A 46888-nucleotide genomic window follows, 5' to 3' on the forward strand; every position below is an offset into this window, starting at 1 on the left:
ACGAGATCAGCGTCCGCGAACTGAGGCTGGCGCTCGCCGCCACCCTCAACAACGTCACCGTGCGCGGTCGGATCATCTACGTGACCAATCACGGCGGCCGGATCGCCGCGATCGTGCCGGTCCCCGTGGCCGAGCAGAGCGAGCAGGCGCGAGGTTAGGGCACTGCTCGGGCCTTGACGGCCCTCCCAGCACGGGCCTTCACCCCCGGCCTGAAGGCCGGAGCACTGGCCCGCATCCCGGTAGCCGAAGCCGGGGAAGTCGGGTGCGATCGTGCGCCAGCGGTCGGCCAGCGCGGGCATCAGGTTGCGGAACTGGAACGACGACGACGGATAGCCGTGCGGCAGCCGCAGAACCGGCGCGCCGGGCGGCCCGGCCTCCCGGTAGAAGGTGTCGATCCCGTCCACGTCGATGCGGCGATGCGCGACTGTCATGCCCTTCCTATTGCCCGCCGGGCGGCATCCGCAACGATCGGGGTCATGACCGACGCTGAGGTGACTTTGCGGCCGCTCACCGTGGCGGACTGGCCGGTGGTGCACGAGTGGGCCCGGCTCCCGGAGGCCAGCCGCTATCAGGCGTGGGGGCCGGCGACCGCCGAGCAGACCCGCGCGTTCGTCGAGGAAGCGGTCGCCGACGGGCGGCGGCAGCCCCGCACCCGGTACGTGTATCTGTTCCTGGCCGGCACCACAGTGGTGGGAATCGGTGAGCTCAACCTGCGCGGGCCGCACCAGGCCGAGATCGGCTACGGCATCCACCCGGACCGGTGGGGCCGCGGCCACGCCACCGCGGGCGCTCGCCTGCTGATCGACCTGGCGTTCGGCGAGCACGGGCGGCACCGGGTCTTCGCCACCTGCGATCCGCGCAACGTGGCCTCCGCGCGGGTGCTGCGGAAACTGGGTCTGAGCTACGAGGGGCGGATGCGCGAGACCGCGCTGATCGCCGACGGCTGGCGCGACTCCGACCTGTACGCCGTCCTCAGCACCGAATGGCCCGCATAGCGCGGTCGTAGCGGCGGGCCTCGTCGTCGAAGTCCGCCTCCGCCAGCTCGTTGGTGGTGGCCATCCGGAACAGCAGCGCCCGGGCCACCGCCGCGGCCGGGACCCTGAGCTGCTGCCACAGCGACGCCGGCGCGTCGCGCCAGCTGAGGGCGTCGGCGATCACCACCCCTTCGGCGTACGCGGGCGCCCGCCAGTACGGCGACACGTCGATCACCGCCGGCGGCAGGCCGGCCGCGAACAGCACGTTGCCGCCCAGGTCCCCGTGCACGAGCTGGGCCGGGCCGAGCGGCCGGAGCGCGGCGCGCAGCCGTGGCACCAGTGGGGCGAATACGGGGTGAAACCGGGTGTCGCGCTCGCCCCAGGCCACCCGGTCGGCGAGCGCCCACCGGTCCTGCCGCCCGTCCAGGAACCCTGGCCGGGGCAGGTGGGCGACCGCCCGGTGGAACGCGCGCCCGGCGTCGATGATCTCTCGCCACGTGCCGGCGCCGCCGCCCTCGACCCACCGGGTCGCGGTCCACCCGTCGTGGACGAGGTGGCCGTCGCGTGTGCGTACCGGCGCCGCCAGACGGAAGCCGTCCTGGACGATCCGCGGGAACACGGCGGCCAGCCAGGCGTGCACCGGGCCCTCGTCCGGCTTGAGCACCAGGTCACCGGCAGCCCACGAGGTGCCCTGCCCGCCGTCGAGCGGCCGCGCCGGCGCCTCGGCGCCGAACGCGCGCAGCACCGCCGGCGTAGGTTGATCACGAGGCATGGGGTGCAGGCTACGCGGTGCTTGACTTCAACCAATGTTGAGGTTGCAGGGTGGGCGCATGGCGTTCACCGAGATCGAGATCGAGTACCTGGCCGGGCAGCATCTGGGCCGCCTCGCCACCCTGCGCCCGGACGGGACCCTGCAGAACAGCCCGGTCGGCTACCGGTACAACGCGGCCAACGGCACCATCGACGTGTCCGGCTATCGCATGACGGCCAGCCGCAAGTACCGCAACGTGGCCGCGACCGGCCAGGTCGCCTTCGTCGTGGACGACCTGCCGTCGACGAACCCGTGGCGGGTGCGGTGCCTGGAGGTACGCGGCACCGCCGAGGCCATCGAGCATCCGGCTGACTCGCCGTTCGGCGACACTCCGGTGATTCGCATCCATCCGCGGCAGATCATCAGCTTCGGCCTGGAGGACGCCGACACCGAGCCGCACCAGCTGGTGCCCTCGAACCGCAGGGTCTAGAGACCGGTTCGGGCCCGTCAGGGTGTGGCGGTGACGACAGCCCGGGACCGGTCGGCGGCGACCCGCACCGTCCAGCGGCGGCCGCTGCGGTCAGAGCGCCGTTCGGGTATCCGCCGCCTCCCGGGTCATGACGGCTAATCCACCTGGAAGACCGTCAGAACGTTGCCGTCAGGATCTTTCAACCACGCCACCTGCAGGCCCGTGGTGTCGACGGAGACGCCGTCCGCGTCCAGGGCGAACGGCAGATCGTCCGGTCCGAGGAACGGCACGCCCGCCGCACGGAACCGGCGGACCGTCGCATGCACGTCGTCCACCCGGAAACTGGCGACCGGCCAACTGGCGCCACCGGCGTCCGCGACGTCGGGGAGGAGATAGATCAGTGTCCCGCCGTCCGCCTCGACCACCCAGCCGCCTGGGGTCTCGCGGCCCTGAAGGCCGAGCGCCCCCTCGTAGAAGGCGCGGGCGCGGGCGAGCTCGGTGACAGCGACGACCGGTCCGACATGCATCCCTCGATGATGGCAGTGCGGGATACCCCCGGCCAGCCGAGCCGGCCGCCGAACCCGGTCCGGCGCAGGGGAAGTCGACAATCTGATGAAACGCGCCCGGGCGCGGCTGCAGCGGCAAGACTTGCCGGCATGAGTCTGAACGTCGGTGACGAGATGATGAGGCTGTTCGGCGTGCTGCGGCACGAGCCGACGGACAAGTGGATCCGCGCCGGGCTCGGCGGCCGGACCGTCGTCGACAGCCGTGCCGCGCTCCTGGTGTGGGAACCGCGCCGCATCGTGCCGACATACGCGGTGCCGGACAACGACGTCCGGGCCGAACTCGTCCCGGTGGAGCCGGCCGCGGACAGCCACGCACCGGTGCTGCATCCCGGCATCCCGTTCGCCGTGCACTCCACGCCCGGGCAGTCGTTCGACGTCCGTCTCGGGGACGATGTCCGCGAGCGCGCCGCGTTCCGGCCGGACGACCCCGACCTTGCCGGTCACGTCGTGTTCGACTTCGCCGCGTTCGACTGGACGGAAGAGGACGAGCCGGTGTTTTCGCACCCGCGCGATCCGTTCTCCCGCGTCGACGCCCGGCGCAGCAGCCGGCACGTGCGCGTCGAGCGGGACGGGGTGCTGCTCGCCGAGTCGCACACCCCGACAGTCGTGTTCGAGACGAAGCTGTACCCACGGTTCTACCTGCCGCGCGAGGACGTCAAGGCGGAGGTTCTGCCCAGCGACATGGTGACGGCCTGCCCGTACAAGGGCCGCGCCACGTACCTGTCGTTCGCGGTGGGGGAGAATCTGGCCTGGACCTACCTCGAGCCGCTGCCGGACGCGTCGCCACTGGCCGGGCTGGTCGCGTTCTTCGACGAGGCTGTCGACGTCACTGTCGACGGTGTACCGCGTAAGCGGCCCGATTCGCCGCTCGCGAAGGTCATGAAGGACGAGTTCGGCGTCTCCTGAAGCGTCTCGCTGAGGCGTCTCGCTGAGGCGTCTCGCTGAGGCGTCTCGCTGAGGCGCGGGGCCGGCAGTCCGGTTCAGCCGGCGTCGTTGGCCACCTTCCAGCCCGCCACGAAACCACGCGCGCTGACGCCGTAGAAGTAGCCCCACGCCGTGGGCGAGCCGAGGTAGACGCCGATCTCATCGAAGACGACCTTGGCCTCGCGGTGACGCCCGGTCGCCGTGTAGTACAGGGCCAGCCAGTGCCGGCAGGTCATCTCCCGTCCCACGGTGTGCTGCCCGGCGCGCCACTTCGCCGCCCAGGAGTCCAGCTCCTGGCGCACGTCGGGCCGTTCCAGGTACTGGTGACGGGCGATCAGAGTCTCCCGGTCCCACTGATCCCAGCCGAACTCGCGCAGGGCGTACTCGAAATGGGCGAGGAACGGCAACATCACCGCGTTGGCGCCGGGCGGCGCGGCCGCCGCCGCGCCTCGCGCGGCATCGAACATCCGCTCGTGGGAACCACCCCACTTCTGGCAGAGCAGTCCTACCGCGGTCAGGTGCAGTTCGAAGTTGTACGGATCCCGCCGCCGGCCTTCCTCGTACGTCGCGGCGAATGACCTCCGAGCCTGCCGGTCGCCGAACATCGTGCCCATGAACTCGACCCAGGGCGCCGGGTCGGACGGCCCGGCCAGCGACATGGCGCGCCGGCTCACCTCGGCCGCCGCCGCGGACAGGTCCGCGAATGCGCGGAACTGCGCATCGCTGGTCTGGGCCGCGGAGGCGCCACCTCGCTCGTTTCCGGCCCGCTCCGACAGCATGGCGGCCTGGATCGTCACCGCGGCCGCGTCGTGGGGGTGCTCCGCCAGCCACTTGTACAACCAGGCGTCCTCTTTCACGGCGGCCTCGCTGAGCACGGAGATCCGCCGGCACCGCAGCTCACCGTTCGTTCCCGCATCCTCGATCGCGCGGGCAGCCGCCTGCCAGTCGCCGGCCAGCGCGCCGTCTCGGGCCTGGCGCAGCTGAAGGTCGTTGAGAGCGGGGTCAGGGTCGAACTGGGGGAACTCGAGCTGCGGGCGCCGGCGGAAGAATCGCGAAAGCATCGAAGGATGATAGAGGCCCGGCGACACTGGCCGCGGGTGGCCGCCTGCGGCTTGATGTTGCGTGCGCGAGGCTAAAGGATCTCGATCCGGCCGCTCTCCAGTTGGTAGATCCCGCCGACGACGTCGATCCGGTGGGCTGCGAGCGCCTCCCTCAGGTGGTCGGCGTGCCGCAGAGTGGCCACCGTCCGGCGGATGTGGCTCCGGGTGACCTCGTCCAGGCTGGAGCCGGCCGGTCCGGCGGCCGGCACCGCGGGAGCGATCTGGTCGATCAGGAACTGGCGAGCGCCGGCGGGCCGGCGCCCGGTGCGGACCGCCTCGTTCGCGGCCGCCACCGCACGGCAGTCCTCATGGCCGAGCACCACCACCAGCGACACCTGCAGGTCGGTCACCGCGAACTCGACCGAGCCCAGCACGGCGCGGTCCAGGACGTGGCCGGCGGAACGGACGACACAGATCGCGCCGAAGCCCTGCCCGAACACCGCTTCCACCGGCACCCGGGGATCGACGCAGCCGACGACGACCGCGTAGGGCCGCGGGACGCCGCCGCCGGGATGCGAGGCGCCGGAGGCGAACCGGATGTTGCCCGTGCGCAGGCGGGCGAGCGCCTCGACCGGGTCCGGCCGGCCGAGGCGCCACGCGCCCTGCTGCGACGGGATCGGCGCGGCCGTCGGGTCGGAGAACAAGCGTCCCGGTTCCATAGAAGGAGGATGACAGCAAATGTGCTTCACGATCGTGAATCGGCCTCAGGAGGCAAAGCGGCGAACGTCACCGGAGGAGAAGGTTGAGCAGCACGGTCAGTCCGACCGACAGCAAAATCGACACCGCGATCATTCCGAGGCAGCCGGCGGGCCCGCCGAGGAACCGGACTCGCGTGTTTCCCATGCGCATGGCTGTTCGTCTACCCGCTCGGCACGCGAACACACGCGAGACTTTCAGCCGGGCATGCGCAGCAACATGGAGCCGCCCCAGACCAGGGCGGCTCCGGTGGCCAGCAGCAGAAGCAGGCTCCAGATCTCGCTCGGCACCAGCGTTGAGCTCTGCAGCCGCGCGGTGTCGGTGCCGCCCTGCTGATAGGTCTTGTCGGTCAGGTAGACCAGCATCCGCTGGACCGCCCCGATCAGGAGAAACCACGTCCACACATACGCCCCGAGCGTGCTCATCTCGGGCGGCGCCTTGGTGGCGAGCTGGTAGAGCCCGACCATCAGGGCCGGGATGACGATCCAGCCGAGAAATCCGCGGACGGTCAGCAGCATCAGGACCAGGAAGGCCATGCTGCCCCAGAGCACCATCTCCGGTTCCCCGCGCAACAGGAGAGCGGCCGCCAGCAGTCCGAACAGCGACGGCCCGGCGTAACCGGCGAAGGCGACCAGGATGACGAAGGGCCACGACGGCGGTGCGACGAACTCGGTGCCGCCTCCACCCTGGCGGTTGAACGTGATCCGGCGTATCCGGTTGAACAGCGCGACCCCCACGAGGGCGTGGCCGCCCTCGTGGGCGATCACCACGAGGAATTTGGTCACGAACCACAGCGGCACGGCCAGGGCCCAGGCGATCAATGCCGCCTTCCACATGACCGAGTCCTCCGGCATTGCGGCAGCCTAAGCCAAGGTCCAGAGAGACGGTATAGCTCGGACGGAGGGATGACTCATTCCGGTCGCATTGATCGACGACAACAGGTCGCACGGGTGAGAACGGATTCTGAGGAACGGGCCTCGACAGTTTTAGGGGTTGACGGCCAGCGCGGCGACCGAGACGCCGAAATACAGCGCCCACGCGCCGAGCCGATAGTTGCCGGCCCGCACATGCGCACCCAGCGCGATTAGGAAGTACAGGACCAGCCCCGCCGCGGCGAGGGTGCGCAGCGGCGGCAAGAGCAGGCCGATCGCGCCGGCTGCCAGCACCACACCGAACGGGCGCACCCACGACCGGGGGATCCGGTTGCGGTCGGCCTCGCGCCGCGGGTAGTCGTGGCCGATCAGGTTGGCGATCGCGGCCGCGCCCACCAGGGCGGCCGCTGTCAGAGTCACGATGAGTGCGAACATGCCCCACGGACGCCCGCCCGGCCACACCCGTGACGGCGGGTGAAGCAGGTCACACCACGCCGGTCAGCTTCGCCGGGTTGCTGACCACGTGCAGCGTCCGCACCAGGCCGCCGGCCACGTGCAGGGTCATCGCCAGCACCGGCGCCGGGCCGGCCATGACCAGCATGCCCGGCCCACCGTTGAGCTCCGCCGGCCGGGTGACCGCGCCGGCCGGCTGCTGGCGGGACAGCACCAGCAGCGCCCGGGCGACCAGGGACCGCTCCCGGATCGGCTTGCGGGGCGCGCCGGTCAGGCCGCCGCCGTCGCTGATCATGGTCACGTCCGGCGCCAGCACCGCCATCAGCGCGGTGACGTCGCCGCTCTCGCAGGCCGCGAGGAAGCGCTCGGCGACCAGCCGCCGCGACACCGGGTCACTGTCATAGCGGCGCTCCCGCGCCTCGACTGCCGCGCGGGCCCGGCGCGCCAGTTGCCGCACCGCCGGCTCGGCGCGGCCCAGCAGCACACCGATCTCACCGTACGGATAACCGAACGCCTCGTGCAGGACGAACACCGCCCGCTCCAACGGTGTCAGAGACTCCATGATCAGCAGCAGGGCGGTGGAGACCGACTCGGCGCGAACCACGTCGTCGGCCACGTCCGGTGCGGTGAGCAGCGGCTCGGGCAGCCACGGCCCGACGTAGCTCTCGCGGCGCCGCCGTGCGCTGCGCAGCTGGTCGACGGAGAGCCGGATGGTGACCCGCACCAGATAGCCCTCCGCGTCGGCGACGCTGCCGTGATCGACGCGGCTCCACCGCAGCCAGGCCTCCTGCACCACGTCCTCGGCCTCGGCGACGCTGCCGAGCATCCGGTAGGCGACGGCGAACAGCAGGCCGCGATGCTCGGTGAAGGCCGCGGTCACCGGCCCCGCCAGTGCAGAACCTCCAGGGCGACGGCGACGTGCACGCTGTCAGCCGCGAGTGGGCGGGGGAGCAGCTGGTCGGCGCGCTGCAGGCGGCGCAGCAGCGTGTTGCGGTGGGTGAACAGCCGTTCGGCCGCGCGGGAGGCGTTGCACTGCTCGGCCAGGAACGCCCGGACCGCGCCGGTGATCTCCGGCGGCGCGGTCTCCAGCCCGCCGAGGGTGCGTTTGATGAAGTCGTCGGCGCGCTGCGGGTCCTGCGTGACCAGGGAGACCAGCTCCACCTCGGCGTGGGTGGCCAGCTGCTGCGGCGAGGCCAGCCGGGCCAGCATCCGCTGAACGGTCAGGGCGTGCAGGTGGCTGCGGCGGAAACCGTCCAGGCCGGCGTCGGCCGGGCCGAGCGCGAGACGCACGGCGGGCAGGCCGCCGAGTTCGGCCCGCAGTCGTACGGCCTCGGGGGCGCCGTGGACCCACACCCAGCGGGTGGCGGCGCTCGCCGTCACGATGAGCGGGTGCGGCTCCCCGGCGACGGTGGCGAGCAGGTCGGCGGCCCGGTCCAGGTGGCTCAGGTCCGAGTCGGGGTCGTCGCTCCACACCACCGCGGCGGTGTGGGTGCCGGTCAGCTGGTAGCCGAGGCGGGCCTCGGCCCGGGGGCCGCCGATCGGGGCGCCGTCGAGCAGCAGCATCACGGTCTCGCGGCGTTCGGCGTGGCTGCCGCGGGTCAGGTCGGCGCGTTCGGCCTGCATGCGGGCGGAGATCGCGGCCACGGTGTCGTCGACGAACGTGGAGATGGACCGGCACGACACGTCCAGCAGCTCGCTGAGCTCGGCCGCGTCGGCGGTGAGGGTGAAGGCGATCCGGGTCCACAGGCGCAGCGACACGCCCTGCCCGATGCGGTAGGCGTCCAGCGCGGACTCGTTGAGGCCGCGCCGGACCAGGTCGCGGGCGACCGCGAGGGCCGCCTCGCTGAGAACCACCGGCACCCGGGCGCCCGGGTCGTTGATGTTGGCCGCCGCCCAGGTGGCGAGGTTGGCCCGGTTGGTGCGGCGGGTGCCGGCGGCCAGCACCGGGTCGGCGGCGATGGCGTGCATGTTGCTGCCGGACAGGATCGCCTCGTCGAGCTCGGCCAGCCAGGCGGGCGCCGGGGTGAGGACGATCTCGGCGCCACGCCGGATCAGCTCGCGCACCCGTTTCGACGGCAGCTCCCACACCATGGGTGCAGTCTGCACCACGACTGCCGCAAACCGCAGCACCTTGCCCCTGTGATCGGGGCTGATGATCGCGCATGATGGGCGCCATGGACCTCGACGTCGTCATCGTCGGCGCCGGCATCTCCGGCATCGGCGCCGCGTACTACCTGCAGCGTGACCATCCCGGGCGGGAGTACGCGATCCTCGAGGCGCGCGGGGCCAGCGGCGGCACCTGGGACCTGTTCCGCTATCCGGGCATCCGCTCCGACTCGGACCTGCACACGTTCGGCTACGAGTTCCGGCCGTGGACCGACGATCACTCGATCGCCACCGCCGACCGGATCCTGGCCTACGTGCGGGAGACCGCGGCCACCTACGGCATCGACCGGCGGATCCGCTACCACCACCGGGTGGTCGCCGCGTCCTGGTCGTCGGAGCAGGCTCGCTGGACCGTCGAGGTGGAACGCGGCGACACCGGCGCGACCGAACGGCTGACCTGCCGGTGGATCTTCTCGGCCGGCGGCTACTACCGCTACGACCAGGGGTTCACCCCGCACTTCGAGGGCCGCGACCGGTTCCGCGGCGACATCGTGCACCCGCAGCACTGGCCGGAGGACCTGGACTACGCGGGCAAGCGGATCGTGGTGATCGGCAGCGGCGCGACCGCGGTCACCCTGGTGCCGGCGCTCGCCGAGACGGCCGCGCACGTGACGATGCTGCAGCGCACCCCGAGTTACGTGATGCCGGTGCCGGCGAAGGACGCGCTCGGCAACCGGCTGCGGGCGCTGCTCGGCGAGGAACGCGCCTATCCGATCATCCGCCGCAAGAACATCGTGAAGGGCCGCCTGGTCTGGCAGTTCTGCCAGCGGTTCCCGGGCGCGGCGCGGCGGCTGATCCGCTGGGTCAACACCCGGCAACTGCCCGACGGCTATCCGGTCGACGAGCACTTCAACCCGCCCTACGGTCCGTGGGATCAGCGGCTCTGCGCCGTACCCAATGGTGATCTTTTCCGGGAGATCCGTGCCGGCCGTGCCTCGGTGGTGACCGACCGGATCGCGTCGTTCACCGAGACCGGCGTCCTGCTGGAGTCGGGGCGCACGCTGGACGCCGACGTGATCGTCACCGCGACCGGGCTGAACGTGCAGGCCTTCGGCGGCACCCGGCTCACCGTGGACGGCCGCGACGTCGACCTGGCGGACACCATCGCCTACAAGGGCATGATGCTGTCCGGCGTGCCGAACCTGGCCTACGCGGTCGGCTACACCAACAGCTCGTGGACGCTCAAGGTCGGGCTGCTCTGCGAGCACTTCTGCCGGCTGCTCGCCCACATGGACCGGCACGGGTACGACACCTGCCGTCCCGAGCCCGCGGATCCGGACATGCCGACCCGCCCGTTCCTGGACTTCGGCGCCGGCTACATCCGCCGGGCCGTCGACCGGCTGCCCCGGCAGGGAGACCGGATGCCCTGGCTGACCTCGATGAGCTACGCGTCGGACGTGAAGCTGCTGCGCGCCGACGACGTCACCGACCCGGAGCTGCGGTTCTCGTCGCTGGTGCCGGCATGAGCGACAGTTTCTTCCAGGTGCCCGGCGGGCCGCGGATCTGCTACCGGGTCGACGGCCCGGCGTCCGCCGAGCCGCTGGTGCTGATCGCCGGGCTCGGCCTCGACCTGACCAGCTGGCCGCAGAGCATGGTCGACGGCTTCACCGGCGCGGGATTCCGGGTGATCCGCTTCGACAACCGCGACGCCGGCTGCTCGTCGCGCATCGACGCGCCGCCGCCCGGAAGGCTGCGGCAGCTGTTCGCCCGGCCCCACCCCGGCGCCTACGACCTCGGCGACATGGCCGCCGACACGGTCGGCCTGCTCGACCACCTCGGCGCCGGCCGGGCACACCTGGTCGGCATGTCGATGGGCGGCATGATCGCCCAGACCGTCGCCGCCCGGCACCCGGACCGGGTCGCCACGCTCACCTCGATCTTCTCCACCACCGGGCACCGCCGGGTCGGGCAGCCCGCCCGGTCGACGCTGGTGCGGATGGCCCGCCGGCCGGCCCGCACCGTCGACGAGTCGGTGCGTGCCCATCTGGCGATGCTGCGCCACATCGGCTCGGCGGGCTTCCCACCGGACGACGACGGGGAGCGGGCCTGGGCGGCCGGGCTGTGGGAACGCACCGGCGGCCGGGCCGGCCGGCAGGGCATCCCGCGCCAGATCAGCGCGATCCAGGCCAGCGGTGACCGGACCGCCGAGCTGGCCCGGATCACCGCGCCCACCCTGGTGATCCACGGCGACACCGACCGGATGGTGCACCCCAGCGGCGGCCGGGCCACCGCCCGCGCGATCCCCGGCGCCCGGTACGTCGAGATCACCGGCATGGGCCACCACCTTTCGCCGGGCGTGGTCGACCGGCTGGTGCGGCTCACCACCGACCTGGCACTGCAGGGAGATCCCCGATGAAGGGTTTCCGCGGCAAGGTCGCCGTCGTCACCGGCGCCGGGTCCGGCATCGGCCGGGCGCTGGCGCTGGCCCTGGCGGCCCGCGGCGCCCGGCTGGCGGTCTCGGACATCGACCCGGCCGGTCTGGCGGAGTTCGACCCCGGCGTGCACACCGCGACCCTGGACGTCAGTGACCGGGACGCGGTGGTCGACTACGCGGCGACCGTCGCCGCGCACTACGGGGTCGTGCACCAGGTCTACAACAACGCCGGGATCAGCGGCGGCGGGCAGAGCGTGCTCGACACGAGCTGGGAGGTGTACGAGAAGACCCTCGCGGTCAACCTGTTCGGCGTCATCCACGGCACGAAGGCGTTCCTGCCGCACCTGATCGCCTCCGGTGACGGGCACGTCGTCAACATCTCCAGCCTCAACGGGTTCCTGGCCCAGCCGACGCTGAGCGCGTACGCCGCCAGCAAGTTCGGGGTGCGCGGCTTCACCGAGGCGCTGCGCACCGAGATGCTGGTGGGCGGGCACCCCGTACAGGTCAGCGTCGTGCATCCCGGCGGCGTCAAGACCAACATCGCGTCCGCGACCGGTTCCGACCTGACACCCGCGCAGGCGGCGCGGGTGCGCGTCTACAACGAGAAACTGCTCACGATGCCGGCCGCCGAGGCCGCCCGGATCATCCTCGACGGCGTCGAGGCGGGCCGGCCCCGCATCCTGGTCGGCCGCGACGCCAAGGCGGTGGACCGGCTCGTGCGCCTGCTGCCGCGCCGCTATCCGGCGCTGGTCGCCCGGTACGAGCGCCGGCTGTTCGGCGACGCATGATCAATCTGCCGATGCGGGTGGTCGCGGGATATCTGCGCCTCACGGCCAAGCCGACCATGTCGACCGTCGAGCGGGCCCGGCAGCGCATCGCCGCGGTGAAACCACCGTCCCCGCCGCCGGTGAGCCTGCGCCGCCGCCACGAGGTGCGCACCCGGCAGGTGGCGGGCTTCACCTGCCACACGGTCGCACCCGGCGGCCGGCGGGCAGCGCTCTACCTGCACGGCGGCAGCTATGTCAGCCCGATGGCCCGGCAACACTGGGACCTGGTGGCGCGGCTCGCCGACGCCGGCGTGCGGGTCGAGGTGCCCGACTACGGTCTCGCGCCCCAGCACACCTTCCGCGAGGCGTACGCGCTGGTCACCGCCGTCTACCGGCAGCTCCTCGACGAGGTCGGCCCGGCGGCCGTGACGATCGCCGGCGACTCCGCCGGTGGCGGGCTCGCGCTCGGCTTCGCCCAGACCCTGGCCGCGGCCGGGCTGGCGCAGCCACGCCGCCTGATCCTGATCGCGCCGTGGCTCGACCTGACCCTCAGCCACCCCGATCTGCCCGCGGCCGAGGCGCGCGACCCGTGGCTGTGCAGCGCCGGGCTGCGCGAGGCGGGCCGGGCCTGGGCGGGCGGCGCCGACCCGGCCGACCCGCGGCTGAGTCCGGTCAACGGGCCGATGGACGGTCTCGCACCGATACACCTCTACATCGGCACCCGCGACCTGCTCCATCCGGACGCGCTGCGCCTGCCGGTCAGCCGGCTGAACGTCGGCGAGGGCGCGGTGCACGTCTACCCCCTCACCCCGACCCGGTTGGGCCGCGCCGCCTCGGCCGAGATCGTCGACCTGATCGCCGCCGGCTGACCCCCAGCGGCCCACCACGGTTGACGCAATGCTCATCCGGCAACCTGTTCGCCGGCCCTGATACAGTCGTCGCCGTGGGTACGCTGATCCGTTAGTACGGGACGCCGCGTCGAGTCTTCTCCGCGGCGGGTCCTAAGCGCGCTGCCCAGCCACCACACTGGCCGTGCGAGGTTCCCGTACATTTCCGCGCTTTGAGCAAGCGCGTCTTCCGCGACGGCAGCCGTTTCCGCCTGCGCGTCGCGGGGAGGAGCTCTCGTGACCCACCCTTCCCCTTCCCGCCCGCACCGGATGTGTGAGATCCGCGGCGGGACCGTCCGGTTCGCCGAGCAGGTCGTCCTGACCGAGATCAATCTCGTGGTCGGCCCGGCCGAGCGGATCGCGGTGATCGGCGACAACGGCGCCGGCAAGTCGACGCTCCTGCGCGTGCTCGCGGACACGGTGTCGCTGACCGCCGGTGAACGCCTGGTCGAACTGCCCGGCGGCGTCGCGTTCGCCGAACAGCACCCCCGGTTCCGGTCCGGCGCGACGGTCGCGGACGCACTCGACGACCTGCTCGCCGGCGTACGCCACCTCGAGGCCGACATCCAGCGGACCGCCGAGCGGCTGGCGCACGCAGACCCGGACCAGCGCACCGTGCTGCTCGCGCAGCTCAGCACCGCCATGGACCGATTCGAGGCCCGCGACGGATATCAGCTCGACCAGAAGGTGGATGCCGGCCTGGACCGGCTCGGGCTGGGCGGCCTCGACCGGTCCCGGCTCGTGCACACCCTCTCCGGAGGGGAGCGGGCACGGCTGGCACTGGCTGCGGCACTGGCCGTCGAGGCGGAGCTGCTCCTGCTCGACGAGCCGACCAACGACCTCGACGACGCCGGCATCGCCTGGCTGGAGGAACGCCTGACCGCGCACCGCGGCGCCGTCGTGGTGGTGTCCCATGACCGGGTGCTCCTGGACCGCCTCGCGACCGACATCGTGCACGTGGAGTCAGGCTCGCTACGCCGATACGGCGACGGCTACGGCGGATACCTCGTGGCCCGCGCCAGCGAGCGGCGCCGCCTGATCGAGGAGTACGAGCGATGGCGGCAGGATCTCGCCCGCCAGAAGGCCCTCGTCGCCGCCAACGCCTTCCGGCTCGATGCGATACCGCGCAACCTGGGACGTGCTCTGTTCGGCCACGCCGCGTTCCGTGCACGCGGCCGCGACCACGGAGCGATGGGCCGCATCCGGATGGCGAAGGAGCGGATCGACCGTCTGCACGCCGACCCCGCGCCGCGCCCCGCCGACCCGCTGCGGTTCACACCCGCCTTCAGCGAGCCGGCGGCCGGCGGCCAAGCCGTCCTGATCAGTGCGGAGAACGTACGCCTGGGCGGCGACGGGCCGAGGCTGCGGCTGGACGCGCTCGACGTGTCGGCCGGGGACCGGCTGCTGATCTCCGGTCCCAACGGCGCCGGCAAGACGACCCTGCTGCGCGTGCTGGCCGGCGAACTCTCACCGCGGCAGGGAAGCGTGCAGCAGCGAGCTGGACTCCGTGTCGCCTGGCTGCGGCAGGACATCACGTCCGGCTCGCGGACGACGCTGCTCGACACCTTCGCCGCCGCCACCGGCGCCTACCCGGACGACGCCGTCGGCGAACTGCTGGGACTCGGCCTGTTCCACCCCGGCGACCTGGACCGTCCGGTGGCACAGCTGTCGGTGGGGCAGCGCCGCCGCCTCGAAGTCGCGCTGGCCGTGGCCCGGCCGAGCGACGTCCTGCTGCTCGACGAGCCCACCAACCACCTGGCCCCGGAACTCCTCGAACAGCTGGAGGACGCGCTCGGCGACTACACCGGCGCCGTCCTGACCGTCACTCACGACCGGCGGTGGCGCGAGCGGGCGGCGGGTTCCGGCACGGTACGACGGATTCGGGTGGCACCGGGCGGCGTCGTGACCGGATAACGTCAGCCGGCCGGCCGGCTCGCTTCGGGGGCGCAGTTCTTGCTGGTGCGGCGCACCTCGTACTCGCGGTCGTCGGTGGTGATGCCGGCCGGCTCGCCGTCGAAGTAGGCCTCGACCTTCTCGCGGCTGCGGCGCTGCTCGTAGTGCAGGTGCGGCGCGCCGGACTTACCTGTGCTGCCGATCTTGCCGAGCTGGTCGCCCGTCTCCACCCGCTGGCCGACCTCGACCATGGGCGGTTCCAGCAGGTGCAGGTACTGCGTCTCCCAGCGGCCGCCGTGGTCGATCTTCACCCAGTAGCCGGCGCCGAGACCGTACGGTCCCTTCGGGTTCTGCGGGGTGCGCTCGCCGAGCGTGCCGTTGATGCCGGCCTCGACCACCGTCCCGCCGAAGGAGGCCAGCACCGGCCGGCCCCACGCCGACCCCTTGACCGGGAAGAAGTCGATGTCGAAGTCGTCGTGGCCGGGATAGGTGCCGAGCAGCCACGCCTCCCCGCACGCCACCGGCATCTGGAAGGCGGGCCGGGGACCGGCCGGCAACAGTTTCGACACCACCACCCAGGCGACGGAGAGCAGAACGACGACAACGGCACTGACGAGGAGCACGATGGAGCGGCGGATCACCGCCTGATCCTGCCAAGCGGCGGCAACCCGCCGGCCGGGGCCTCACCGCGCTCCCTGCGGCGGGCCAGGGCCGGTGAGACGGCCAGCACCAGGAAGGCGGCGATGAGCACCGCGCCGCCGGTCAGGTAGACGCCGCGCAGGCCGGTGTGCGGCAGCAGCAGGCCGCCGAGCAGGGCGCCGCCGGCTATGCCCAGGTTGTAGACGCCGGACAGGGTGGCCGAGGCGAGATCGGTGCTGCCCGGCGCGACCACCAGCATCTGGCTCTGGAAGGTGGTGGGCACCTGCGGCAGCGCGAAACCCCAGAGGCCGACCAGGCCGATCACCGCCGCCGGGTGGGCGCCGGCCAGGGGGAGACCCAGCAGGGTCAGCGCCAGCAGGGCGACCGGCAGGCGTACGGCCAGGCGCGGATGCCGGTCAGCAAGGTAACCGGCGAGGGCGACGCCGCCGAGGCCGGTCACGCCGAAGACCAGCAGCAGGGCGCTCACCGTGGACGCGGAGAAGCCACCGATGTCGGTCAGGAACGGGGTCAGGTAGGTGTAGGCGGTGAACACGCCGGTGATGGTGATCCCGGTGACGATGATCAGCAGCCAGAAGGCGCGGGCGTCGGGTGCGGCGCCGGCGGCCGCGTGCCCGTCGCGTGGTGCGGTCGTCGGCAGCAGCACGGCCACGCCGGCCATCGCGACCAGCGCCAGGCCGGCGACGGTCAGGAACGCGGTGCGCCACCCGGCCTGCTGACCGAGCCAGGTGGCGGCGGGGACACCGAGGACGGGTGCCAGCGAGGACCCGCCGAAGACGGCGGCCACCGCGCGGCCGCGGGCCTGCGGCGGGAACAGCGCCGCGGCGGCCGGTGCGGCGATCGACCAGAAGACGGCCTGGGACAGCGCGGTGACGACCCGGCCGCCGAGCAGCAGCCAGTAGCCGCCCAGCACCGAGATCACGGTGGAGACCACGAAGATCGCCAGCAGGCCGGTGATCAGGTGCCGGCGCGGGATGCCGCTGACCAGGTGGGTCAGCGGCACCGAGAACACGGCGACGGTCAGGCCGTACCCACTGACCAGCAGGCCCACCTGGGAGAGTGAGACGTCGAGGTCGGCGGCGATGTCCGGCAGCAGGCCGACCGGCAGGATCTCCACCGTCAGATAGCTGAACGCCGCCACCATCAGCGCCAGCAGCGCCGGCACCCCTCTGCGAGCCTCGATCACGGTCCGCATTCTGTGCCATCGCCGTGGCGGGCAGCCACCGAATTCAGGGAACGAGCGGGCCGGCCAGCACCTTGCGGGCGGTCTGTTCGTCGCCGCTGAGGGTGTCCCACGGCATCGGCAACCGGTTCCACAGCGCCAGCATCAGGTGCGCGGCGGTGCCGCTCAGCTCGGCGACCGGGTCGCCGGGGCCGACGATCCAGCAGGCGCCCAGGTCGGTCGCGGTGAAGCGGACGGCGGCCGGCAGCGGGCTCAGCAGCTCGCGTTTGATCATGCGGGGCACGAACACCTCGATGACCTCGGCGACGCCGTCGCCGCACAGCGCGGGATCCATCTCGCTGGGCAGGCCCAGCGCGTGCTCGGCGTCCCAGCGGTGCACCAGCGTCTCCAGGCAGCGGCGGCGGCGCCAGAAACCGACCGTACGGGGCGGAGCGAACGTCCACGCCTCGGTCGCCGGGTCCACCTCGAGCGCGGTGAGCAGCACGCGGGAGGTGTCGGCGAACCAGTCGGCGACACCGTCCGGCGGTGGTTCCGGGCGGTGCCTGCCGTGGCCCTCGGTGATGGCGGTGGCCGCCCACAGGTTGCCGCTGCCCAGGTGACCGGCGAGGTCGCGCAGGGTCCAGTCGCCGCAGTGCTCGACCGGTGCGCTCAGGTCGGCGGACAGGTAGCCGTGGAAGCCGGCCAGTTCCTGCCGCAGGATGGCGAGGTGGTCCAGGTCCATCCGTCCGACCCTAGGTGCTGTCGGCCCGTAACGGCAGGCCCGCCGGTCACCAGCTGAACTCGGGACCCCGGATCGTGCCGCCGGGCAGCAGCGGCCGGCCGGTGTACTCCCAGGTCTGCACCACGACGTAGGTGCCCCCGCGCGGCGCCGTCAGCTCACCGGGACCGCAGCTGTGCTTGATGGCGAAGTCGGTGAACATCAGCCCGCGGCAGCGGTGCGGGCCGGCGACGATCTCGTCGGTGGCGGCGTCGTGCACGGCCAGCGAGATGTCGGCCTGGACGCCGGGCGCCGCCTCCATCTCGCCGAGCACCCGGATCGTCGGCCCGAGCGCGTGACACGGCTGGGCCAGCACCGGGTGGCCGAGGTCCCAGGTGTACTTCTCGCCGCAGTGCCACGGCCCGAACTCCACCGAGCCGCCGACCTTGCCCGGGCCCGCGGTGGCGCCGATGCGGCCGGGTCCGGCCGTGACGCCGACCTGCGCCGATCCGGGCTTGCGGCCGGACTCCCGCACCCCGGCCGACGGCGCCACGGTGCCGGTGGTTCCGGAGGACCCGCTGATGCCGGCGCCGCCGGAGGACCCGCTGATGCCGGCGGCGAGGACCGGGGGAGCGGACGGCGCGTTCGCGCCGGACGGCGCGGGCTGCGGCATGGCGCCGGCGGCTGCCGGCGCGCTGTGCTGGCCGAACGGCAGCTGGGCGGTGGCCGGCGCCGGTGCGTTGCGCGCGTCGCGCAGCTGCCACGCCTGATAGCCGCCCCATCCGGTCGCGGCGAGCGAGGCCGACACCAGGGCGACGACCAGGCTGTGCCGGCCCCACAGCCAGCTGCGCGGACCGTTGCGGTGCGGGCGGCGAGCCGGACGCGGCGGCACCGACCTGGGCAGGCTCGTGGGCAGCCCGTGGGGTTCGGTGGGCACCGTGTCGGCGGCGAGTGGGAGTGCCGGCACCCCGGCCGTGCGGCGGGCGAGCACCCGCAGCGTGTCGTGCAGGTCGGCGGCCGTCGGGCGCCGTGCCGGGTCCTTGTCGAGGCATTCCTCGATCACCGACCACACCTCGTCGGGTACGCCGGCCGAGCGCGGGGGCGGGTCGTTCAGGTGGCCCTGGAGCACGGCGAACGGTTCCCCGACGTACGGCGTGTGTCCGCAGACCAGCTCGTAGAGGGTGACGCCGAGCGCGTACACGTCGGCCGACGGGGCGGCCTCACCGCCGCTGACCGTCTCGGGCGCCATGTAGTGCGGGGTCCCGATGATCGCGTGGGGCGTGGTCAGCCCCGCCGCGTCGAGCACCCGCGCGATGCCGAAGTCGGTCAGCCGCACTTCGGCGTCCTCGCCGGGCCCGTCGAGCAGGATGTTGTCGGGCTTCACGTCGCGGTGCACCACACCCAGCGCATGGGTCTCGGTGAGCGCGGCGGCGACCTGGGCCAGCAGGCGCGCGGCGTCCGACACCGGCAGCGTGCCGGCGGCGCGCAACCGGTCGCGCAGGCTGCCGCCGGCCACGTAGTCCATGACCAGGCCGATGGACTCGCCGACGCTGAACAGGTCGCGGACACCGACGATGTGCTGGTGGCGCACCATCATCAGGATGGTGCGCTCCTGCACGAAGCGGGTGACCAGCTTGGGCTGGCGCAACAGGCCCTCGTGCAGCAGCTTGACGGCGACCTGCTCGCCGGTGGAGCGGTCGACGCCGCGCCACACGGTGCCGGTGGCGCCCTGCCCCACCGGGCAGACCAGCACGTAGGAGTTGCCGACACAGCGGTTGCTGAGATCGACGGTGGCGGGCTCTTCAGGGCCGGAGCCGGACGGGGGAAGGGAGAGGGACGGCCGCACGTGTTCGCCGTGTCCTTTCTGCGCCGGGAGCAAGGGGACGATCGGGGTCGAAGCGACGCCGATCGTCACGGCCCCCGGGGCGGAAGGCAACGTCAGGACGCCTGAATAGTCACGGATTGGCAGGCCCGCCGGCCGGTCGTCACCCGGCGGCGGGTGGCTCGTTGCTTCACCGCAAGACCCGCTCCACGGCGTCGGCTGCGGCCGCGACCCCACCGGCGGCCGTCAGCTCGCCGCGCATCCAGGCCAGCCGCTCGCGTACGTGCGGGTCGTCGGCCACGGCGTCGACGGCGTTCCACAGCGTGTCCGCGGTGACCCGGTCCGGGGGCAGCACGGTGCCGAGGCCGAGTTCGGCGATCCGGTCGGCGGTGGCCCGCTGCTCGGCCATCTGCGGTATCGCCACCATCGGCACCTCGAAGTGCAGGCTCTCCATCGTGCTGCCCATCCCGGCGTGGGTGACGAACGCCCGTGCCTCGCGCAGCACCGCCAGTTGCGGCACCTGCCGGTGCACCTCCACGTTGGGCGGCACCTCGCCCAGGGCCGCCCGGTCCACCCCACCGATGGCCAGCACCACCTGCCAGGGCCGCCCCGCTGCCGAGCGCAGCACGGTGCGGTAGAACTCGGGCCGGTCGTTGTAGGCGGTGCCGAGCGACACCAGCACCACGGGCAGATCACCGGCCGGTTCCCAGCCGCCCTGGAAGCCGCGTGCGGAGAACAGGGGGCCGACGAACTCGTACCGGTCGGTGAAGGTCTCCCCGGCGTACTGGAATGCCCGCGGCAGCGTCACCAGCCGCAAGGCGGCGTTGTCGCCGCGCATGAAGGCCTCCATGCCGGCGGCGCCCTGCCGGCGCAGGTAGCGGCTCAGCCGGACGGCCATCAGCAGGAAGCCCGGGCTCAGCGGGTTGAACGTCGTGTACCCGCGGGCCATCGACCAGTGCTCGTTGCTGACCAGATTCGGCCAGGTCTCCACCGAGGGGACCTGCCACCGCCCGGCCAGGATGCGGCCCCACCAGCACATCGTCCCGTCGTGGACCACCAGGTCGGGCCGCTCGGCGCCGCCGAGTTGCGCCAGCATCGCCTTCGTCTCGGTCAGCAGCAGGTTCATGGCGCGCACGAGGTCCCTGCCGTGCATCTGCGGCGTCTCGATGTCGCCGCGACCCTCCCAGGTGGAGGTGACCGGGACGACCTCGGCGCCGGTCTCGGCGACCCGTTCGGCGTACGCCGTGGTGGTCGCGTAGGTGACCCGGTGACCGCGGTTCACGAGCTCGGTGGCCAGGCCCAGGGTGGGGTTGACGTGCCCGGCGGCGGCAGGGGCGAAGAACGCAACGGTTGCCATAGTGATGTATTTAAGTGCATTCCACGCCCTACGCGGGCGGTATGGATCTGGCTGTGAGGGAATGGGAGTCCGGGGGCCGATCCGTCCGCTGTCGGAAGGGGGCGACCATGGCCGAGAAATCGCCGCTCGCGCGGGCCAGGACGGTACGGCAGATGCCGAAATGGTCGGAGCTGCGCAGCGTCGTGCAGTTCCAGCGGCCTCAGCTGAACCGGACCGCGCGCCGGCTGCAGCGGGCGCTCTCGATCCGCGACCTGCGCGCGGTGGCCCGGCGGACGACCCCGCGGGCTGTCTTCGACTACGTGGACGGGGCGGCGGAGGAGGAGATCACCGCGAAGCGGAACGTCGCCGCGTTCCGGCGGGTCACGTTCTGCCCGGACGCGCTGCGCTCGGTCGCCGACCCCGACCTGAGCGTGCCCCTGCTGGGCCGGCGCATCGCCCTGCCACTGGTGTTCGCCCCGACCGGCTACACGCGGATGATGCACCACCACGGCGAGGCCGCCGTCGCCGGTGTGGCCGGGCACGTCGGCGTGCCGTACGCGCTGTCGACCGTGGGGTCGACCTCCATCGAGGACGTCCGGGCCGCGTCGCCGGGCGGCGAACTGTGGTTCCAGCTGTTCTTCACCACCGACCCGCGGGTGAACGAGGACCTGCTCTCCCGGGCCGAGGCGGCCGGTTACACGACGATCCTGCTGACCGTCGACACGACCGTCTCCGGGATGCGGCTGCGCGACGTCGTCAACGGCCTCACCATCCCGCCGACGCTCACCGCCCGGACCGTGCTGAACATGTCGCGGTACCCGGCGTGGTGGTTCAACCTGTTGAGCACCGGCGGGCTGAGCTTCGCCTCGCTCTCCAGCGTCCCGGGCAACCCGACTCCCGGGCAGGTGGCGAGCATGATGTTCGATCCCGGCCTGGACCTGCGCGCGCTGGACTGGCTGCGCGCACGCTGGCGGGGCAACGTCGTCGTCAAGGGGGTGACCACCCCGGAGTCGGCGCGGGAGGTCATGGAGCACGGCGTCGACGGTGTGGTGGTCTCCAACCACGGCGGCCGCCAGCTGGACCGCTCGGCGGCGACCCTGGACGTGCTTCCGGCCGTGCGGGCCGCGGTCGGCCCGCAGGCCACCGTGCTCATCGACGGTGGCGTCCTGCACGGCCAGGACATCCTCGCGGCCCGCGCCCTCGGCGCGGACGCGGTCATGATCGGCCGCGCCTACCTGTACGGCCTGATGGCCGGCGGCCGGGACGGCGTGCTGCGGGCCGCCGAGATCCTCACCGAGGAGTACCGGCGCTCGATGCAGCTGCTCGGCGTGCGGCGCAGTGAGGACCTCACCGCCCGGCACGTCGCCTTCACCCCGCGCGTCCCGGTCTGAGCCGCGTCAACCCGTCCCCACTCACGACCCAGGAGGGCATCCATGGTCAGCACCGGTCAACCGGGCGGAACCAGCTCGGTGGTGGATCGTTTCCCGACCAAGTATCTGGCCGCGCCCGAAGTGCGCGACATGCCCGAGCCGCCGTCGGCCTTCCGCAAGGTCGTCGGGCCGGGCATCATCGCCGCCGGCGTCGGCATGGCCAGCGGTGAGTTCGTTCTCTACCCCTACATCGCCTCGCAGGTCGGCCTGGTGTTCGTCTGGGCCGCCCTGGTGGGCCTGGCCACCCAGTACTTCCTCAACATGGAGATCGAGCGGTACACCCTGGCCACCGGGGAGACCGCACTGACCGGGTTCAGCCGGTACTGGCGGCACTGGGGCCTGGTCTTCGCGGTCATGGCCTACTTCGCCAACATCTGGCCGGGCTGGGCCACCAGCTCGGCGACGCTGATCACCTACCTGGTCGGCGGCAGCGTCGCGCCGATCGCGATCGGCATCCTGCTGGTGATCGGGGTCAGCCTGACCATGGCGCCGGTGGTCTACCAGGCGCTCGAGAAGACCGAGATGGTGAAGGTCGCGGCCGTCCTGCTGCTCATCGTGGTCGGCGCGGTGGCCGCGATCGGCGCCACGGCGTGGTCGGACACCCCGCAGATCATCACCAACGCCGGGATCCCGCACCAGGAGCTCGGCTTCGCGCTGCTGCTGGGCGCGCTGGCCTTCGCCGGCGCCGGTGGCGGGCAGAACCTCTGCCAGAGCAACTGGATCCGGGACAAGAGGTTCGGCATGGGCGCCTACGTGCCGCGGATCGTCAGCCCGGTGACCGGCCACCCGGAGGCGGCGCCCTCGACCGGCTTCGTCTTCGAGCCCACCGAGGAGAACCTCGGCCGGTGGCGGCGCTGGTGGTCGTTCGCCAACCGGGAACAGCTGATCACGTTCGTGCTGATCAGCTTCCTCACCATCGTCTTCACCTCGCTGCTGGCCTACGCCACGGTGTTCGGCAAGGAGGGACTGGAGAGCAACATCTCCTTCCTCAAGGCCGAAGGCGAGGCCCTCAACGCGGCGGTCGGCGGCTGGTTCGGCACGTTCTTCTGGATCATCGGCGCCTTCTCGCTGTTCGCCGCGGCGCTCGGCATCGTCGACTACACCAGCCGGCTGGGCGCGGACGTCCTCAAGACCGCGTACCTGAAGAACGCCAACGAGAGCAAGATCTACTTCGCGCTGGTGTGGGGCCTGGTCCTGATCGGGATCATCGTCATCCTGTCCGGGCTGTCCCAGCCGCTGGTCCTGCTGGTGATCTCCGCGGTCACCGGTGGGCTGATGATGTTCATCTACTCGGCGCTGCTGCTGCTGGTGAACCGGCGGGTGCTGCCGAAGGAGATCCGCCCGGGCGCGGGCCGGGTCGCCGCCCTGGTGTGGGCCTTCCTGCTGTTCGGCCTGCTCTCCGTGCTCACCTTCAACCAGCAGCTGCGCGAGCTGTTCGGCGGCTGAGCGCCAGCGCCCGATGACGGCGTGGCGGGCCCGCCGTCATCGGGCGTCAGCAACGGCTGCCTCAGCAGCCCAGGCCCTGCTTGTACCACTTCGGGACGTCACCGCCGGCGACCTTGTCAGCGATCTCCCAGAGCACCTCGGGGTAGTCGCCCTTGGTGTTCATGTCGTGCAGCACCTTCCACTGGTGGCTGCTGCGCAGCGCGGCAGCGGCCCGCTTGACCGCCGCCTTGTCGCCGGCCTTGTCGGCGCGGACCCACTCGGCGATCCAGTCGCAGGCGACCCGGCCGGCCACCGCCGCGCCGAACTGGTACTGGTCGTTGGCGCCGGCGTTGTCCAGCACCGCCACGTCGAAGCCCGGCGGGGCCGGCATGTCCGCGAGGATCTTGGCGGCCTCGGTGCGGACGTCACCCGGCGTGACGATCTCCGGCGGCAGCGCCTTGAGGAACGACTCGGCGTCCTTGCGGACCACCTTGGTGAGGACCTCGTCGAAGGTGGCCCGCGTCCAGTCGCCCTGCGCGCGCAGCTCGACGAACGTACCGTCCTGGGGCTTGAGCATGGCCGCGATGTCGTTCGAGGTGTAGGTGAAGATGCTGGCCGGCCGGCCCGCCACCGTGGTGGCCTCCGGCTTGCTGACGTGCAGCCGGTCCTCGTAGTAGCCCTGGTACTGCTCGTCCGGGTACCAGTTCATCTCGAGGTTGCGGGCGTCGTTGCGGAAGTTGATGGTGCCGTGTTCCTCGGCGAACCCGTAGACGTGGTCCGGTTTCCAGCCGGGCTCGTCGATCAGCAGGCGCGGATGGCCCTGCGCGGCCTTCAGATCAAGTGACCACCCGCTGATCGCGCCGGCGTCGATGACGGCGCCGGCGCTGGCGCCGGCGCTCGCGCTGGCCCGGGGCGGGCTGACCGGCCCGGCGTCGACGGTGTCGGGCTGCGCACGCCAGAGCGACGACACGGCGATCACACCGGCCACGGCCGCGGCGGCGGCCAGGGCGGGGGCGAGCCGGCGGACCAGGGTACGGCGCCAAGGCCGCACCGGAGAGTCGGACTTCGGGGTGGACATGATCTCCTCCAGGAGATGCTGATCCGCCCCGTCGAGGCGCCCGATGACCTCCGGTCGATAGGGGTCGGCGTCTCGGACCAGGCGGTCGAGGTGCTCGTCGGACATCAGCCCTCCTTCGGGACGGGTGCGGCCAGGACGTCGAGTACATGTCCGGGTGCGTCCCGGTCGTCACCGACGAGTTCCCGCAGCCGGGCCCGCGCCCGGGACAGGCGGGTCCGCACCGCGGCCGGGCTCACCCCGACCACCTTCGCCACCTCGGCGGGCTGCAGACCCTCCCAGACGTTGAGCAGCAGGATCTCGCGGTCCGTCGCGCTCAGCCGGCGCAGCGCGGCCCGCACGGCGAGCCGTTGCGGCACCTCGCTGCCCGGGTCGGGCGAGGACACCGCGGTCAGCCGCTGCCGCAGCCGTTCACCCAGCCGTTCGCGGCGTGTCCCGCCGCGGTGGTGGTTGGACAGCACCCGGCGGGCCACCCCGTAGAGCCACAGCCGTATCTCGTCGTCGGGCGGCAGGTCGGCGCTGCGCCGCCACGCCACCAGGAAGGTCTCCGCGACCACGTCGGCGGCGTCTTCCGGCTGTTCGACGCGGCGGGACGCGTACGCGAGCAGCGCTTCGAAGTTGCCGGCGTAGGCGCGCCGGAACCGGTCCTCAGAGCTCACGTCTTCCTCATGTCCGGCATCGGCCCCATCGTGACACGACGATGCCCGGCCGGATCACGGACCCGCGCCTCGTGCCGGCGTGCCCATTCCGCCGTGCGCGCCCGTCAGGTGTGGCGGGCGGCTCGGCGGCGGGAGGCCTGGCGCTGGATCTTGGCCTCGATGCCGCAGCCGTCCATCGTGCACCAGCGGCGGCTGCGGTTCTTGCTGGTGTCGAGGAACAGGCCGATGCAGCCGGCCTGGGCGGCGCACACCTTGACCCGGTTCAGCGGGCCGTCGGTGAGCAGCCGGATCGCCGAGACGGCCGCCGGCCACCACGCGCGGGCGGGGTCGTCGCCGGTGAACTGCCAGTCGTATCCGGGTTCGGTGGGGACGAGTCGCGCGGCGGCCATCGCCTCGGCGTAGTGGGACTGCACGGTGGCCAGCGCCGCGGTGGGGGCGGTCTGCTTGCGGCCGACGGCGGCGAAGACCTCGAAGATCGCCTCGCGCAGCACGACGGCGGTGCGCAGATCGGCGTCGGTCCCGCGGCGCTGGAGACGGGCGGCGGTGGCGGGGTCGATCAGCCCGGCGTACGCGGACCAGTCGCTCAGGTCGGCGTAGGAGCGCAGCGACTCCTCGGGGCGGGCCGTGGCGCGCCCGTCCAGGGTGTTGGCGAAGTCCAGGCAGGCGATGCCGCCGAAGAGCTCAAGAAACACTGATTCCACCCAAGCGTGTTTGACCTGCATCATCCGCGGAATGTTTCTAGTCAACACACTTTAGCCTGCATCAGAGGAAGGGGCGTCATGCTGCTGCTCAGTGTGCTGGCGTTGGGCATCGCCGACTCCATGATCGCTCCGTACCTGGTGCTCTTCGGCGCGCAGGAGGCCCACCTGTCCCCGCTGCAGGTCGGGATCTTCATCTCGCTGACGTCGCTGAGCGGGCTGGCGGTGAGCACCTGGCTAGGCCGGCGCTACGACCGGAGCGCGAGCCGATGGCCGGCCCTCGTCACGGTCGGCGCGGCCGCCGCCGGATACGCGGCGCTGACCACGACCACCTCGTACCCCGTCCTGCTGCTCGTGGCGACCGGGCTGCTCAGCGCCGGAACGGCGGCGTTCCCCCAGCTCTTCGCACTGGCCCGGACCCACCACGACCGCGCCGGCGAGCAGGCGTCGCTGCGGCGTACGCCCGCGTTGCGCTCGGCCTGGTCGCTCGCGTGGGCGATCGGACCGATGATCGGCGCCGCCCTGCTGGCCGCCGGCGGGTACCACCGGCTGCTGCTGGCGACCGCCCTGGCGTTCCTGCTGGTCGCCGGGCCGCTGCTGCTGCTCGGCCGGACACCGCGACCGCACCGGGACAGGCCCGCGCACGTCGGCAGGGGCCGGCTCTCCCGGGCGATGCTGCTCGCGGCGGGCAGCTTCACCTGCTTCCACACCGCGATGCTGTCCGGGTCGGTGGTCCTGCCGCTCTACGTCACCGGCGCCCTGCACCGGCCGGGCCGCGAGATGGGTCTGCTCTTCACCGTGTGCGCGCTGGTGGAGATCCCGGTCGCGCTGGCCACGATGCTGCTTCCGGCCCGCGTACGGACAATGGTCATCCTGGCCGGCATGGCCCTGCTCGCCGTCTTCTTCGTGCTGGTGGCGGCCGCCACCGCGATGCCGTTCCTGATCGGGACACAGGTGGTACGCGGCATCGCCGTGGCGGTGGTGGGCACGCTCGGCATCAGCCATGTGCAGGACCTCGCGCCGCACTCGCCGGGGCGTGCGACCACCCTGTTCGCCAACACCCTGACCGTCGGCTCGCTGGTGTCCGGACTGCTCGCCGGGGCGATGACCCAGACGCTGGGCTTCCGCCCGGCGCTGCTGGTCTGCGCGGTGCTCGCCGTCCTCGGTGGCGTTCTGCTGATGGCCGCCCGGCACACCAAGCTTGCTGCCAGGTCTCGGGAACCCGGTTCACAGCCGGATGTCGTATCGTCGGGCGGTGCCCGATTCCGTAGCGAGCCGCAGCGGCTCGGCTGTCAACCGTGCTCCCGGTGGTCCGACCCGCAAGAGCCCCGGTGGACCGCCGCTCAAGACGAAAGCTGAGAAGCGGGCGGAGGCCAAGGCCGCCAAAGCGCGCGCCCGGGCGCGCCAGAAACGCCGCCAGATGCTGACCGTCGCCGGCGCGGCAGCGGTCGTGCTGGCCCTCGTGGTCGGGTTGATCGTGTGGATCGGCACCACGTCGAGTTCGAACCCCACCACCGGCGCCGGCGCGACCCCCAGCGCGAACCCGGCCGCGTCGAGCGCCGCGTTCCCGCCGCTTCCCGAGGGCGCCGACCCGGCCCTGGGCAAGAAGCCGGCCGTGTCGGCGGGCACCGGCACCATCACCGCGCTCAAGACGACGACCCTCATCGAGGGCGCCGGCGCCGAGGTCCAGTCGGGTCAGACGATCGACGTGAACTACGTCGGTGTCACCTACGCCGACGGCAAGGAGTTCGACTCGTCGTGGAGCCGCTCCGAGACGTTCAACTTCGCGCTCGGGACCGGCGGCGTGATCAAGGGCTGGGACCAGGGGCTGCTCGGCGCCAAGGTCGGCAGCCGGGTCCAGCTCGACATCCCCGCGGACCTGGCGTACGGCGAGAGTCCCGCCGGCGGGCAACCGGCCGGCGCGCTGCGATTCGTCGTCGACGTGCTGGCGGCCTCCTGACCGGTCCCGGGACGGACGTGCCCGCCCGAGCCGGTGGACGCTAGTCGGCGATGTGGGCGGTGTTGTCGAGCCAGCGCTGGACCAGGGCGGTGTCGCCGTCGACGGCGACACCGGTGAGAGGGAGTCGCCGGGTCAGGATCAGCAGCAGCGACGGAGCCGGGCCGCTCACCGTGACATCGGCCTGCCGGACTCCGGGCTGCCAGGCTGCCCCGTCCGGCCGCTGCTCGACGAACCAGCCGTTGTCGCCGTCCGCGGTGTCGGTGGCCCGCCACTGCAGGGTCTGCCCGGTGCCGCGGATCGCGTGGGCGGACTCGGAGCGCCGCATCTCCCAGGTGGGCGAGGTGAGCATCGCGAGGTGGTTGGTGATCAGCGCGGCGGCGATGTCGGCGTCGATGTCGACCGCCCGGCCGGCCGTGTTGGCGGCGTCGAAGCCGTGGATCACCGTCTCGTTGAGGACGCTGGTCAGCCAGAACCGGGTGCCGGTGCGGCTGTCGCCCGCGGCGTTGAACACCGGCGCGTCGAGCGCGTCGTCGGAGCACGCGCGCACGACCCGATCCGCGGACTCCGCCAGCCACGCCGGCCAGTCGCGCGGGTCGGCGGGGAGTGCGGCCATCTCGGTGGGCAGTTTCATCGGGTCGGTGATCCGCCGGTCGATGATCTCGGCGACCCAGCGCTGGGTCTGGCCGACGTGCGCGACGAGTTCGGCGACGGTCCAGTCCGGGGCCGTCGGCACGACGGTGTCAGGCCCGGCCGCCGTGGCGGACTCGGCCAGGCGCCGGGTGTGTTCGATGATCGTCTGCCGGGCACGTTCCGGGTTCAGCTCAGTCATGGGGCTCGACCTTTCCAGGAATTGTCGGTGCCGGTATGACCCGGCGCCCCGGCCGAACTCATCGCCGGTCGGCCGTTTGTTCACGAACCCGGTTTGAACAAAGCACTGACCAGCGAGAACATCGTGGTTTGTCGCGAGCTGCGGTCCGCCCCTTCCGCCTCGCCGGCGGGTCGCCGAGCCTTCTCTCAAGCGGCTGCGTCTGATGACCGGCCCGACACGGGGGAGGGTCGGTTCGTGCCCGGCGTACGCATGTTCGGTGTTCGTTGGTCCGCCGCTCGGCTGCGGTGGCTGTCGCGCGAAGCGGCAGCCACCGCGGGGATCACCTGGGAGAGATCTCGCCGCGACGGTGATCAGGGCGAGGCCGAACGACCCGGCACCCCTCCCGGGCGAGGACAGGGGTCAGCCCCAGCCCATCTCTCTGCGCTTCGGCGCCATGATCGCTCCCTCCCTTCCGGTCGATCCGTCGAGTGTGGAGCGCGCTCTCCCGGCGAGGTCGGGGTTCGGACGATTTCGGACGGCGCGCATCGGCGAGGTGCCCGGTGATCCGGAAGTCGAACCAGTGCGGCTGGTTCGCGACGCCGCCCGACCCGGCGCGGGCCGGCAACCTCGCGGACGTCGTCGAGCGTCTGCGCCGGTTGAAGGTCTGGGCCGGCAGCCCCTCCTACGAGACGATCAAGGACCGGGTCAACACGGCGTGGGCCGCGGCGGGCCGGCCGGCCGACGAGCTGGTGTGCAAGTCCACCGTCGCATACTGCTTCCGGCCCGGGCGGCAGCGTCTCGACACCGACCTGGTCGTCGCGGTGGTCGAGGCACTGCATCCGGACACCGGCTACGTGTCCCAGTGGCGTCAGGTCCTGCGCGTGATCGGTGGGGAGATCGAGGCGGTGTCCCAGGTACGGGTGCAGGGCGACCTGCCGCAGGATCCTCCCGCGTTCGCCGGCCGCGACCGTGAACTGGACCGGATCCGCGACGCCGCCCGGACCGGCGGCACGGTGGTGATCGAGGGCATGGCCGGTGTCGGCAAGACCCAGCTCGCCGTCCACGCCGGGCACGTGCTTCACCAGCGGCAGCCGTTCGAGCAGGTGCTGTTCGTCAACCTGCGCGGCTTCGACACCGATCCGGCGCAACCGCCGGCCGATCCGGCGGCCGTGCTCGACGGGTTTCTGCGCCTGCTCGGGATGCCCGGCCAGCGGATCCCGCACGGACTGGCCGCGCGGGCTGCCGCCTACCGCGCCCGCCTCGCCGGCAGCCGGGCCCTGGTGGTGCTGGACAACGCCGCCACCATCGAGCAGATCCGTCCGCTGCTTCCGGCGGCGCCGGGCTGTCTGGTCCTGGTCACCAGCCGGCGCACCCTGGGCGAGCTGCGCCCCGCGGTCCACCTGGCCATGGACGCGTTCGCCCCGGACGAGGCCCTGGCGTTCCTGCTCGAGGCCGTCCCCGAGGTGGCGGCCGGCACGGATCCGGGCGCCGCGGCGCGGATCGCGCGGCGCTGCGGACACCTACCGCTGGCGTTGAGCCTGATCACCGGGCATGTTCGCGGCACGCCCGGCTGGACGTTGACCGACCACGCCGACCGGCTCGACGAACGCCACCGCGACCGGCGCCTGGACACCGGCGTCGAACTCGCCCTGCACCAGTCCTACCAGCACCTGCCGGCCGCCCAGCGGCGGCTGCTGCGCCTGCTCGCGCTGCATCCCGGGCACGACTTCGACGCGTACGCCGCAGCCGCCCTGGCCGACACCGACGTGGCCACCGCCCAGACGCTCGTGAGCAGCCTGCGCGGCGACTACCTGCTGGAACAGACCGCCCCCGGCCGGTACACGTTCCACGATCTCGTGCGTGCCTACGCCACCACCCGGGCCGGCGACGAGGAACGCCCGTCCGATCGCCGGGCCGCGCTGACCCGGCTGTTCGACTACTACCTCGCGACCGCCGCTGCCGCCGTGCGGATCCTCTACCCCGCCCTGGCCGGTTGGCGGCCCGCCATCGCCGCGCCGGTCACCCGGGTCCCGCCGATGACCGACCGGCGCGCCGCACTCGCCTGGCTGAACGCCGAACGGGCCACCCTGGTCGCCGTCGCCGGCCGGAGCGCCACGGCGTCCGAATTCGTCCGAACTCCACCGTCGCCGCCGGACAGCGCCCCACGCTTGCCTGCAGAGAAGTGACATCCAGTACGGGGGGAACGACCATGATCCATCGATTTCCATTACGCGCCAGTGCGGTGCTCGCGGTCGCCGCGCTGGCCGCCGGCGGCATCGCCGGGCCGGCTCAGGGGGGTACGGCCGCGCCGGGCGGGCGAGTCTTCACGACCGTCGTCGATCGCGCCACCGGACAACCCGTCGAGGGCGCGTGCGTCATTCTGAAGGTCCCGGGCACCGGCGGCCTGCCGGACAGCTGCGGAGCTGACTACAGCGACCAGCAGGGACGGATCATCACGGACGAGGTTCCGGCCGGCACGTATCAGATGTTCGTCGTCGCGCCGGACGGATACGGCCACCAGTGGGCCGGCCCGACCGGGGGCACCGGCGACCAGCGCGAAGCGGCAAAGATCCGGGTACGGCCGGGCCAGGTGAGCCAGGCCTCCACCGTGCAGCTGGACTCGCCCGGAGCGATCAGCGGCGTGGTGCGTGATCCGGACGGCGCGCCGGCGCCCAACGCGATAGTCGCGATCACCGCGTGGCACTCCGGTGTCGGCCCGGGGCTCGGCGCAGTGCGGGCCGACGAGGAGGGCCGGTACCTGATCGGGCAGCTCGGGCCGTACTCGTGGCCGCTGATGTTCGTCGAGTACTCCTTCCCCCGGCAGTGGTCGGGCGGCGTGGGCAACCGGTTCCGGGCCGAGACGATCGGTGTCCGGGCGGGCGAGGAGACCACGTACGACATGGATCTGGTCGCCGGGAGCGTGCTGCGTGGCGCGGTGACCGTGCAGGACGGCTCGGTGGCCGACTCCTGGCGTCTCACCGCGGTGAACGTGACCACCGGCGACGACATGGGCGTGGCGGACTCCACCGATGCCGGTGACACGGCGTACGAGATGCCGATGGCCGGCCCGCAGCAGGTCACGATCGAGTGGGATGTACGGATCGGCGAGGAGGACCGGTCCGGTGTGGAGGACACCGTCGTGCGGGTGCCCGCCTCCGGCATCCGGACGTTCAACGTGACGATGTGACATCTGGTGCACCGGGGGCCGGCTGGCGGGCCGGCCCCCGGTTCCGTGTGATCTACGGCGGTCGGGGCGGGCCCACCGCTGACGGTCACGTCGCCCAGCGATGTGGCCGGCGTCGGCCGCGGGCGGCTCGAACGCGGCGCCGCGACGGCCACCTGATCATCGTCAGCCGCCGGTCTGTTCCTGGGCCGCGCGGGACTCGCGGACGGCCACCACCGCCTTGACGTAGCGCACGGCGTCGTCGGCCAGCTGCCGGCTCACCTCCACGTTGCCGCGGACCACGTCGGCCGGCTCGGTCAGGTGCAGCTCGTGGCTGCCGACGAACCCGGGGGTCTCGCTGAGCACCCGGTGGGTGAGCACCACGTCGATGACCAGGGTCCAGCTGTCGCCGCTGGTGTGCAGCCGGCCGGTCACGGCGATGTCGGCGCGGTGCTCACCGGCCAGCCGCCGTAGCGCTGCCTCGCGCCTCGCCGGTTCCACCCCGCCGGGTCCGCGGACGGCGACGGTGCCGTCCCGCGCCGACCACGACTCCAGCTCGTGAACCACGGTCCGCTGCAGCGCCGGGGCGTCCTGGAACGGCACGACCAGGATGTTGTGGCGACCCGTCATCGGCGCCGGCGCCCGCGAGGTGGCGGCGGCCCCGGCCAGGCTCGCCAGCAGCGCCACCACGACCAGGACGACAGCGGCCGGCCGGCGCCACGACGCCACCGGCCGCGGCGGCTCGAGCGACGGCGCACCGGCCGGGGGCGGCGGCTCGGGGCGGTGCGCGCGTTCCCGTACGTCTGCTTGCTCCCAGGCCCGGCGCCACTGCGGCAGCAACCGGTCGATCTCAGCCTGCCGCCCGGCGTGCCGGAGGCACGCCGTCACGTAACCGCGGGCGGTCTCCCAGCTCGGCAGCCGCCGCCCGGCGGCCGCCTCGGACAGCGAGGTGTAGCTGCAGTGGGCGAGCGTGCCGAGCACCCGGTACGCCGGCTGACCGCACTCACGCCGCAGGTCCCGCAGCCGCCCGGCGAACTCACGACGGTGCGCGGGCTGAGCAGCGTCCATCGCACCTTCGCGGCGTCCGCGTCGCCCGGTGCTCGGTGTCTCGCCCACCCGGCTGCCCCCAGTGCCCGTCCGGTCGGATCGACATCAGACTATCTAAGCTGCTTCGGCGGGAATGTCGTGCGGACGTCAGTTGCGTTGCGTGCTCGGACATTGTGCGAGGTCACCCCGTGCACAATTCGCTGACCTGCGTGAACACCATCCTTTGTGCATGATCTCCGGTCGCCTGTTCCGAGGCGCCGGGCGAGGCCGGAACCTCCTTCGCAGACGGCCGCGACGAGCCGGTCGGCAAGGGGGAGGGGGCGCGTCATGCTGCGCGCGTTGTTGTCTGCCGCACTCGTGGGGGCGTTGGCGGTGGTGGTGCCGGCCGGTTCGGCGGTGAGCGCCCCCGCCTGCGCCGAGGTGACGGCCGGGGAGTCCCGGGCGCGGGCCCTGGCCACCCAGTGCAAGCGGGACGTGGTGGTCGCCGAGTCGAGAACCGAACTGACCCAGGTGGTCGCGCGGGCGGACGGCCGGCTGTCGTTCGAGTCCGCGGTGGTGCCACAGCGGGCACGTACCGGTAACGGCTGGGCCGACATCGACCTGCGGCTCGCCCGCGGCTCGGACGGGCGGCTGCGGCCGGCCGCGTCGGTCGCCGACGTCAGCTTCAGCGGCGGCGACGGGCCGCTCATCACGGTCGCCCGCAGCGGGCACGCGATGACGCTGTCCTGGCCCGGGAAGCTGCCCGAGCCGAAGATCTCCGGCGACTCGGCGACGTATCCGGCCGTGCTGCCCGGCGTGGACCTGGTGGTGCGGGCCACGCACACCGGGTTCACCCACACACTCGTGGTCGGCACCGCCGAGGCGGCGGCCAACCCGGCGGTACGCACGACCCGGCTGACCGTGGGCGGGGACGTGGCGCTGAACCAGGACGCCGACGGCACCCTGCGAGCCACCGCCGGCGGCGCGCCGGTCGCCGAGGCCGCGCCCGCGCTGATGTGGGACTCGAAGACCGCCTCGACACCCGGCGCGGCCGCCCGCTCGACGGCACTGGCAGCGGGCGACGTCGCGAAGGTGGCGCCGGTGCGCGCCGAGGTGAGCGGGAAGACCCTGGTGCTGAAGGCCGACCCGAAGGTTCTCGACGCCAAGGACCGGGTGTTCCCCATCTACATCGACCCCGACTGGTCGGTGTTCAAGAACAAGTGGGCCTACGCCACCAACAACGGATCGAGCAACGACCTGTCGGCGGCGCGGGTCGGGCGCAACCCGGACAGCGGCGCGCTGTACCGCTCGTACTTTGCGTTCCCCACCACGGCCAACGGTGTCCACCTGGGCGGCAAGTACATCCACGCGGCCCGGGTGGAGATGAAGCTGGACCACTCGTGGGCCTGCGCGATGACCCCGTCGTCGCTCTACCACACGTCGGCGATCAACTCGGTGCCGAAGGCGAGCTGGTCCGGGATGGCGCTGTGGACGTACCTGGGTGAGGCGTGGGGCAGCGCCAACGAGGCGGGCGGCTGCAACCCGCCGCGGCCGGACATGTACATGAACTTCCAGAGCGCCAACCTCAACGCCATCATCCAGACGGCCGCGAACGACCGGTGGGGCGAGGTAAACGTCGCGCTCACCGCCCGCGACAGCGGCCACGGCGGCGAGTCCACGCAGAACCGGTGGAAGCGGTTCTTCCCGAACGACGCCAAGCTGGTCGTCGACTACGACTCGGTGCCCACCCCGCCGACCGGGCTGCAGGTCGCCGGGGTGGCCTGCCCGGAGACCGGGGTGCTGTCGGTCGGCACCTACACCCCGACGCTGTCGGCGGTGCTGCCCGACGCCGACTCGCAGACGCTGCTGGGCTACTTCGAATACGTCGAGGTGCCGGCGTCGGGCAACCCGGACGACGCCACCACCAAGCTCAAGCCCGGCCCGGACCCGTCGGCGACCGCGAACACCCGGGCCACCTCCCAGCCGATCACCCTCGTGCAGGGCAAGACGTACGCCTTCCACGTGACGTCCAAGGACCCGGCGCCGTACAACCGGTGGAGCGGCTGGGGCCCGTGGTGCAAGTTCGCGGTGGACACGACGGTGCCCGGCGGGCCGGAGATCAGCTCGACCACCCCGACCGGTGCGGGCCGTCCCGTCACGTTCGTCTTCCACACCACCGAGTCCGACGTGGTCAAGTTCCGCTACGGCTGGTCCAGCCCGCCGGCCACCGAGATCGCCGCCACCACCGGCGTCAACAAGGACGCGAGCGTCACGCTGACCGCGCCCCGGTTCGGCAAGAACACCCTCTGGGTACGCAGCATCGACGCCACCGGCAACCTGGGCAACCTCAACTCGCACACGATCACCGTCGGCCGCCCGTCCCCACCGGTGGCGAGCTGGGGCCTGGAGACCTACCCCGGCATCACCCAGGCGCAGGCCCTGACCGACCGCCGCCCCGGCCAGGCCGGTGACACGCCGCTGGCCTCCACCGGGAACTCCCCGGTGGAGTGGACGGACGACACGCACCTGGTCGGCGGCAAGGTCGCCTACTTCAACCGCAACTCGAACCTGTCCACGACCACCCCGATCGTCAACACCGCGGGCAGCTTCAGCGTGGCGGCCTGGGCCCGGCTGATGGACAACAACCCGGCCACCCCCGCACCCGACCTGCCCGAGGGCAACCGGACGGTGGCCGGGCAGTCCGGCGCCCACCGCAGCTCGTTCTTCTTCGGCTACCGCATGGTCGAGGGCCAGCCGCGGTGGGGCCTCTACCTGCCCGGCGGCGACCTCGACCCGGGCGGCACCACGATCGCCTCGCCCGAGCTGGTGACCACCGCGGACATCGGCCGGTGGGTGCACCTGGCGGCGGTTTACGACGCCGCGACCAAACAGATGAGCCTGTACGTGGACGGCGCGCTCGCGAGTTCCCGGACGGTGATGGCGGTGCCGTTCAACGCCGGCGGGGCCTTCACGGTGGGCGGCGCGCTGTGGTCGGGTGAGGGCGGCAGCCCGGCGATGGCCGACCACTGGCTCGGGCAGATCGCCGACGTGCAGGTCTTCGACCGGGTGCTGCTGGCCGAGGACTTCACCGGCCGGCCCGCCTCCGACCCGGAGTCGGGCGGCTTCAACGAGCCCGGCATCCTGACCCCGGTCCAGGTCGGCGCCTGGAACTTCAACGCGGCCGTGCCCTGCTACGACACCTCGGTGCCGGACACCTGTGAGGCGCCCGACTCGGCCACCTCGTTCAACCGGTGGCAGGCACTCACCCGCGGCGTGGACGTCGGCGCCGGCCGCACCACCGGCGAGGCCGGGATCTGGCTGGACAACCGCTACTTCCCCGAGCAGCAGGCCGAGGAGGAGACCACCCAGGAGTACGGGCGCAGCGCGACCAAGTCGTCCGGGGGCTGGCAGGACGCGCCGGTGATGCGTACCGATCAGGCCTTCACCATCTCCGCCTGGGTGATGCCCACCGACCTGACCGCGGACCGCACTGTCGCAGCCGCGCAGAGCGCGGCCGCGATCACCTACGACGCGGCAGCCGCCCGGTGGCGCTTCCGGCTCGGCGCCACCAGCGTCGACTCGGCCGAGGCGCCCGGCGCCAACGGCTGGACCCACCTGGCGGCGGCCTACGACCCCGGGCGCAAGCAGATCCGTCTGTACGTCAACGGCGCGCTCAGCGGTGCGAAGGCGTTCACCGCGGCCGCCCCGACCGGGTCCGGCCCCCTGCTGGTCGGGCGTGGACCGGCGGGCGGCCAGTGGACCGGCGGCATCGACGAGGTCGCGGTCTTCCAGGGCGCGCTGACCGACACCGCGGTGGCCACGCAGTACCACGCCCAGATCGGCCCGGAGCCCGGCGAGAACGCGCTGCTGCGCGGCACCCGGCTCGACGCCGGCGACGAGATCAGGTCCGACGCCGGCAACTTCACCCTGCGCATGCAGAGCGACGGCAACCTGGTGGTCGCCCAGGGCGGCACGGCGGTCTGGGACACCCGGACGTGGGGAAACCCGGGCGCCTTCTGCCACGTGCAGACCGACGGCAACTTCGTGGTCTACCGCAGTGACGGCACCCCGTTGTGGGACACCCGCACGTGGGGCACGGGCGCCGACCGTCTCGTCCTGAAAGACGACGGTGACCTGCTGCTGCAGGACGCCGCCGGCCGTGTTCTGTGGCGCCGAGCGTAAGGGGAGAGCTGATGTTTCGTCGTTTCGCGGCGCCACTGGCCGCCGTCTTGCTGTTCACCCTGCCCACCGGCGTTCCTGCCGCAGCGAGGGCGGAGCCGGCCGCCGAGAAGGTCGACAAGGACGGCGCGCCGGTCGCCGCCGGGAAGGCGTGGGCGCAGAACCGGGTCCGGTACGCGCCCGCACCCAAACCGGAGTGGCCGGTGAAGACGGCCGCCGTGTCCGCGGCGAGAGGCGTCACCGTGCGGCTGCTGGATCGGACGTCGCTGCCGGAACAGTGGCGGGACCGGCTGGTCATGTCGCTCAGCGGCACCAGCCCGCTGTCAGTGAACTACTCCGGCTTCCGGTACGCCGCGGGCGGTGAGTGGGCGTCGCGCCTGCGACTGTGGCAGGTGCCCGAATGCGCCCTCACCACGCCCGACGTCCCGTCATGCCGGTCGGTGCGGTTGCGCAGCACCAACGACGTCGCGAAGGGCGTCATTTCGACCGACGCCCCGGTCTCGGCCAGGGACTCGTATGTCGTGCTGGCGGCGGCGGAGTCCGGCGGCGACGGGGACTTCAGCGCGACCTCGCTGCAGGCATCCGGCACCTGGACCGCCGGTGGCAGTTCCGGCGACTTCACCTGGAGCTATCCGATGCGTACGCCGCCGGCGACCGGGCCGCAGCCGGATATCTCGTTGTCCTACTCGGCCCAGTCGGTCGACGGCCGTTCGGAGGTGACCAACAACCAGCCGTCGATGATCGGCGAGGGATTCGAGTACTCGCCCGGATACCTGGAGCGCCGCTACATTCCCTGCTCGGACGACATGGGCCCCGGCGGCAACACGAAGAAGGTCAGCGATCTGTGCTGGAAGTCCGACAACCTCACGCTGAGCATGAACGGCCGCGGCGGCGAGCTGATCCACGAGGCGGGCAAGGGCTGGCATCTTCGTGGTGAGGACGGCTCGCGGGTGGAACGGTTCACCGGCGCCGCCAACGGCGACAACGACGGCGAGTACTGGAGGCTGACCACCACCGACGGCACGCAGTACTTCTTCGGCCTGAACGCCCTGCCCGGGCACAGCGATCGAACGAACAGCACGCTGACCGCGCCGGTGTACGGCAACCACGCCAACGAGCCCTGCTTCAAGAGCGGCAACTTCGCCGGCTCGTACTGCGGCCAGGCCTGGCGGTGGCAGCTCGACTACGTCGTCGACGTGCGCGGCAACACCATGTCGTACTGGTACGGCAAGGAGACCAACAAGTACGCCCGCAACGAGGTGGACGCGGACGACACCGGGTACGACCGGGTGGGTCATCTGACCCGTATCGACTACGGGACCTTCGATCGCACCGCCGAGGCGCACGGTGTGACCGAACGATCGATCGCCCCGCGCGCCCAGGTGGTGTTCGAGAACGCGATGCGGTGCGTCGCCAACTGCGGCACCGAGGCCGCGCCGGTCCGGGAGAACTGGAAGGACACACCCTGGGACCAGGCATGCAACGCCGCCGCTACCGCCTGTCCGCAGAAGTACGCTCCGACGTTCTGGAGCACGAAGCGCCTGGCGAGCGTCACCACGCGCGTCTGGGACACCACCAAAGAGACGCCCGCCTGGCAGGACGTGGAGAAGTGGACGCTCACCCACACCTTCGCGGCCAGCGCGGACAGCACCCACACCGGCCTGTGGCTGGACCGGATCGACCACGCCGGACTCGTCGGCGGGACGGCCGCGATGCCGCCGGTGACCTTCGGCGCGGTGTCGAAGGCGAACCGGGTGCTGACGGCGAACGGCACGACCACCAACTGGTTGCGGATCTCTGACATCGTCACCGAGACCGGCGCACGTACGCACGTCGACTACAGCGCGCCGGAGTGCACCGCGACCAGCCCGCCGACGCCGCACACCAACACCAAGCGCTGCTACCCGGTGCTGGTGCCTGATCCACTCGACCCGAACGACAAGCGGCTCATCACCGAGTGGTGGCACAAGTACCGGGTCGAGCACGTCGCCCAGGACGACGTGCAGCTCGCCGGCGGCAAGCAGGCGCGGTCGATGCACACCTGGTACGAGTACGTCGGCGCGCCCGCCTGGCGCTACGCCGATGACGACGGGGTGACCCGGCCGGAACGCCGGACGTGGTCGCAGTGGCGGGGCTACGCGACCGTCAAGACTCGGGTCGGCGACAGCCTGGCCGGGCCGACCACGCTGACGGTGACGAACTTCCTGCGTGGCCTGCACGGCGACAGGGCGGCGCCGGCCGGCGGCACCCGCAGCGTGACCGTACCGGCCTCACTGGGCGAGGAGACCGTGCACGACGAAGATCAGTTCGCGGGTAGGACGCGAGAGGAGACCACCTACAACGGCGTCGAGACCAAGCCGGTGTCCAGGACGGTGAGCGTGCCGTGGAGATCCGCGCCGACCGCGTCGCGCACCGTCAACGGCGTCACCGCGGAATCGAGGTTCACCGGTGTCCGGGCCGAATACACCGCCACCGCCCTCGGCAAGGACGGGGCCCGCGGTTGGCGCGTCACCCGGCAGGTGAACGAACTGGACCCGGAGTACGGGACCACCACCTGGACGCAGGACGACGGCGACGTCGCGGTTTCCGGGGACGAGAAGTGCACCGCGAACGCCTACAACCGGAACGCCACGAAGAACCTCACCCAGACCGTCCGGCAGACGACCGTGACCGCCCTGCCGTGCGGCCAGGTCCCGGACGGCGCGGACGACGTCATCTCCGACGAGCGATATTCGTACGACGGTGCCGACGGACCAGCCGTTGCGCCGGTGTACGGCTCGGTGACTCGAACCGAGACGTTGAAGGACTGGGCGGCCGGCAGTGGCACGGTCTGGCAGGTTGCCGAGCAGCGCACCTACCAGCCGGACGGCCGCGTGGTCACCTCGACTGACATGAAGGGCAACGTGACCACCACCGCGTACACGCCGCGGGTGGGCGGCCCGGCGACGACCGAGACCGTCACCGGGCCGATGCCCGGCTGGTCGACCCGTCGTGAACTCAATCCCTACTGGGGTTCGGCGACCCGCACCGTCGACCCGAACGGCCGCACCACCGCCGAGGTCGCGTACGACCCGCTGGGCCGGACCGCGAAGGTGTGGCGGCTCGGGTGGCCGCGCGCCGGCCACGAGGACCAGCCGTCCGATCAGTACGAGTACCACTTCGCGCCGGGACGGGACGGCTATCCGTACATCGAGACCAGGAAGCTGAACAGCGCCGGCAACACCATCACGTCGTTCCAGATCCTGGACGGTCTGCTCCGTGAGCGGCAGAACCAGTCGCCCTCGGCGGCCGGGGACGGCAACCGGGTAGTCACCGACCTGATCCACGACCAGTACGGCCGGGTGACCGGCACGTACGGCGCGCACGTGGAACCCGGTGCGGCATCCGGCACGCTGTGGAACGAGCCCGAGTGGTCCGTGCCCACGGTCTCGCGCACTGTGCACGACCTGGCCTCCCGGGTCTCCGCCGAGGTGCTCCTCACCGGCGACGGCGTGGAGAACCTGGTCGAGGAGTGGCGCACCACGATCACCCAGGAGGGCGATCTCAGCACCAGGACTCCTCAGGCCGGCGGTGTGGCGACCACGACTGTGGTGGACGCCGAGGGCCGAACGGTCGCGCTGCGCCAGCACACCACCGCGGCCGGGGTCGACGGCGACTACCAGGAGACCCGCTACGAGTACGACCGCCGCGGCAACCGTACGAAGGTCGTTGACGCGGCGGGTAACGAATGGCTGTCGCAGTTCGACGTGCGTGGCCGCGAGACCCGGGCGACCGACCCGGACCGGGGGATCACCAGCAAGACCTACAACGACGCGGGCGAGGTGGTCACGACCACGGACGCGCGCGGCGAGGTGCTCTGGTACGGCTACGACCGGATAGGGCGCAAGACCGAGCTGCGCGACGACTCGGCCACCGGCCAGGTACGCGCACGCTGGAAGTACGACACCCTCTACAGCGGCCAGACGGGCTTCCGTGGACAGCTCACCGAGACGATCCGGTACGAACCCGCCGGCAGCGCGCACGCGTACAAGTGGCAGGTGCGCCAGTTCGACGGCCGGTACCAGCCGACCGGGGCGAACTACGTCGTCCCGCCCACCGAGGACAAACTGAGCGGCACCTACGTCTACGGCTTCGGCTACGCCGCTCCGACCGGCGCGCAGCTGACGATGAGCATGCCGGCCGGGCCCGCGGGCAGCGGTCTGGTCACCGAACAGCTGTCCACCGGCTACCACGCCGGCACGGGTATGCCGGTGCGGCTCGACACCAGCCTGACCGGGTCGGCCGGCACCATGGCGACGGCCGAGTACACGGCGTTCGGCGAGCTCGGCGGCACGGTCCGCAGCGTGGCCGGCTCGGCCGCCGTGGAGGACGCGACCTACCGTGACGAGGCGACGCGCCGGATCACCCGGATCACCGTGACGGGCGTCGCCGACCGCACCTACACCTACGACCCGTCCGGCAACATCACCGAGATCACCGACACCGGCGACAAGCAGTGCTTCCGGTACGACCGGCTGGCGCGGCTCACCACGGCGTGGACCCCGCGGCAAACTGCGGCCTGCAACGCCGAGCCCACGACTGCGGATCTTGGCGGCCCCGCGCCGTACTGGCAGGACTGGACCTATGACACGACCGGCAGCCGCCTCACCGAGGTGTCGCACTCCGCGGCGGGGGACATCAGGCGGTCCTACCAGAAAGCCGACCCAGGTCCGGCGCACGCCCTGGCCACGGTGACCACGACGGCTCCCGGCCGGGCGGCCACGACCCAGAGGTACGCGTACGACGCCGCCGGCAACACGGTGTGCCGCCCGGCGTCGGCCGCCACGAACGACTGCGGCACCGGCACCGCCAGCCAGGTTCTCTCGTGGGACGCCGAGGGACGAGTGGCGACAGTCGCGGCCGCCGGGCGTACCGAACAGAGCAGCGTCCACGACGCCGAGGGCACCCGTCTGATCCGGCGGGACTCCACCGGCGCCACGCTCTACCTACCCGGTCAGGAGATCCGGCAGGAGGGCACGACGGTCACCGGCACGCGGTACTACTCGCTGGCCGGCACCGCGATCGCGGCTCGGGCGGGAGGCTCGATGCCCGCGAATCTGACCTGGCTGTACGCGGATCACCAGGGAACACAGCAGACAGCGATCAACGCGGCCACGAGAGCCGTGACGACGCGGCGGCAGACCCCGTTCGGCTCACCGCGCGGCACCGAGTCCGCGTGGCCCACCGAGAAGGGCTTCGTGGGCGGTGACAACGACCCGGCCGGCGCCGTCCACCTGGGCGCCCGTGAGTACGAGCCGGTGGACGGTCGGTTCCTCTCGGTCGACCCGGTCTTCGACCCGGAGAATCCACAGCAGTTCAACGGCTACTCGTACGGCGGCAACAATCCGGTGACGAACGCCGACCCGGACGGCCGCTGCTACGGCCGCGAGGAGGGCGACCTCTGCCCGGGCAACACCCGTGGCCCGTGGGCGGCGAAGGACGATGCCGCGCGGGAGCGACACTTCCGGCCCAAGACTGCCTCGAAGCGAGGCTCCGGTGTTCGGCCGCCCAGTTGCAAGGGTTCGTGGTGCCGTCCCTGGGATGACGCCCAGGAACAGGAGATGCGCCGCGTCCTGCTTCGCGACCTCTACTCGATGCTCGACGCCCAGCGGGCCTCGGACCGGTGCGCGAACGATTTTGCCGGATACCTGTGCAGGATCGAGGAGAACAGTCAGAACGGTCCGGCGCAGAAGGCCTGGTGTGTCTACGCCGGTCCGGAAGCCTGCCTGCTCGCGGACCTGACCGGCGAGATCGCCAGGCACGAGGCGGAGAAGCTGCGCAATCTGGGCGTGTCCAAGGGCCAGGCCAACGCCGTGCTGCATGGCATGTGGATGGCGTTGCTGACGGCCGGCGGTGTCTCGGTGGAGGACGCGATGCTGCTCGGTGCCGCTCATGAGGTGGACGTGACGGTCAACACCAAGGCTCGCGGCGACGACTGGGAGGGTGACCAATCCAAGATCGACCTGCACAACAACAAGGTCGGCGCGCAGCTGGGTGCGAGCATGCGTGCGGACCGGCGCAACGTCCAGGTCCTGGTGATGGAGGCGGTCCGTGAACAGATCCTGACGTCCGATGGCTGTGGTGAGCCGGGATGCTTCTACATCTACGGCGAATATCCACGGTGATGATCCGGTAGGCCGGCACGTCTGAGCCGTGCCCGCCGGCGTCGACGTGCACGGTGGAGTCCTAGCATCGGACCCGGCCGCTCCCGCAATTCGGTGGGGCGGCCGGGTCCGACGCCGGTTGCAGGGTGAACACCTGGTTCAGCGGGCCGTCTCCGGGGATCGGCGGGTCGGCGGGCACGAAGATCAGCGGGCTGTTCATCGCGAAGCACTCCGTGTTCTCCTGGCCGGCCGTGGTGCGCAGGATGAGATGGGCCTCGCCTCGCGCGTCGACCGCGACGCTCCGGGTGGCTCGGTACTGCAACGGGCCGCACACATACAGGTGCAGGTCGGCCGGACGGCCCGGCGGGAAGCCACCGATGTAGACGTCGATGCTCGTGCCCCAGTCGGCGGCCCCCGGGTCGATCCACATGCGTGGCTTGGCCGCCCGGCGGACCTCGAAGGATGCGGTGGCGTTCCGGCCGCCGGCGGTGGCCCGGAGGTGGTAGCGGCCGGTGCGGGCGCCCGACAGGAACGGGAACGTGACACCCTCGAACTCGCCGCCGGAACGCCTCGTAGTGGTCCCGTCCGGAGCGGTGAGCACGACCGAAATCCTGCCCACGTCGCCGAAACCCGCCGGGCAGACGGTCGGAATGCTCGGGATCTCCACGACGGGAGAGACTTGGATCGTCGGTTTGCCCGGCGGTTCCTCCCAGAAGCAGTCCGGCCCGCCGCCCAGGAAGAAGTCGAGCTGTTCGGCCACGCCGTCCGGTGGCGGGCCGTTGTGTTCCATGAGTTCTTCCAGGGAGGCCAGCTGTGGTGCGGGCGGTGATGAGCGCGCCCCGGGGTCCGGCGGGGAGGCAGGCTCGCGCGTCGGGGTGCCGCCGGGCGCGGGCCGCCGGGGGTCCGGCGGGGAGGGAGTGGCGGCGGCGCGCGGGCCGTGCCTCGACGATGAGGTGACTGGCGCGATCGAGTGAGCCGGCGGATCGGATGTCGAGGTTGTCGGCGAGGTCGGGGGCGAAGCACCAGGCGTGGACTGCGGGCTCAATGGTGACGCCGACGGCACGGCCTGCGGGCCCGGCTCCGCGGCGCCCGGCGTCTCCGGGTTCGGGGAAAGCCGGATCACCACCCCGGCCGCCACGGTGACGCAGGCGACCGCCAGCGCGGCGATGCGGCGCCGGGTCGTGATCATCGGAGCCAGAAGCCCGCGTACGCCTCCGGCCGGGCGACACCGTCCGGCCGGTCGGCGAAGTACAGCTCGTTGACCAACGTGTAGTGGGTCGGCTTGGTGAACGTACTGGTCTGCAGGGTCAGGTATGCCGTGCCGGTGGCGTCGACGGTGACGCTGTGGGTGGTGCGGTAGATCGGGTGGTCCGCGGTCTCCTTCTCGAACGCGTACAGGTGAAGGTCGGTGTGGCCGGGCGGGAAACCGCCGAGGTAGACGTGCACGGCCGAGCCGGGGAAAGCGATGCCCGGGAAGATCTGGACGGTGGGCACACGTGCCGGTCCGGCCACGAATTCCGTGGTCGCCTTCTCGGGGTCCTTGCCCTGCTGGACGCTGATCCGGTAGCGGCCGGGTGGGCTGCCCGGCGCCAGCGGCACGGGGATGGCGTCCCGGCCGTCGCCGGTCCACGGCCGGATGGCGGTCAGGACCGAACCGCTGGGCGTGGTCAGTGTTACCCGCACCGTGTCGTCGAGGGTGGACAGCAGGCAGATGTACGGGACGCCGGGGATCGTGCGGTTACTGGACACCTCCACATCGAGGGGCGGTTGGAGGGCCACGGCTTGGCACTCGGTGCCGCCTCCGGAGAAGAAGGCGAGCTGCTCGGCGACGCCGTCCGGCACCTCGTCGTCGCGCTCCAGCAGGTCGTCGAGCGAGGCGGTCTGCGGCCGGCCACCTGGTGCTTGCCCGGTGGGTAATTGTTCTTCCGGCACCCTGCCGTCCGGCGTCGGGCGGTTCGGCGGCGGCGCGCCCGGCGGTGGGATGGTCGGCTGCGAGGCGCCCGGCAGGACCACCGTCGGGGTGGTGGCGCCGGCGTGCCGCTGAGAGGCGGGCGAGGTGCCGGCCGTCGTGGCGAACGACGGCGACCAGCCGGGCGGCACCGACCCGGACGGCGGCACCGGCACGACCCGGGCCGGAGCCGACGGCGGCGGGCCGGCCACAGCGGGCGCGACAGCCTTGCCCGGGGCGCCGCTGTCCAGGAGCCGCACAGCGATGTCCGCGCCCAAGGCCAGCACGACGATGGTCGGCACCACGACGTAGCGCCTGGGGATCAAGGTTTGCCCCCGGCCCGGCGGATTCTGGCCTCGACGTCCTCGGACTCGGCCGTCGCGTCCATCGCGCGGTACACGTCGCGCAGGTTGTGCAGGAAGATCAGTTCGCGTTCGCGGAGGGAGGGCCGGTCCACCTGGATGCGGCTCAGCATGCCCAGCGCCTCCTCGTACGCGATCGCCGCCTCCGCGTTGCGGCCCGCCACCCAGGCGGCCAGGGCCTGGCCGGCCCGCGCCTCCGCCGCCAGGCGGGTCGACTGGCGTTCGGCCTCGCCGTGCAGCTCGGCCGCGCCGTTGGCCTGCAGGACGCGGGTGAACTGGGCGTCGGCCTCGGTCCAGAGGTTGCCGGCTTTGATCACGCTCAGGCTCTGGTAGGTGAGGCCGAGCCCGAGCCGCGCCTTCATCTCCAGCAGTGGGCCCTCGTGCCGGTCCAGCGCCCGCTGATACAGCGTGGAGGCCTGCCGCAGCTCCGCCGGGTCGTCGCGGTGGCTGACCCGCAGCACCTCGGCGAGGCCGACCGTGGCCCGCGCGTACTCCGGCCGCTCTTGCAGGGCCCGCCGGTAGGTCTGCGCGGCCTCCGCATACCGGGTGGTGCGGCCGAGCGCGTTGCCCAGCATCAGCAGCACCACCTCGGCCCGGATCGTGTCGGTGATCGTGGACAGCCCCCGGTCAGCGGTGCGGAAGTCGCGTTCCGCCCCGGGATAGTCGTCCAGCGCGTACCGGCCCAGGCCGCGCACGAACGCGACCACCGCCTGCACGTAGCGGACCGCGTCGCCGACGAGCTGGCGGTTGACCTCGATGTTGCCGCGGATGACGCCGGCCGGCTCGGTCAGGCTGATCTCGTGGTGGCCGACGAACTCGGGGGTCTCGGCGAAGACCCGGTCGGTCACCAGCACGTCGATGGTCATCGTCCAGCTCTCGCCCGCGGTGGCCAGCCGTCCGGTCAGCACCACGTCGGCGCCGTGCTCGGCGGCGGCGCGCTCCAGGGGGACCCGGTCGACGTCGGCCGGGCCCCGTACCGTGATGATCGGTTCGTCCTGAGCCCACCGGCCGAGCTCGCGGGCCAGCGTGGTCTCCAGCGCGGGAAGCCCGGCGAACGGCATCACCAGGATGTTGAACAGGCCGGTCATCGGCGCCGGTGTGGGCGGCCGGGCCGCGGCCGCGGCCAGCGTGGTGAGCATGGCCAGCACGACGAGCACGGCGGCCGGGCGCCACAGCAGCCGCCGGGGGCGGCGCGCCACCGGCGGGGGATCGGCTGCGGGCGGCGGCTCGGCACGGTTGGCTTTCTCGCGTACGCAGGCGTCCTCCCACGCACGGCGCCACTGGGGGAGAGCCGTGTCGATCTCGGCTTCCCGGCCGGCGTGGCGCAGGCAGGCGGTCACGTACCCCCGGGTGGTCTCCCAGGTGGGGAAGCGGGGGGGGGCGCCCCCCCCCCGCGCGGGGGGGGGCCGGGGAGGGGGCACGAGG

General features: G+C 72.2%; 38 protein-coding genes. 16 read left to right on the plus strand and 22 right to left on the minus strand.

Annotated elements, in window-relative coordinates; all coding sequences use genetic code 11:
* A partial coding sequence (locus tag AB0F81_RS15920; protein WP_360197215.1) for an alpha/beta fold hydrolase occupies nt 1-404 on the minus strand: 404 nt, incomplete at its 3' end.
* Between the two features lie 72 nt (nt 405-476).
* Between AB0F81_RS15920 and AB0F81_RS15925 the strand changes: the two genes are divergently transcribed.
* Nucleotides 477-995 carry a GNAT family N-acetyltransferase gene (locus tag AB0F81_RS15925; RefSeq protein ID WP_360197218.1) on the plus strand — a complete coding sequence of 173 codons (519 nt, stop codon included), beginning with the start codon at nt 477-479 and terminating at the stop codon, nt 993-995.
* Here AB0F81_RS15925 and AB0F81_RS15930 read toward each other — a convergent pair.
* The gene (locus tag AB0F81_RS15930) at nt 973-1746 is read right to left on the minus strand and encodes a TIGR02569 family protein (RefSeq protein ID WP_360197221.1); all 774 of its coding nucleotides are present in this window, start codon (nt 1744-1746) and stop codon (nt 973-975) included. The two genes, AB0F81_RS15925 and AB0F81_RS15930, sit on opposite strands and share 23 nt — an antisense overlap.
* A gap of 58 nt (nt 1747-1804) precedes the next feature.
* Here AB0F81_RS15930 and AB0F81_RS15935 point away from each other — a divergent pair, with 58 nt between their 5' ends.
* Complete coding sequence (locus tag AB0F81_RS15935) at nt 1805-2215, plus strand: PPOX class F420-dependent oxidoreductase (protein ID WP_360197224.1); 411 nt, start codon at nt 1805-1807, stop codon at nt 2213-2215.
* 134 nt (nt 2216-2349) lie between these two features.
* On the opposite strand, the gene AB0F81_RS15940 is transcribed toward AB0F81_RS15935, so the two are convergent.
* Nucleotides 2350-2721, minus strand: coding sequence for a VOC family protein (locus AB0F81_RS15940; RefSeq protein WP_360197227.1), 372 nt, complete (start codon nt 2719-2721; stop codon nt 2350-2352).
* 129 nt (nt 2722-2850) lie between these two features.
* On the opposite strand from AB0F81_RS15940, the gene AB0F81_RS15945 reads away from it, so the two are divergent.
* Entirely contained in the window at nt 2851-3666 is an 816-nt protein-coding gene (locus AB0F81_RS15945; RefSeq protein ID WP_360197230.1) for a DUF427 domain-containing protein, read from the plus strand.
* 74 nt (nt 3667-3740) lie between these two features.
* On the opposite strand, the gene AB0F81_RS15950 is transcribed toward AB0F81_RS15945, so the two are convergent.
* The 6 genes from AB0F81_RS15950 to AB0F81_RS15975 all read right to left on the minus strand — a co-directional run bounded on the left by AB0F81_RS15950 (nt 3741) and on the right by AB0F81_RS15975 (nt 8896).
* The gene (locus AB0F81_RS15950; protein WP_360197233.1) at nt 3741-4745 is read right to left on the minus strand and encodes a hypothetical protein; all 1005 of its coding nucleotides are present in this window, start codon (nt 4743-4745) and stop codon (nt 3741-3743) included.
* A 71-nt stretch (nt 4746-4816) separates the two neighbouring features.
* The gene (locus AB0F81_RS15955; protein ID WP_360197236.1) at nt 4817-5443 is read right to left on the minus strand and encodes a carbonic anhydrase; all 627 of its coding nucleotides are present in this window, start codon (nt 5441-5443) and stop codon (nt 4817-4819) included.
* Between the two features lie 234 nt (nt 5444-5677).
* Entirely contained in the window at nt 5678-6334 is a 657-nt protein-coding gene (locus AB0F81_RS15960; RefSeq protein WP_360197239.1) for a M50 family metallopeptidase, read from the minus strand.
* Nucleotides 6335-6466: 132 nt separating this feature from the next.
* A complete protein-coding gene (locus AB0F81_RS15965; RefSeq protein ID WP_360197241.1) occupies nt 6467-6787 on the minus strand; it encodes a DoxX family protein in 321 nt (106 codons plus the stop codon).
* 49 nt (nt 6788-6836) lie between these two features.
* Nucleotides 6837-7685 (minus strand): RNA polymerase sigma factor SigJ, encoded by an 849-nt coding sequence (sigJ, locus tag AB0F81_RS15970; protein ID WP_360197244.1) that lies wholly within the window; start codon nt 7683-7685, stop codon nt 6837-6839.
* On the minus strand, nt 7682-8896 hold the full coding sequence (locus tag AB0F81_RS15975; RefSeq protein WP_360197247.1) for a PucR family transcriptional regulator: 1215 nt from the start codon (nt 8894-8896) through the stop codon (nt 7682-7684). Before AB0F81_RS15975 ends, sigJ begins: the two co-directional genes overlap by 4 nt.
* 74 nt (nt 8897-8970) lie before the next feature.
* Between AB0F81_RS15975 and AB0F81_RS15980 the strand changes: the two genes are divergently transcribed.
* The 5 genes from AB0F81_RS15980 (at nt 8971) to AB0F81_RS16000 (ending at nt 14913) form a co-directional block, all read left to right on the plus strand.
* Entirely contained in the window at nt 8971-10437 is a 1467-nt protein-coding gene (locus AB0F81_RS15980; RefSeq protein WP_360197381.1) for an NAD(P)/FAD-dependent oxidoreductase, read from the plus strand.
* A complete protein-coding gene (locus AB0F81_RS15985) occupies nt 10434-11327 on the plus strand; it encodes an alpha/beta fold hydrolase (RefSeq protein ID WP_360197250.1) in 894 nt (297 codons plus the stop codon). The genes AB0F81_RS15980 and AB0F81_RS15985 overlap by 4 nt, the downstream gene beginning before the upstream one ends.
* Nucleotides 11324-12133: an SDR family NAD(P)-dependent oxidoreductase gene (locus tag AB0F81_RS15990; RefSeq protein WP_360197253.1), complete on the plus strand. Its 810-nt coding sequence runs from the start codon at nt 11324-11326 to the stop codon at nt 12131-12133. The genes AB0F81_RS15985 and AB0F81_RS15990 overlap by 4 nt, the downstream gene beginning before the upstream one ends.
* Entirely contained in the window at nt 12130-12981 is an 852-nt protein-coding gene (locus AB0F81_RS15995) for an alpha/beta hydrolase (protein ID WP_360197256.1), read from the plus strand. Before AB0F81_RS15990 ends, AB0F81_RS15995 begins: the two co-directional genes overlap by 4 nt.
* 255 nt (nt 12982-13236) lie before the next feature.
* Nucleotides 13237-14913 carry an ABC-F family ATP-binding cassette domain-containing protein gene (locus AB0F81_RS16000; RefSeq protein WP_360197258.1) on the plus strand — a complete coding sequence of 559 codons (1677 nt, stop codon included), beginning with the start codon at nt 13237-13239 and terminating at the stop codon, nt 14911-14913.
* A 2-nt stretch (nt 14914-14915) separates the two neighbouring features.
* On the opposite strand, the gene AB0F81_RS16005 is transcribed toward AB0F81_RS16000, so the two are convergent.
* The 5 genes from AB0F81_RS16005 to AB0F81_RS16025 all read right to left on the minus strand — a co-directional run bounded on the left by AB0F81_RS16005 (nt 14916) and on the right by AB0F81_RS16025 (nt 20608).
* Nucleotides 14916-15533: a M23 family metallopeptidase gene (locus AB0F81_RS16005; RefSeq protein WP_360197261.1), complete on the minus strand. Its 618-nt coding sequence runs from the start codon at nt 15531-15533 to the stop codon at nt 14916-14918.
* A complete protein-coding gene (locus AB0F81_RS16010) occupies nt 15530-16735 on the minus strand; it encodes an MFS transporter (protein ID WP_360197264.1) in 1206 nt (401 codons plus the stop codon). The genes AB0F81_RS16005 and AB0F81_RS16010 overlap by 4 nt, the downstream gene beginning before the upstream one ends.
* A gap of 43 nt (nt 16736-16778) precedes the next feature.
* Nucleotides 16779-17453 (minus strand): maleylpyruvate isomerase family mycothiol-dependent enzyme, encoded by a 675-nt coding sequence (locus AB0F81_RS16015; RefSeq protein WP_360197267.1) that lies wholly within the window; start codon nt 17451-17453, stop codon nt 16779-16781.
* Between the two features lie 46 nt (nt 17454-17499).
* Nucleotides 17500-19275 carry a serine/threonine-protein kinase gene (locus AB0F81_RS16020; RefSeq protein WP_360197269.1) on the minus strand — a complete coding sequence of 592 codons (1776 nt, stop codon included), beginning with the start codon at nt 19273-19275 and terminating at the stop codon, nt 17500-17502.
* Between the two features lie 166 nt (nt 19276-19441).
* Nucleotides 19442-20608: a macrolide family glycosyltransferase gene (locus AB0F81_RS16025; protein WP_360197272.1), complete on the minus strand. Its 1167-nt coding sequence runs from the start codon at nt 20606-20608 to the stop codon at nt 19442-19444.
* Nucleotides 20609-20715: 107 nt separating this feature from the next.
* Here AB0F81_RS16025 and AB0F81_RS16030 point away from each other — a divergent pair, with 107 nt between their 5' ends.
* Nucleotides 20716-21978 (plus strand): alpha-hydroxy acid oxidase, encoded by a 1263-nt coding sequence (locus AB0F81_RS16030; protein ID WP_360197275.1) that lies wholly within the window; start codon nt 20716-20718, stop codon nt 21976-21978.
* Nucleotides 21979-22020: 42 nt separating this feature from the next.
* Nucleotides 22021-23463, plus strand: a complete 1443-nt coding sequence (locus AB0F81_RS16035; RefSeq protein ID WP_360197278.1) for an Nramp family divalent metal transporter — start codon at nt 22021-22023, stop codon at nt 23461-23463.
* Nucleotides 23464-23524: 61 nt separating this feature from the next.
* Here the strand turns inward: AB0F81_RS16035 and AB0F81_RS16040 are convergent, their stop codons facing one another.
* The 3 genes from AB0F81_RS16040 to AB0F81_RS16050 form a co-directional block, all read right to left on the minus strand.
* Nucleotides 23525-24625, minus strand: a complete 1101-nt coding sequence (locus AB0F81_RS16040) for a hypothetical protein (RefSeq protein WP_360197281.1) — start codon at nt 24623-24625, stop codon at nt 23525-23527.
* A complete protein-coding gene (locus AB0F81_RS16045; RefSeq protein WP_360197283.1) occupies nt 24625-25176 on the minus strand; it encodes a sigma-70 family RNA polymerase sigma factor in 552 nt (183 codons plus the stop codon). The genes AB0F81_RS16040 and AB0F81_RS16045 overlap by 1 nt, the downstream gene beginning before the upstream one ends.
* 104 nt (nt 25177-25280) lie before the next feature.
* Nucleotides 25281-25868: an ABATE domain-containing protein gene (locus tag AB0F81_RS16050; protein WP_360197285.1), complete on the minus strand. Its 588-nt coding sequence runs from the start codon at nt 25866-25868 to the stop codon at nt 25281-25283.
* A gap of 87 nt (nt 25869-25955) precedes the next feature.
* Here AB0F81_RS16050 and AB0F81_RS16055 point away from each other — a divergent pair, with 87 nt between their 5' ends.
* Both AB0F81_RS16055 and AB0F81_RS16060 read left to right on the plus strand, forming a co-directional pair.
* On the plus strand, nt 25956-27233 hold the full coding sequence (locus tag AB0F81_RS16055) for a sugar efflux transporter (RefSeq protein ID WP_360197287.1): 1278 nt from the start codon (nt 25956-25958) through the stop codon (nt 27231-27233).
* A 61-nt stretch (nt 27234-27294) separates the two neighbouring features.
* The gene (locus AB0F81_RS16060; RefSeq protein ID WP_360197290.1) at nt 27295-27834 is read left to right on the plus strand and encodes an FKBP-type peptidyl-prolyl cis-trans isomerase; all 540 of its coding nucleotides are present in this window, start codon (nt 27295-27297) and stop codon (nt 27832-27834) included.
* Nucleotides 27835-27874: 40 nt separating this feature from the next.
* Here AB0F81_RS16060 and AB0F81_RS16065 read toward each other — a convergent pair whose 3' ends face one another.
* Complete coding sequence (locus AB0F81_RS16065; RefSeq protein ID WP_360197292.1) at nt 27875-28663, minus strand: maleylpyruvate isomerase family mycothiol-dependent enzyme; 789 nt, start codon at nt 28661-28663, stop codon at nt 27875-27877.
* 539 nt (nt 28664-29202) lie between these two features.
* On the opposite strand from AB0F81_RS16065, the gene AB0F81_RS16070 reads away from it, so the two are divergent.
* Nucleotides 29203-30828 (plus strand): NB-ARC domain-containing protein, encoded by a 1626-nt coding sequence (locus AB0F81_RS16070; protein ID WP_360197294.1) that lies wholly within the window; start codon nt 29203-29205, stop codon nt 30826-30828.
* Nucleotides 30829-30851: 23 nt separating this feature from the next.
* Entirely contained in the window at nt 30852-31829 is a 978-nt protein-coding gene (locus AB0F81_RS16075; RefSeq protein WP_360197297.1) for a carboxypeptidase-like regulatory domain-containing protein, read from the plus strand.
* Between the two features lie 162 nt (nt 31830-31991).
* On the opposite strand, the gene AB0F81_RS16080 is transcribed toward AB0F81_RS16075, so the two are convergent.
* Nucleotides 31992-32873 carry a hypothetical protein gene (locus tag AB0F81_RS16080; RefSeq protein WP_360197299.1) on the minus strand — a complete coding sequence of 294 codons (882 nt, stop codon included), beginning with the start codon at nt 32871-32873 and terminating at the stop codon, nt 31992-31994.
* A 306-nt stretch (nt 32874-33179) separates the two neighbouring features.
* Between AB0F81_RS16080 and AB0F81_RS16085 the strand changes: the two genes are divergently transcribed.
* Both AB0F81_RS16085 and AB0F81_RS16090 read left to right on the plus strand, forming a co-directional pair.
* On the plus strand, nt 33180-37013 hold the full coding sequence (locus tag AB0F81_RS16085; RefSeq protein WP_360197302.1) for a LamG-like jellyroll fold domain-containing protein: 3834 nt from the start codon (nt 33180-33182) through the stop codon (nt 37011-37013).
* A gap of 11 nt (nt 37014-37024) precedes the next feature.
* Nucleotides 37025-43174 carry an RHS repeat-associated core domain-containing protein gene (locus tag AB0F81_RS16090; protein ID WP_360197304.1) on the plus strand — a complete coding sequence of 2050 codons (6150 nt, stop codon included), beginning with the start codon at nt 37025-37027 and terminating at the stop codon, nt 43172-43174.
* A 61-nt stretch (nt 43175-43235) separates the two neighbouring features.
* Here the strand turns inward: AB0F81_RS16090 and AB0F81_RS16095 are convergent, their stop codons facing one another.
* The 3 genes from AB0F81_RS16095 to AB0F81_RS16105 all read right to left on the minus strand — a co-directional run bounded on the left by AB0F81_RS16095 (nt 43236) and on the right by AB0F81_RS16105 (nt 46803).
* Complete coding sequence (locus tag AB0F81_RS16095) at nt 43236-43943, minus strand: hypothetical protein (RefSeq protein WP_360197306.1); 708 nt, start codon at nt 43941-43943, stop codon at nt 43236-43238.
* Between the two features lie 395 nt (nt 43944-44338).
* Entirely contained in the window at nt 44339-45427 is a 1089-nt protein-coding gene (locus AB0F81_RS16100) for a hypothetical protein (protein ID WP_360197308.1), read from the minus strand.
* Entirely contained in the window at nt 45424-46803 is a 1380-nt protein-coding gene (locus AB0F81_RS16105; protein WP_360197310.1) for a tetratricopeptide repeat protein, read from the minus strand. Before AB0F81_RS16105 ends, AB0F81_RS16100 begins: the two co-directional genes overlap by 4 nt.
* Nucleotides 46804-46888 lie beyond the last annotated feature (85 nt).

The organism is Actinoplanes sp. NPDC024001 (assembly GCF_040638955.1).
Classification (GTDB): Bacteria; Actinomycetota; Actinomycetes; order Mycobacteriales; family Micromonosporaceae; genus Actinoplanes.

What these genes read in the sequence shown, in the direction of transcription:
- AB0F81_RS15995 (WP_360197256.1), top strand. Translation starts at nt 12,130, where the DNA reads ATGATCAATCTGCCGATGCGGGTGGTCGCGGGATATCTGCGCCTCACG.
- AB0F81_RS16040 (WP_360197281.1), bottom strand. Translation starts at nt 24,625, where the DNA reads ATGTCCGACGAGCACCTCGACCGCCTGGTCCGAGACGCCGACCCCTAT.
- AB0F81_RS16025 (WP_360197272.1), bottom strand. Translation starts at nt 20,608, where the DNA reads ATGGCAACCGTTGCGTTCTTCGCCCCTGCCGCCGCCGGGCACGTCAAC.
- AB0F81_RS15985 (WP_360197250.1), top strand. Translation starts at nt 10,434, where the DNA reads ATGAGCGACAGTTTCTTCCAGGTGCCCGGCGGGCCGCGGATCTGCTAC.
- AB0F81_RS16075 (WP_360197297.1), top strand. Translation starts at nt 30,852, where the DNA reads ATGATCCATCGATTTCCATTACGCGCCAGTGCGGTGCTCGCGGTCGCC.
- AB0F81_RS16030 (WP_360197275.1), top strand. Translation starts at nt 20,716, where the DNA reads ATGGCCGAGAAATCGCCGCTCGCGCGGGCCAGGACGGTACGGCAGATG.
- AB0F81_RS15990 (WP_360197253.1), top strand. Translation starts at nt 11,324, where the DNA reads ATGAAGGGTTTCCGCGGCAAGGTCGCCGTCGTCACCGGCGCCGGGTCC.
- AB0F81_RS16055 (WP_360197287.1), top strand. Translation starts at nt 25,956, where the DNA reads ATGCTGCTGCTCAGTGTGCTGGCGTTGGGCATCGCCGACTCCATGATC.
- AB0F81_RS15955 (WP_360197236.1), bottom strand. Translation starts at nt 5,443, where the DNA reads ATGGAACCGGGACGCTTGTTCTCCGACCCGACGGCCGCGCCGATCCCG.
- AB0F81_RS16090 (WP_360197304.1), top strand. Translation starts at nt 37,025, where the DNA reads ATGTTTCGTCGTTTCGCGGCGCCACTGGCCGCCGTCTTGCTGTTCACC.
- AB0F81_RS16080 (WP_360197299.1), bottom strand. Translation starts at nt 32,873, where the DNA reads ATGGACGCTGCTCAGCCCGCGCACCGTCGTGAGTTCGCCGGGCGGCTG.
- AB0F81_RS16095 (WP_360197306.1), bottom strand. Translation starts at nt 43,943, where the DNA reads ATGGAACACAACGGCCCGCCACCGGACGGCGTGGCCGAACAGCTCGAC.
- AB0F81_RS15975 (WP_360197247.1), bottom strand. Translation starts at nt 8,896, where the DNA reads ATGGTGTGGGAGCTGCCGTCGAAACGGGTGCGCGAGCTGATCCGGCGT.
- AB0F81_RS15950 (WP_360197233.1), bottom strand. Translation starts at nt 4,745, where the DNA reads ATGCTTTCGCGATTCTTCCGCCGGCGCCCGCAGCTCGAGTTCCCCCAG.
- AB0F81_RS16060 (WP_360197290.1), top strand. Translation starts at nt 27,295, where the DNA reads ATGCTGACCGTCGCCGGCGCGGCAGCGGTCGTGCTGGCCCTCGTGGTC.
- AB0F81_RS15960 (WP_360197239.1), bottom strand. Translation starts at nt 6,334, where the DNA reads ATGCCGGAGGACTCGGTCATGTGGAAGGCGGCATTGATCGCCTGGGCC.
- AB0F81_RS16085 (WP_360197302.1), top strand. Translation starts at nt 33,180, where the DNA reads ATGCTGCGCGCGTTGTTGTCTGCCGCACTCGTGGGGGCGTTGGCGGTG.
- AB0F81_RS16035 (WP_360197278.1), top strand. Translation starts at nt 22,021, where the DNA reads ATGGTCAGCACCGGTCAACCGGGCGGAACCAGCTCGGTGGTGGATCGT.
- AB0F81_RS15940 (WP_360197227.1), bottom strand. Translation starts at nt 2,721, where the DNA reads ATGCATGTCGGACCGGTCGTCGCTGTCACCGAGCTCGCCCGCGCCCGC.
- AB0F81_RS16065 (WP_360197292.1), bottom strand. Translation starts at nt 28,663, where the DNA reads ATGACTGAGCTGAACCCGGAACGTGCCCGGCAGACGATCATCGAACAC.
- AB0F81_RS15945 (WP_360197230.1), top strand. Translation starts at nt 2,851, where the DNA reads ATGAGTCTGAACGTCGGTGACGAGATGATGAGGCTGTTCGGCGTGCTG.
- AB0F81_RS16015 (WP_360197267.1), bottom strand. Translation starts at nt 17,453, where the DNA reads ATGGACCTGGACCACCTCGCCATCCTGCGGCAGGAACTGGCCGGCTTC.
- AB0F81_RS15935 (WP_360197224.1), top strand. Translation starts at nt 1,805, where the DNA reads ATGGCGTTCACCGAGATCGAGATCGAGTACCTGGCCGGGCAGCATCTG.
- AB0F81_RS15925 (WP_360197218.1), top strand. Translation starts at nt 477, where the DNA reads ATGACCGACGCTGAGGTGACTTTGCGGCCGCTCACCGTGGCGGACTGG.
- AB0F81_RS15965 (WP_360197241.1), bottom strand. Translation starts at nt 6,787, where the DNA reads ATGTTCGCACTCATCGTGACTCTGACAGCGGCCGCCCTGGTGGGCGCG.
- AB0F81_RS15930 (WP_360197221.1), bottom strand. Translation starts at nt 1,746, where the DNA reads ATGCCTCGTGATCAACCTACGCCGGCGGTGCTGCGCGCGTTCGGCGCC.
- AB0F81_RS15980 (WP_360197381.1), top strand. Translation starts at nt 8,971, where the DNA reads ATGGGCGCCATGGACCTCGACGTCGTCATCGTCGGCGCCGGCATCTCC.